Annotated in this window: 51 protein-coding genes (2 of these 51 only partly in view); 23 read left to right on the forward strand and 28 right to left on the reverse strand. The window is 71.5% G+C overall.

All coding sequences use genetic code 11. The features are described 5' to 3' along the window. Together KV106_RS05215 and KV106_RS05220 are read right to left on the reverse strand one after the other, a co-directional pair. Window positions 1–859, reverse strand: the 5' portion of a protein-coding gene (locus tag KV106_RS05215; protein ID WP_261206780.1) for an aminotransferase class V-fold PLP-dependent enzyme. Its footprint begins 389 nt before the window's first position; 859 of the gene's 1,248 nt are visible here — the first part of the coding sequence; the start codon lies at window positions 857–859; the stop codon falls past the left edge of the window. Next, entirely contained in the window at window positions 840–1,787 is a 948-nt protein-coding gene (locus KV106_RS05220; RefSeq protein WP_261206782.1) for a dihydrodipicolinate synthase family protein, read from the reverse strand. The genes KV106_RS05215 and KV106_RS05220 overlap by 20 nt, the downstream gene beginning before the upstream one ends. 176 nt (window positions 1,788–1,963) lie before the next feature. On the opposite strand from KV106_RS05220, the gene KV106_RS05225 reads away from it, so the two are divergent. Beyond that, window positions 1,964–2,932 carry a LysR substrate-binding domain-containing protein gene (locus tag KV106_RS05225; RefSeq protein WP_261206784.1) on the forward strand — a complete coding sequence of 323 codons (969 nt, stop codon included), beginning with the start codon at window positions 1,964–1,966 and terminating at the stop codon, window positions 2,930–2,932. Here KV106_RS05225 and KV106_RS05230 read toward each other — a convergent pair. Next, window positions 2,929–3,828: a LysR family transcriptional regulator gene (locus KV106_RS05230; protein WP_057595057.1), complete on the reverse strand. Its 900-nt coding sequence runs from the start codon at window positions 3,826–3,828 to the stop codon at window positions 2,929–2,931. The two genes, KV106_RS05225 and KV106_RS05230, sit on opposite strands and share 4 nt — an antisense overlap. 253 nt (window positions 3,829–4,081) lie before the next feature. Here KV106_RS05230 and KV106_RS05235 point away from each other — a divergent pair, with 253 nt between their 5' ends. The 5 genes from KV106_RS05235 to mmsB are packed head-to-tail and all read left to right on the forward strand — an operon-like array spanning window position 4,082 to window position 9,216. Beyond that, window positions 4,082–5,605, forward strand: a complete 1,524-nt coding sequence (locus KV106_RS05235; RefSeq protein ID WP_261206788.1) for a CoA-acylating methylmalonate-semialdehyde dehydrogenase — start codon at window positions 4,082–4,084, stop codon at window positions 5,603–5,605. 32 nt (window positions 5,606–5,637) lie between these two features. Then, on the forward strand, window positions 5,638–6,000 hold the full coding sequence (locus KV106_RS05240) for a lysozyme inhibitor LprI family protein (RefSeq protein ID WP_261206790.1): 363 nt from the start codon (window positions 5,638–5,640) through the stop codon (window positions 5,998–6,000). Continuing rightward, window positions 5,997–7,151 (forward strand): acyl-CoA dehydrogenase family protein, encoded by a 1,155-nt coding sequence (locus KV106_RS05245; RefSeq protein WP_261206792.1) that lies wholly within the window; start codon window positions 5,997–5,999, stop codon window positions 7,149–7,151. Before KV106_RS05240 ends, KV106_RS05245 begins: the two co-directional genes overlap by 4 nt. A 28-nt stretch (window positions 7,152–7,179) precedes the next feature. Next, window positions 7,180–8,295, forward strand: a complete 1,116-nt coding sequence (locus KV106_RS05250; protein ID WP_261206794.1) for an enoyl-CoA hydratase/isomerase family protein — start codon at window positions 7,180–7,182, stop codon at window positions 8,293–8,295. A 27-nt stretch (window positions 8,296–8,322) separates the two neighbouring features. Then, the gene (gene mmsB, locus KV106_RS05255) at window positions 8,323–9,216 is read left to right on the forward strand and encodes a 3-hydroxyisobutyrate dehydrogenase (protein ID WP_261206796.1); all 894 of its coding nucleotides are present in this window, start codon (window positions 8,323–8,325) and stop codon (window positions 9,214–9,216) included. Between the two features lie 30 nt (window positions 9,217–9,246). Here mmsB and KV106_RS05260 read toward each other — a convergent pair whose 3' ends face one another. After that, the gene (locus KV106_RS05260) at window positions 9,247–9,417 is read right to left on the reverse strand and encodes a hypothetical protein (RefSeq protein ID WP_172705438.1); all 171 of its coding nucleotides are present in this window, start codon (window positions 9,415–9,417) and stop codon (window positions 9,247–9,249) included. Between the two features lie 151 nt (window positions 9,418–9,568). Here KV106_RS05260 and KV106_RS05265 point away from each other — a divergent pair, with 151 nt between their 5' ends. Further along, complete coding sequence (locus tag KV106_RS05265; RefSeq protein ID WP_261206799.1) at window positions 9,569–10,891, forward strand: lytic murein transglycosylase; 1,323 nt, start codon at window positions 9,569–9,571, stop codon at window positions 10,889–10,891. A 23-nt stretch (window positions 10,892–10,914) separates the two neighbouring features. Here KV106_RS05265 and KV106_RS05270 read toward each other — a convergent pair whose 3' ends face one another. Beyond that, a complete protein-coding gene (locus tag KV106_RS05270; protein ID WP_261206801.1) occupies window positions 10,915–11,997 on the reverse strand; it encodes a S1C family serine protease in 1,083 nt (360 codons plus the stop codon). 173 nt (window positions 11,998–12,170) lie between these two features. Between KV106_RS05270 and KV106_RS05275 the strand changes: the two genes are divergently transcribed. The 3 genes from KV106_RS05275 to KV106_RS05285 all read left to right on the forward strand — a co-directional run bounded on the left by KV106_RS05275 (window position 12,171) and on the right by KV106_RS05285 (window position 15,470). Further along, window positions 12,171–13,031: a hypothetical protein gene (locus KV106_RS05275; protein WP_261206803.1), complete on the forward strand. Its 861-nt coding sequence runs from the start codon at window positions 12,171–12,173 to the stop codon at window positions 13,029–13,031. A 199-nt stretch (window positions 13,032–13,230) separates the two neighbouring features. Further along, window positions 13,231–13,572 carry an alpha/beta hydrolase gene (locus KV106_RS05280; RefSeq protein ID WP_261206804.1) on the forward strand — a complete coding sequence of 114 codons (342 nt, stop codon included), beginning with the start codon at window positions 13,231–13,233 and terminating at the stop codon, window positions 13,570–13,572. Window positions 13,573–13,724: 152 nt separating this feature from the next. After that, the gene (locus KV106_RS05285) at window positions 13,725–15,470 is read left to right on the forward strand and encodes a dipeptidase (protein ID WP_261206805.1); all 1,746 of its coding nucleotides are present in this window, start codon (window positions 13,725–13,727) and stop codon (window positions 15,468–15,470) included. Here KV106_RS05285 and KV106_RS05290 read toward each other — a convergent pair. From KV106_RS05290 to KV106_RS05325, 8 genes are all read right to left on the reverse strand, one after another. Next, window positions 15,424–15,903 carry a MerR family DNA-binding protein gene (locus tag KV106_RS05290; RefSeq protein WP_261206807.1) on the reverse strand — a complete coding sequence of 160 codons (480 nt, stop codon included), beginning with the start codon at window positions 15,901–15,903 and terminating at the stop codon, window positions 15,424–15,426. The genes KV106_RS05285 and KV106_RS05290 overlap by 47 nt on opposite strands. A 90-nt stretch (window positions 15,904–15,993) precedes the next feature. After that, a complete protein-coding gene (locus tag KV106_RS05295; protein WP_057595067.1) occupies window positions 15,994–16,308 on the reverse strand; it encodes a chaperone modulator CbpM in 315 nt (104 codons plus the stop codon). 1 nt (window position 16,309) lies between these two features. Continuing rightward, window positions 16,310–17,272 carry a DnaJ C-terminal domain-containing protein gene (locus KV106_RS05300; RefSeq protein ID WP_261206811.1) on the reverse strand — a complete coding sequence of 321 codons (963 nt, stop codon included), beginning with the start codon at window positions 17,270–17,272 and terminating at the stop codon, window positions 16,310–16,312. A gap of 47 nt (window positions 17,273–17,319) precedes the next feature. Next, window positions 17,320–17,973 (reverse strand): histidine phosphatase family protein, encoded by a 654-nt coding sequence (locus tag KV106_RS05305; RefSeq protein ID WP_261206813.1) that lies wholly within the window; start codon window positions 17,971–17,973, stop codon window positions 17,320–17,322. Between the two features lie 56 nt (window positions 17,974–18,029). Then, a complete protein-coding gene (locus KV106_RS05310; RefSeq protein ID WP_261206815.1) occupies window positions 18,030–20,417 on the reverse strand; it encodes a penicillin acylase family protein in 2,388 nt (795 codons plus the stop codon). Between the two features lie 113 nt (window positions 20,418–20,530). Next, window positions 20,531–21,112, reverse strand: coding sequence for a glutathione S-transferase family protein (locus tag KV106_RS05315; RefSeq protein ID WP_261206818.1), 582 nt, complete (start codon window positions 21,110–21,112; stop codon window positions 20,531–20,533). A gap of 28 nt (window positions 21,113–21,140) precedes the next feature. Continuing rightward, window positions 21,141–21,773, reverse strand: a complete 633-nt coding sequence (locus KV106_RS05320) for a CDP-alcohol phosphatidyltransferase family protein (protein WP_057595072.1) — start codon at window positions 21,771–21,773, stop codon at window positions 21,141–21,143. Window positions 21,774–21,866: 93 nt separating this feature from the next. Further along, entirely contained in the window at window positions 21,867–22,853 is a 987-nt protein-coding gene (locus KV106_RS05325) for a helix-turn-helix transcriptional regulator (RefSeq protein WP_261206821.1), read from the reverse strand. 88 nt (window positions 22,854–22,941) lie between these two features. Here KV106_RS05325 and fauA point away from each other — a divergent pair, with 88 nt between their 5' ends. Continuing rightward, the gene (fauA, locus tag KV106_RS05330; RefSeq protein WP_314733630.1) at window positions 22,942–25,134 is read left to right on the forward strand and encodes a TonB-dependent alcaligin siderophore receptor FauA; all 2,193 of its coding nucleotides are present in this window, start codon (window positions 22,942–22,944) and stop codon (window positions 25,132–25,134) included. Between the two features lie 13 nt (window positions 25,135–25,147). Here the strand turns inward: fauA and KV106_RS05335 are convergent, their stop codons facing one another. From KV106_RS05335 to KV106_RS05365, 7 genes are all read right to left on the reverse strand, one after another. Continuing rightward, on the reverse strand, window positions 25,148–25,885 hold the full coding sequence (locus KV106_RS05335; RefSeq protein ID WP_261206823.1) for a glutamine amidotransferase: 738 nt from the start codon (window positions 25,883–25,885) through the stop codon (window positions 25,148–25,150). Window positions 25,886–25,905: 20 nt separating this feature from the next. After that, on the reverse strand, window positions 25,906–26,682 hold the full coding sequence (locus KV106_RS05340; RefSeq protein ID WP_057595078.1) for a DeoR/GlpR family DNA-binding transcription regulator: 777 nt from the start codon (window positions 26,680–26,682) through the stop codon (window positions 25,906–25,908). Between the two features lie 72 nt (window positions 26,683–26,754). Next, complete coding sequence (locus KV106_RS05345) at window positions 26,755–28,869, reverse strand: phosphocholine-specific phospholipase C (RefSeq protein ID WP_261206826.1); 2,115 nt, start codon at window positions 28,867–28,869, stop codon at window positions 26,755–26,757. An 11-nt stretch (window positions 28,870–28,880) separates the two neighbouring features. Further along, the gene (locus KV106_RS05350; RefSeq protein WP_261206828.1) at window positions 28,881–29,117 is read right to left on the reverse strand and encodes a hypothetical protein; all 237 of its coding nucleotides are present in this window, start codon (window positions 29,115–29,117) and stop codon (window positions 28,881–28,883) included. 12 nt (window positions 29,118–29,129) lie between these two features. After that, window positions 29,130–31,196, reverse strand: a complete 2,067-nt coding sequence (locus tag KV106_RS05355; protein WP_261206829.1) for a LamG domain-containing protein — start codon at window positions 31,194–31,196, stop codon at window positions 29,130–29,132. Between the two features lie 258 nt (window positions 31,197–31,454). Continuing rightward, the gene (locus KV106_RS05360; protein ID WP_261206831.1) at window positions 31,455–31,991 is read right to left on the reverse strand and encodes an SRPBCC family protein; all 537 of its coding nucleotides are present in this window, start codon (window positions 31,989–31,991) and stop codon (window positions 31,455–31,457) included. A gap of 35 nt (window positions 31,992–32,026) precedes the next feature. After that, window positions 32,027–32,377 (reverse strand): ArsR/SmtB family transcription factor, encoded by a 351-nt coding sequence (locus tag KV106_RS05365; RefSeq protein WP_261206833.1) that lies wholly within the window; start codon window positions 32,375–32,377, stop codon window positions 32,027–32,029. 178 nt (window positions 32,378–32,555) lie between these two features. Between KV106_RS05365 and bla the strand changes: the two genes are divergently transcribed. The 3 genes from bla (at window position 32,556) to KV106_RS05380 (ending at window position 36,161) form a co-directional block, all read left to right on the forward strand. Further along, window positions 32,556–33,443, forward strand: coding sequence for a class A beta-lactamase (bla, locus tag KV106_RS05370; protein WP_057597913.1), 888 nt, complete (start codon window positions 32,556–32,558; stop codon window positions 33,441–33,443). 145 nt (window positions 33,444–33,588) lie between these two features. Next, window positions 33,589–34,818, forward strand: coding sequence for an MFS transporter (locus tag KV106_RS05375; protein WP_261206836.1), 1,230 nt, complete (start codon window positions 33,589–33,591; stop codon window positions 34,816–34,818). Window positions 34,819–34,859: 41 nt separating this feature from the next. After that, window positions 34,860–36,161 (forward strand): UDP-N-acetylglucosamine 1-carboxyvinyltransferase, encoded by a 1,302-nt coding sequence (locus tag KV106_RS05380; protein WP_057597839.1) that lies wholly within the window; start codon window positions 34,860–34,862, stop codon window positions 36,159–36,161. Window positions 36,162–36,170: 9 nt separating this feature from the next. Here KV106_RS05380 and trhA read toward each other — a convergent pair whose 3' ends face one another. Continuing rightward, a complete protein-coding gene (gene trhA, locus KV106_RS05385) occupies window positions 36,171–36,791 on the reverse strand; it encodes a PAQR family membrane homeostasis protein TrhA (protein ID WP_057597838.1) in 621 nt (206 codons plus the stop codon). Between the two features lie 18 nt (window positions 36,792–36,809). Further along, on the reverse strand, window positions 36,810–38,240 hold the full coding sequence (locus KV106_RS05390; RefSeq protein WP_261206842.1) for a glycerophosphodiester phosphodiesterase family protein: 1,431 nt from the start codon (window positions 38,238–38,240) through the stop codon (window positions 36,810–36,812). Window positions 38,241–38,386: 146 nt separating this feature from the next. Between KV106_RS05390 and KV106_RS05395 the strand changes: the two genes are divergently transcribed. Then, window positions 38,387–40,411 carry a tetratricopeptide repeat protein gene (locus KV106_RS05395; RefSeq protein WP_261206845.1) on the forward strand — a complete coding sequence of 675 codons (2,025 nt, stop codon included), beginning with the start codon at window positions 38,387–38,389 and terminating at the stop codon, window positions 40,409–40,411. A gap of 61 nt (window positions 40,412–40,472) precedes the next feature. Here the strand turns inward: KV106_RS05395 and KV106_RS05400 are convergent, their stop codons facing one another. Beyond that, on the reverse strand, window positions 40,473–41,387 hold the full coding sequence (locus KV106_RS05400; RefSeq protein ID WP_261206846.1) for a LysR family transcriptional regulator: 915 nt from the start codon (window positions 41,385–41,387) through the stop codon (window positions 40,473–40,475). Window positions 41,388–41,533: 146 nt separating this feature from the next. On the opposite strand from KV106_RS05400, the gene KV106_RS05405 reads away from it, so the two are divergent. The 4 genes from KV106_RS05405 to KV106_RS05420 are packed head-to-tail and all read left to right on the forward strand — an operon-like array spanning window position 41,534 to window position 45,874. Further along, complete coding sequence (locus KV106_RS05405; protein WP_057597412.1) at window positions 41,534–41,989, forward strand: DoxX family protein; 456 nt, start codon at window positions 41,534–41,536, stop codon at window positions 41,987–41,989. A 23-nt stretch (window positions 41,990–42,012) separates the two neighbouring features. After that, window positions 42,013–42,660, forward strand: coding sequence for a (2Fe-2S)-binding protein (locus KV106_RS05410; protein WP_261206852.1), 648 nt, complete (start codon window positions 42,013–42,015; stop codon window positions 42,658–42,660). After that, on the forward strand, window positions 42,653–43,648 hold the full coding sequence (locus KV106_RS05415; protein ID WP_261206854.1) for an FAD binding domain-containing protein: 996 nt from the start codon (window positions 42,653–42,655) through the stop codon (window positions 43,646–43,648). Before KV106_RS05410 ends, KV106_RS05415 begins: the two co-directional genes overlap by 8 nt. A 3-nt stretch (window positions 43,649–43,651) precedes the next feature. Further along, entirely contained in the window at window positions 43,652–45,874 is a 2,223-nt protein-coding gene (locus KV106_RS05420; protein ID WP_261206856.1) for a xanthine dehydrogenase family protein molybdopterin-binding subunit, read from the forward strand. 13 nt (window positions 45,875–45,887) lie between these two features. Here KV106_RS05420 and KV106_RS05425 read toward each other — a convergent pair whose 3' ends face one another. Then, complete coding sequence (locus KV106_RS05425; protein WP_261206859.1) at window positions 45,888–47,315, reverse strand: GTPase/DUF3482 domain-containing protein; 1,428 nt, start codon at window positions 47,313–47,315, stop codon at window positions 45,888–45,890. Continuing rightward, a complete protein-coding gene (locus KV106_RS05430) occupies window positions 47,312–48,712 on the reverse strand; it encodes a DUF2868 domain-containing protein (RefSeq protein ID WP_261206861.1) in 1,401 nt (466 codons plus the stop codon). Before KV106_RS05430 ends, KV106_RS05425 begins: the two co-directional genes overlap by 4 nt. A gap of 467 nt (window positions 48,713–49,179) precedes the next feature. Here KV106_RS05430 and tssE point away from each other — a divergent pair, with 467 nt between their 5' ends. Together tssE and tssF are read left to right on the forward strand one after the other, a co-directional pair. Next, complete coding sequence (tssE, locus tag KV106_RS05435; RefSeq protein WP_082322005.1) at window positions 49,180–49,740, forward strand: type VI secretion system baseplate subunit TssE; 561 nt, start codon at window positions 49,180–49,182, stop codon at window positions 49,738–49,740. 18 nt (window positions 49,741–49,758) lie between these two features. Continuing rightward, a complete protein-coding gene (gene tssF / locus KV106_RS05440; RefSeq protein ID WP_261206865.1) occupies window positions 49,759–51,648 on the forward strand; it encodes a type VI secretion system baseplate subunit TssF in 1,890 nt (629 codons plus the stop codon). A gap of 8 nt (window positions 51,649–51,656) precedes the next feature. Here tssF and KV106_RS05445 read toward each other — a convergent pair whose 3' ends face one another. Beyond that, window positions 51,657–52,277: a TetR/AcrR family transcriptional regulator gene (locus KV106_RS05445; protein WP_057596700.1), complete on the reverse strand. Its 621-nt coding sequence runs from the start codon at window positions 52,275–52,277 to the stop codon at window positions 51,657–51,659. An 81-nt stretch (window positions 52,278–52,358) separates the two neighbouring features. Here KV106_RS05445 and KV106_RS05450 point away from each other — a divergent pair, with 81 nt between their 5' ends. Then, entirely contained in the window at window positions 52,359–52,787 is a 429-nt protein-coding gene (locus KV106_RS05450) for a VOC family protein (RefSeq protein WP_261206868.1), read from the forward strand. A 142-nt stretch (window positions 52,788–52,929) separates the two neighbouring features. On the opposite strand, the gene KV106_RS05455 is transcribed toward KV106_RS05450, so the two are convergent. Further along, window positions 52,930–54,789, reverse strand: coding sequence for an ABC transporter ATP-binding protein (locus tag KV106_RS05455; RefSeq protein ID WP_172705665.1), 1,860 nt, complete (start codon window positions 54,787–54,789; stop codon window positions 52,930–52,932). A gap of 72 nt (window positions 54,790–54,861) precedes the next feature. Beyond that, window positions 54,862–55,806 (reverse strand): LysR family transcriptional regulator, encoded by a 945-nt coding sequence (locus tag KV106_RS05460; protein WP_261206873.1) that lies wholly within the window; start codon window positions 55,804–55,806, stop codon window positions 54,862–54,864. Window positions 55,807–55,912: 106 nt separating this feature from the next. On the opposite strand from KV106_RS05460, the gene KV106_RS05465 reads away from it, so the two are divergent. Then, window positions 55,913–55,947, forward strand: the beginning of a protein-coding gene (locus tag KV106_RS05465; RefSeq protein ID WP_057596696.1) for a DODA-type extradiol aromatic ring-opening family dioxygenase. It continues 796 nt past the right edge of the window; 35 of the gene's 831 nt are visible here — the first part of the coding sequence; its start codon is at window positions 55,913–55,915; its stop codon lies beyond the right edge, outside the window.

Genomic DNA, 55,947 nt, shown 5'->3' on the forward strand with positions numbered 1-55,947 from the left:
GCAGGCCCGGATGGAACTCGTGGCGCTCGAAGCGCCGCGCATCGGACCAGGGCTGCAGGCGCTCGGCCTCCAGCCACTGCGCGCCGGCCACGTCGATAGCTTCGGGCGTGCCCAGCGCCTCGAGCGCGCGCTGCGACAGGCACAGCACGCCCGCGCCGCGCGGGCCGCGCAGCCATTTGCGCGCGGGGAACACCAGCACGTCGCAGCCGAGGGCCTGCATGTCGACCGGCCCCTGGCCCACCGCATGGCTGGCATCGAGGAACAGCAGGCCGCCATGCGCGTGCACGCAGCGCGCCACGCCGTCCATGGGCGTGGCCGCGCCCCAGGCGGTCGGTACGGCGGCGAGCGAGACCACGGGGCGGCGGCCGGCGGGTGCGTGGCGCAGCGCATGGTCCAGGCGCTGCGTCAGCGGCGTCGCACCGGGCCGCGTGCCGATCACCGAGAAGCCGAGCCGCCGCTGTTGCGCCGCGTTCAGCAGGTGGAGCGCGTTGGCGCCGTATTCGTCGTGGGTCGTGATTACGTGAGGGGCATGGGCGGCGCTCATCGCGGCGGCCCAGGCCTGGCTCGCGGAGCCCAGCAGCGCGACCTGGTGCGGTTGCGCATTGACGAGCCGCGCCACGCTGGCGCGCACCGCATGCAGCGCGTCCGCATGCCGCTCGGCGGCGCGGTGCGTGCCCAGCGCGCGCTCGGCCTCGAGCCAGGCCTGCCATTGCGCGTAGACGGGCTCGGGCGGCAGGCTCGCCGAGCCGTGCGCGAAGTGCGCGCCGGCGCCCCAGGCGGGCGTGTCGCGGCGCAGGCGCGTGAGCTCGGCTTCGGTGAAGGGCGCGGCCGCGACCGGTTCAGTGGCGATCGCCGGCATCGACGTCGAGTGCGGCGAGATCGAAAGCCTGGTCGCGCAGCGCCTGCCGCAGGGCCTCCTGCCGCTGCGCATCGAGCGCTTCGAGCGGCGGCCGCACGCGCGCCCATTGCGCATCGCCCGTGGCCATCGCGATGGCCGACTTCATGGCGGGAATCAGCGGATGGGCCGCGAACTTCGCGCGCACCGCGTTGAGCGCCGCCTGCCGCGCATCGGCATCCGCGTCCTGCCACGTCTCGAACAGGCGCACGATGGCGCGGGGATTGACGTTCGCGGTGGCCGAGATGCAGCCCGCGCCGCCGTGGCGCAGGGTGTCGAGCAGGAGGGTCTCGGTGCCCGCGAAGACGTCGAAGCCCGCGGGGCCGAACTGCGCGATGGTGCGCGCGGTGTAGTCCCAGTCGCCGCCGGTGTCCTTCATGCCGGCGACCGTGCCGGGGTAGCGTTTGAGCAGGCGCTCGACTAGCGCGTGGGAGAAGCCCACCTGCGCCACCGGCGGGATGTGATAGAGGTACAGCCGCAGGCCGCTGTCGCCGACCCGCTCGATCACCTCGCTGAAGAAGGCGAACAGGCCGTCGTCGGTGACGCTCTTGTAATAGAAGGGCGGCAGCGCCAGCACGCCGGCGCAGCCGTGGTCGGCCGCGCAGCGCGTGAGCCGCACCGCGTCGGCCAGCGAGCAGCTGCCGGTGCCCGGCAGCATGCGCGCGGCGGGCACGCCCGCGGCCACGGCCTGCCGCAGCAGCTCGATGCGCTCGTCGACCGAGAGCGAGTTGCCCTCGGAGTTGGTGCCGAACATCGCGAGCCCGCAGTCCTGCGCCACCAGCCAGCGGCACAGCCGCAGGAAGCGCGCGGCGTCGGGCTTCAGCGCGGCGTCGAAGGGGGTGAGGACCGGGGCGAGCACGCCGCGAAGGCGTTGGGGGGTCGAGGGCGGCATCTGGATTCCAGCAAGGGCTCGGGGTGCCGGAATTCTTGGGGCGCGAGGCCTTCAGCGGGTTGCCGATCGGGCGCCGGGTTTTGCGAAAGCCGCAAAGGATCCGGATGCCGGAGTGTCCAGGCTGCCGCCGAGCGAAAGTAGACTGGGGTGGCCGCCAACTTTTGAGAAAACCGCAAATGATCGACCTGGTCAGCCTGAAGGATTTCCTGGTCCTGTGCCACACGCGCAGCTTCAGCCGCGCCGCCGAGCGCTGCCATGTGTCGGTGTCGGGGCTGAGCCGGCGCATCCAGGGCCTCGAGCAGTGGATCGGTGCGCCGCTGTTCGACCGGCGCACCGCGGCGCTCGAGCTCACGCAGCCCGGCGAACGGCTGCAGGCGATCTCCTCCGAGGTGGTCTATGCGCTGGAGGGGTTGCGCAAGTCGATCAAGGCCGATGGCGAGGACCGCCAGCTGCGCATCCGCTTCGCGGCGCCCCACATCATGTCGGCCGTGTTCTTCCCCGACTGGGTGCCGCGGCTGCACAACGACTTCCGGACCGCCAAGTTCAGCGTCAGCTCCGACAACCTGCCCGAATGCTTCGAGATGCTGGCCGAGGGCTCGGCCGACTACGCGGTCGCGTTGTTCGACGAAGCCGGCGCGGTGGCCGCGCGCGCGGGCTCGGCCTGCGAGGCGGGCGACTGCCTGTCGCTGGAGCTGGGGCGCGAACGGCTGGTGCCGGTGAGCGCGCCGAATGCCGCGGGCGGGCCGCTGTTCGACCTGCGCGATCCCGGCGGTGCGCCCGTTTCCTTCCTCGGCTATGCCGAGGAATGCCACCTCGGCTGGTCGCTGGCGCCGCTGCTCGAGCGCCATGCCGAACTGCGGCTGCAGCGCCACCACGAGGCCAGCCTGACCGACGGACTGCGCTTCATGGCGCTGTCGCGGCTGGGCGTGGCCTGGCTGCCGCAGGCGCTGGTGCGCGAGGACCTCGATGCCGGGCGCCTCGTGCGGGCCGGCGGCACTTCGCTCGAGGTGCCGCTGCGCTTCATGCTGATGCGCCGGCGCGCGCCGCTGGCCGAGCAGGCCGAGCGGCTGTGGCGCCATCTGGGCGAGCTGGTGCGCGCCGACGCGCCCGCGCAGGGCGAGCCGGTCCTCGAGGGCGTGGCTTAGGCGCCCGCATCGGGCAGCAGCAGGTCGCGCTGCGCCTGCGCGGTCTGCTGCAAAAACTCCCAGGTCGCTTTCATGCGCGCGAGGTGCTTGGTCTCGGCCGGCATCGACATCCAGAAGGTGCGCGTGAAGTTCGCCTGGCCCGCGAGCACCGGCTGCAGGCTGCCGTCGCCCTCGGCCAGGAAGGCCGGCAGCACCGCGATGCCCGCGCCCGCGGCCACCGCGCGGTGCTGCGCCAGCACGCTGGTGCTGCGCAGCGCGAAGCTGTCGGGGCGGTGCAGTTCGTCGAGGTACTGCAGCTCCTTGCTGAACAGCAGGTCGTCGACATAGCTGATGAAGGTGTGGCCGCGCAGGTCCTCGCGCGTGGCGATCGGCCTGTGCGCCGCGAGGTAGGGCTTCGAGGCGTAGAGGCGCAGCGTGTAGTCGCTGAGCTTGGTGACCAGCACCGGTCCGCGCGCCGGCCGCTCGAGCGAGATCACGATGTCGGCCTCGCGCCGCGACAGGTGCACCAGCCGCGGCATCGCCAGCAGGTCGATGGTCAGCCGCGGATGCTGGCGCGCGAACAGCGCGAGCTGCGGCGCCAGCACCGCGGTGCCGAAGCCCTCGGTGGCGCCGATGCGCACCAGCCCCGACAGCCCTTCCTGCGAGGCCGGCGCCGTGCTCTCGACCGCGAGGAAGGCGCTCTCCATCGCCTCCACCTGCGGCTGCAGCCGCCGCCCGGCCTCGGTGAGCCGGTGCCCGCCGGCCTCGCGTGCGAACAGCGGCGCGCCGACCTCCTTCTCGAGCGCCTGGATGCGGCGCGCCACCGTCGTGTGGTCGACCTCGAGCCGGCGCGCGGCGCTCATCAGCGTGCCGGAGCGCGCGAGTTCGAGGAAATAGCGGAGGTTGTCCCAGTCCATCAGTTCTTTCTGAATGCGGGAACCGGACGCAGAGGACGCGAAGGTTCCGCGAAGGACGCGAAAGAAATCAAAAAAGTGAATTCGTTTTTTTTGCGCTCTTCGCGGAACCTTCGCGTCCTCTGCGTCCTTGTTCCTGTGTTCTGCGTTTTTGCAAAACCCCAGCGCAATTTTGTCTATTGTCATAGCAAAACTGCAAAGCTACGATGCCCGCTGTTCCGCCGCCTTCGGCACCGCATTCACAGGAGACAAGCACATGGACGCCAGCACCCAGCCCTCGACCCAGATCGCCACCGTCAAGCTCTTGATCGGCGGCAAGTTCGTCGAGTCGAAGACCACCGAATGGCGCGACATCGTCAACCCGGCCACGCAGCAGGTGCTGGCCCGCGTGCCCTTCGCCACCCAGGATGAACTCGACGCCGCCGTGGCGTCGGCCAAGGACGCCTTCAAGACCTGGCGCAAGACCCCGATCGGCGCGCGCGCGCGCATCTTCCTCAAGTACCAGCAACTGATCCGCGAGAACATGGCCGAGCTGGCCGCGATCCTCACGGCCGAGCAGGGCAAGACCCTGCCCGATGCCGAGGGCGACGTGTTCCGCGGCCTCGAGGTGGTCGAGCACGCCTCGAACATCGGCAACCTGCAACTCGGCGAGCTGGCCAACAACGTGGCCAACGGCGTCGACACCTACACGCTGCTGCAGCCGCTGGGCGTGTGCGCGGGCATCACGCCGTTCAACTTCCCGGCCATGATCCCGCTGTGGATGTTCCCGATGGCCATCGTCACCGGCAACACCTTCGTGCTCAAGCCCTCCGAGCAGGACCCGATGGTCACGATGCGCCTGTGCGAGCTCGCGCTCGAGGCCGGCATCCCGGCCGGCGTGCTCAACGTGGTCCACGGCGGCGAGGCCGTGGTCAACGGCATCTGCGACCACAAGGACATCAAGGCGATCAGCTTCGTCGGCTCGACCAAGGTCGGCACCCACGTCTACAACCGCGCCACCCTGGCCGGCAAGCGCGTGCAATGCATGATGGGCGCGAAGAACCACGCCATCGTGATGCCCGACGCCAACAAGGAACAGACGCTCAACGCGCTGGCCGGCGCGAGCTTCGGCGCCGCGGGCCAACGCTGCATGGCGGTGTCGGTGGCGGTGCTGGTGGGCGACGCGCGTAAGTGGGTGCCCGAGCTGATCGAGAAGGCCAGGACCCTGAAGATCGGTGCCGGCACCGAGAAGGGCGTGGACGTGGGCCCGCTGGTCTCGTGCGCGGCGCACGACCGCGTCAGCAGCCTGATCGAACGCGGCCTGGCCGATGGCGCCGAGCTCGTGCTCGACGGCCGCAAGCCCAGCGTGCCCGGCTACGAGAAGGGCAACTTCGTCGGCCCGACGATCTTCACCGGCGTGAAGCCCGGCATGACCATCTATGACCAGGAGATCTTCGGACCGGTGCTGTGCGTGGCCGATGCCGAGACCATCGACGAGGCCATCGAGCTGATCAACAGCAACCCGAACGGCAACGGCACCGCGATCTTCACGCAGTCGGGCGCCGCGGCGCGCCGCTTCCAGGAAGACATCGACGTGGGCCAGGTCGGCATCAACGTGCCGATCCCGGTGCCGGTCCCGATGTTCTCGTTCACCGGTTCGCGCGCCTCCAAGCTCGGCGACCTGGGCCCGTACGGCAAGCAGGTCATCATGTTCTACACGCAGACCAAGACCGTGACGGCACGCTGGTTCGACGACAGCACCGTCTCGCACGGCGTCAACACCACCATCAGCCTCAAGTGAGGAAGCGCCTTCGCGTCGCGGCCTGGGGCGCGGTGGCGACGCTCGCGCTGCTCGCCGGCGGCGCGCGGGCGGCCGCCGACGCCGGCGCGGACGACTGCGATCCCAACGGGAACCAGCAGCAGATGAACGCCTGCGCGGCGCGCGATTTCCGCGCCGCCGATGCGGCGCTCAACATCCGCTATGGCGAGGTGATGAAGACGCTGTCGCCGTCGATGCGCACCGCGCTGCGCAACGAGCAACGCGCCTGGCTCAAGGGCCGCGACCCGGCCTGCAAGCGCGCGTCGAAGGCCAACGAGGGCGGCTCCATGTGGCCGCTGGTATTCAATTCATGCCTGGAGAAATCGACCCGGAAACGGACCGCCGAACTGGATCGCTGGAAGGGTCGCGAACAATGAACTTCGAACTGTCCGAAGAGCAGAACGCCTTTGCGCAGACCGCGCGCGATTTCGCGCAGGCCGAATTCGCGCCCCATGCGGCGCAGTGGGACGCCGAGGCCTTCTTTCCGAAGGAGGCCATCGCCAAGGCCGGCGAGCTGGGCTTCTGCGGCCTCTACGCGCCCGAGCGCATCGGCGGCCTCGGCCTGCCGCGGCTCGATGCGGCGCTGGTGTTCGAGGAGATGGCCGCGGTCGACCCCTCGACCACGGCCTTCATCACCATCCACAACATGGCGACCTGGATGCTCGGCACCTGGGCCACCGATGCGGTGGCGCAGCAGTGGGGCGAGGAGCTCACGAGCGGGCGCAAGCTGGCCTCTTACTGCCTCACCGAGCCGGGCGCCGGCTCGGACGCGGGCTCGCTCAAGACGCGCGCCGAGCTGCAGGGCGCCGAATACGTGATCAACGGCGGCAAGGCCTTCATCTCGGGCGCCGGTTCCACCGACGTGCTGGTGCTGATGGCGCGCACCGGCGGCGCGGGCGCCAGCGGCATCTCGGCCTTCGCGGTGCCGGCCGACGCGCCCGGCGTGAGCTACGGCAAGAAGGAACACAAGATGGGCTGGAACAGCCAGCCCACGCGCACCATCAATTTCGACAACGTGCGCATCCCCGCCGCAAACCTGCTGGGCAAGGAAGGCGAGGGCTTTCGCATCGCGATGAAGGGGCTCGATGGCGGGCGCATCAACATCGCGACCTGCTCGGTGGGCGCGGCGCAGGGCGCGCTCGACGCGGCGCGCCGCTACCTGCACGAGCGCCAGCAGTTCGGCAAGCCGATCGCGAGCTTCCAGGCGCTGCAGTTCAAGCTGGCCGACATGGCGACCGAGCTGGTGGCCGCGCGCCAGATGGTGCGGCTGGCAGCGAGCAAGCTCGACGCCGGCCACGCCGACGCCAGCACCTATTGCGCGATGGCCAAGCGCTTCGCGACCGATGCCGGCTTCAATGTCTGCAACGACGCGCTGCAGCTGCACGGCGGCTACGGCTACCTCAGCGAGTTCCCGCTCGAGCGGCTGGTGCGCGACACCCGCGTGCACCAGATCCTCGAGGGCACCAACGAGATCATGCGCGTGATCGTTGCGCGAAAATTGCTGGAAGGGGACAGCGATATCCGCTGACGCCCCACATCCGGAACCCCTCAAGACAATGACCGACTCCGTAGTTCTCTTCGACGAAATCAAGACCGCCGGCGGCCAGCGCTTCGGCGTCGCCACGCTCAACGCACCCGCTTCGCTCAACGCGCTGTCGGTGGACATGGTGCGCCTGCTCACGCCCAGGTTGCGCGAATGGGCGAAGGACGACGGCATCGTTGGCGTGCTGCTGCAGGCCGCGGGCGAGAAGGCCTTCTGCGCGGGCGGCGACCTGCGCCAGCTCTACCAGACGCTGCTCGAATGCGGCCCCGAACGCAACACCTACGCCGAGGACTTCTTCCGCGAGGAGTACGAGCTCGACCACCTGATCCACACCTTCCCGAAGCCCTTCCTCTGCTGGGGCCACGGCATCGTGATGGGCGGCGGCGTGGGCCTGATGTCGGGCTGCTCGCACCGCGTGGTGACGGCGCAGAGCCGCATCGCCATGCCCGAGATCAGCATCGGCCTGTACCCCGACGTGGGCGGCAGCTGGTTCCTGCGCCGCACGCCGGGCCGCACCGGCCTGTTCCTCGCGCTGACGGCCGCGAACCTCAATGCCGCCGACGCGATCTTCTGCGGCCTGGCCGACGTGCTGGTGCCGCAGGAGCACAAGGGCCAGGTGCTCGAGGCCATCGCCGCCGCGAGCTGGGCCGGCGAAGGCAAGGCCGACCGCGCCACGCTGTCGCGCATCCTGGCCAAGGCCGGCGAGGGCGCCGAACTGCCGGCCTCGAAGGTGCGCGAGCACTACGACACCATCAATGCGCTGATGGCCGGCGACGACCTGCTCGACATCGCGCAGCGCCTGCGCGGGCTGCAGAGCGACGACGCCTGGCTGCAGGGCGCCGCCAAGACCTTCACCAAGGGCGCGCCGAGCTCGGCCGCGTTGAGCTTCGAGCTCTGGCAGCGCGTGCACCGCATGTCGCTGGCCGAGGTGTTCCGCCTCGAGTACTGGGCCTCGCTGGGCTTCTGCGCGCACAAGGACTTCGCCGAGGGCATCCGCGCGGTGCTGATCGACAAGGACCGCAATCCCAAGTGGTCGCCCGCGAGCATCGAGGAGATCACCCAGGCTTTCATCGACGACCACCTGCGCCCGCGCGGCGAGATGCCGGCGGAGCTGGCCACGCTGAAATAAAGACACTCAATCCTTCGGAGACAACACATGAAGATCGCATTCATCGGCCTCGGCAACATGGGCGGCCCGATGGCCCTCAACCTGCTCAAGGCCGGCCACACGCTCAGCGCCTTCGACCTCTCGGCCGACGCCTGCAAGAAGTTCGCGGGCGAGGGCCTGCCGATCGCGAAGTCGGCGGCCGACAGCGTGGCCGATGCCGAGGTCGTGATCAGCATGCTGCCGGCCAGCGCGCACGTCGAGGGCCTGTTCCTCGGCGGCGCGGGCAAGCCCGGGCTGCTCGAGAGCATCCAGGCCGGCGCGCTCGTGATCGACAGCAGCACCATCGCCGCCGCCACCTCGCGCAAGGTGGCCGAGGCGGCCGCCGCCAAGGGCATCGCGATGATCGATGCGCCGGTGTCGGGCGGCACGGGCGGTGCGATCGCGGGCACGCTGACCTTCATGGTCGGCGGCGAGACGAAGGACCTCGAGCGCGCGCGGCCGGTGCTCGAGAAGATGGGCGCCAACATCTTCCACGCCGGCGCCGCGGGCGCGGGCCAGACCGCCAAGATCTGCAACAACATGCTGCTCGGGATCCTGATGATCGGCACCTCGGAGGCGCTCGCGCTCGGCGTGGCCAACGGGCTCGATCCCAAGGTGCTGTCGGAGATCATGCGCCGCAGCTCGGGCGGCAACTGGGCGCTCGAGAAGTACAACCCGATGCCCGGCGTGATGGAAACCGCGCCGGCCTCGAAGAACTACGCGGGCGGCTTCGGCACCGACCTGATGCTCAAGGACCTGGGCCTGGCGCAGGAGAACGCGACCGCCGTGCGCGCCTCGACGCCGCTGGGCGGCATCGCGCGCAACCTCTATGCTGCACACAGCCTCGCGGGGCATGGCGCGCTCGATTTCTCGAGCGTGCTGAAGCTGTTCCAGAAGCCCTGAGCGGGCACGGCTCGATGACGGACAGCGGCCTCAGTGCCGCTGTTTGCGCTTGTGGGCGGTCTTCTCGGCTTTCTCGAAGGCTTCGTCGCTGGGCGCGCCCTCGCTGCCCGGCTTGCGCATGTGCTCGCCGCTGCCGTGCTTGATGCGCTCCTGCTTGGCGTGGATGTTGGCGTAGAGGCCCTTGGTCTTTCGGGTCGGCATCGCTGGCTCCTTGCTTCGGAATCACCAGCGTGGCCACCGCGCATCGGCCGCCCGGCGCGCGCAGGCCGCGTCGCGGCGTAGGACATCTCGCGCGGCACGTCGTTGCCGCAGCCGGGCGCGGGGCCTTTGCGCGCATCGTCAGAATGGGGGCATGCCTCATGCCATTTCACGTCCACCGCATCGCCTGTCGTACCGCGCATCGGCGAGCCTGCTGCTCGCCGCCTTCATCGCGGGCTGCGCCGCGCCGCCGCCCGCGCGCACGCAGACCCAGCCCGCGCCTATCGCGCCGCGCACCGCCGCGCCTGCGCCCGTTGCGCCGGTTGCACCCGTCGCCGACGATGCCCGCATCCAGCAGGACTTCGAGCGCTGGGTCGCGCAGTTCCGCACCCAGGCGCGCGCCGCCGGCATCGACGAGGCCACCTTGCACAGCGCCTTCGACGGCGCGAGCTACCTGCCGCAGGTGGTGGAGCGCGACCGCAGCCAGGCCGAGTTCGTGCGCGCGGTCTGGGACTACCTCGACACGGCCGTCTCGCCCCAGCGCGTGACGCGCGGCCAGGAGCGGCTGCAGGCGCTGCGGCCCCAGCTCGATGCGGTGGCCGCGCGCTACGGCGTGCCGGGCGAGATCGTGGTCGCGATCTGGGGCATGGAGAGCAACTACGGCGCCAACTACGGCGACATCTCGACCATCGACGCGCTCGCCACGCTGGGCTTCGAGGGCCGGCGCGCCGGCTGGGCACGCGAGCAGCTGATGGCGGCGCTCAGGATCCTGCAGCGCGGCGACATCCCGCGCGACCGCATGATCGGCTCCTGGGCCGGTGCGATGGGCCAGACGCAGTTCCTGCCGACCGTGTTCCTCGCGCATGCGGTCGATGCCGACGGCGACGGCCGGCGCGACATCTGGGACAGCATGGCCGACGTCACGGCCTCGACCGCGAACTTCCTCCAGCATTCGGGCTGGCAGGCCGGCCAGCCCTGGGGCGTGGAGGTGCGGCTGCCGCCGGGCTTCGACCTCGCGCGCGCCGATGGGCAACTGCGCCAGTCCGCGAGCCAATGGGCGGCCGAAGGCGTGCGTGCGATGGACGACGCCACGCCGCTGCCCGCGCTGGCCGATGCCTCGATCCTGCTGCCGGCCGGCGCGCGCGGGCCGGCCTTTCTGGTCGGACCGAACTTCCGCACCATCCTGCGCTACAACAACGCGACCAGCTATGCGCTGGGCGTGGGCCTGCTGGCGCAGCGCCTCGCGGGCGGGCCCGGCGTGCGCGCCGACTGGCCGCGCGACCTGCAGCCGCTGTCGCGCGCCGAGACGATCACGCTGCAGCAGGCGCTCAATGCGCGCGGCTTCGGCGCGGGCACGGCCGACGGGCTGCTCGGTCCGGCCACGCGCGATGCGATCCGGCGCTGGCAGCGCAGCGTGGGCGAGCCGGCCGACGGCTATCCGACCGTGCAGCTGCTGCAGCGCCTCGCCACGCCCTAGCGCTCATTCGCGCTCATTCGCGCTCATTCGTCGGAGGTCGCCAGCGTGGCCTTCTGGCGCCGCGTCGCGCCCGCGCGCCACAGCGTGAGCTCGACCGCGTCGCCGGGCTGCAGGCGCTCGAGCACGGTCAGCACGTCGTCGGCGCTGCTGACGGCCGCGCCGTCGATCGCGGTGATCACGTCGCCCGGCACGATGCCGCGCTCGCCGCGCGCGAAGGCGCGCAGGCCCGCGCGCGCGGCCGGGCTGTCGGGCTGCACGCGCAGGATCGCCACGCCGCGCGGCAGGTCGAGCGCGCTGTTGAGTTCCTTGGGCGCGTAGGTCAGGCCCAGCGCGGGCCGCACGAAGCGGCCGTCGCGGATCAGCCGCGGCACGATGCGGTTGACCTCGTCCACGGGGATCGAGAAGCCGATGCCCGCGCTCGCGCCCGAGGGGCTGAAGATGGCGGTGTTGACCCCGATCAGCCGGCCCGCCGAATCGAGCAGCGGGCCGCCCGAGTTGCCGGGGTTGATCGCGGCATCGGTCTGGATCGCGCCGCGGATGGTGCGCCGGTTGACCGAATCGATCTCGCGGTTGAGCGCGCTCACGATGCCGGTGGTCAGCGTCTGGTCGAGCCCGAAGGGATTGCCGATGGCGTAGACCTTCTGGCCCACCTGCAGGTCGGCGCTGGTGCCCAGCGGCAGCGGCCGCAGCTTGGCCGCGGGCGCATCGATGCGCAGCACCGCGAGGTCGCGGTCGGGGAACACGCCCACCAGCTGCGCGCGGTGGCTGCTCTGGTCGGCCAGCGTCACGCGCGCGGCGGCCGCGTTCTGGATCACGTGGTAGTTGGTGACGACGTGGCCCTGCGTGTCCCAGACGAAGCCGGTGCCCGTGCCCTGCGGCACCTGCTGCACGTTGAGCGAGAACAGGCCGCGTTCCAGCCCGATCGAGGTGATGTTGACCACCGCGGGCGAGGCGGCCTTGAACACGGCGATGTTGTTCTGCTCGTCGGCCCCGAGCGCGCCGCGCGCGGCGATCGGGCGCGGCGCGGCCTCGGCGCGTGGCTGGGCATGGCCGGGGAGGGCGAGCAGTGTGGTCAGCAGGAGCGGGAGGAGGAAGAGGGTTCGCATGGCGCGGTGGGCATTGAACGGGAGCGGGGCGGACTTTAGCGGGCCGCGGTGACCGGCGATGGATTGCGATCCTCGCGGCGGCGTTCGGTTCTGCGCGCGGCGCGATTTTTCCGGCGCGCCCGGCTGGCGCTCGTCCGACGCGGCCCGACCGGGTGGGCGCCAATAATCGCGCCATGCTGTCGTTCCTTCGCTCCCGTTGCCTGGCCGCCCTGGCCCTCGGCCTTTCGCTCTCGCTGCTGCTGGCCGCCGCGCCCGCCGCGGCCCAGGACCGCGCGCAGGCGCTGCTGCAGTTCGAGGGCGTGCCGGCGCGCTACCAGGCCGCCTACGCGCCCGGCGCCGTGGCGCGCGGCGCCAGGCAGCAGCTCGATCCGGCCGACGAGGCCATCGCGGGCGGCGCGCTCAAGGCGCTCGATGCCGCCTCGGCCCATGCCTTCGACGCGCATGCCGCGCTGGCCGCGGTGCAGGCGGCCGTGGCGGCGGCCGGGCAGGGTGGCGCGGCGCCGTCGCCCGCGGTGCTGGGCGCGGTCGCGCACCTCGCGAAGGTCCGCGCCGACTATGGCGCGATGGACGACGCGGCGCGCGCCGACTTCATCAAGCGCCAGCAGGCCAACCCGCCCGGGCCGGCGCGCACCGGGCTGCTCGATCGCATGGCGGTGGCCGAGCTGCGCGAGGTCGACTTCTCGAGCGAGCTGCTGATGAGCGCCGTGGTCAAGCAACTGGCGCGCGGCAACGCGGCCCAGTTCACCTCGCTGCCCGAGGCCACGCTCGAGGGCGCCATCGACTCGCTGTGGTCGCGCGGCGTGACCTCGACGCGCCAGCGCAACCTGCTGACCGTCGCGCGCGAGCTCGAGCGGCAGCTCACGCTGGTCTGGCTGTCGGCGCTCGGCGACGAGGAGATCGCCGCGCTGGCCGCCTGGCGCGGCGATGCGCAGGCCGATGGCGAGCGCGAGGCGCTGGTCGGCAGCTACCGCGCCGAGGTCAAGGCCGGCGATACGCGCGCGATCCGCGCGGTGCTGCGCGCCTGGCCGCGCTAGGCGGAAGGTATTCGGCCCGTGGGCGGAAAGCCCGTCGATTCGGCATCGAATGTAGCTATTTGGGCGTCGTCGTAGGAAAGTTCCCTGCCATTGTTTCAATTTCGTGAACACCGTGATTCATTGGAGCAAGGGTTTTCCCTGGTTTGATGAGGCAAACTCCGTCTCACCCAAAAGAAGACCATCCAAAGGAAAGACACTCATGAAGACCTCGAACATCCTCGCTGCCGCCGCCCTGTCGCTGATCGCCGTTGCCGGCGCCCACGCGGAAACCTATGAAGGCGTGCATTCGGTGACCTCCGGCTACAGCCGCGCCGACGTGGCGCCCCAGGCCGCCGCCGCTGCCCGCGAAGGCAACATCTACGCCGACGGCGCGACCGCCAACCTGGCACCCGTCGTGGCCGGCAACACCGACCGCGCCGTGGTCCATGGCGAAGCCGTGGCAGCCGCCCACGCTCCCGGCCAGAACCTGCGCCGCGAATCGTTCCCGGGCAGCGTGATCCCCGCGCAAGCCCGCACGCTGACGCGTCAAGCCGGCCTGTGATGCCGGGCGGCGCAAGCCGCTTCTGTTGAAGAGAATTGGTTAGGGAAACCGGGCCACGCGACGAGCGTGGCCCGGTTTTTCTTTGGCGACGCGGTTCGTGCCGCAGGCTGGGCTATCGTCGGCGGATGTATCCGCCACGAGGGAGCTCATTCATGCCATCGCGACTTTCGCTGCCCGCCCTGTCCCTCGGCTGCGCCGTGCTCGCCCTCGGCGGCCCGGCCCTCGCCGACACGCTCAAGAAGCCCGCCCTCGACCAGCTCGCCGCGCGCTGGCAGGCCGGCCAGACCGCGAAGGACTTCAATGCCTTCCTGGCCCAGGCCGTCGCCGCGAACCCGGCCCACAAGGAACTGGCCACCGCCGTGTCCGCGTATGGCCGGCGCCAGCCGCTCGCGGGCGATGCGCTGGTCGACATCGCGCGCCTGCTCGGCCTATACAACCGGCTGCGGAACCAGCAGGCGGCGATCGCGACCATCGGCGCCATGGTCGCGATTCCGACCGTGCGCAACGTGCAGGTGCCGCCGCACGAGAGTCCCGCGATCCTCGATTTCGGCCGGCTGGTCGAGAAGATGGCGAAGGACTTCGGCCTGAACTGGCGCAACGTCGACAACCGCATCTTCGAGGTCAGCCTCGAGGGCCGCGGCAGCGAGGAGTTCGGCATCCTCACGCATGCCGACGTGGTGCCCGCCGTGCTGTCCGAATGGGTGCTCGACGACGGCACCCGACTCGATCCCTTCACCATGACCCGCGTGGGCGACTTCCTCTACGGCCGCGGCACCATCGACGACAAGGGCTCGATCGCCGCCGTGCTCTACGCGATGAAGGCGGTCAAGGACAGCGGTCTGCCGATCGAGCGCGGCATCCGGTTGATGATCGAGACCACCGAGGAGACCGGCGGCGACGCGATGCTCTACTACCGCAACAAGACTGTGCTGCCGGCCTACAACATCGTGCTCGACAGCAAGTACCCGGCCGTGGTGGCCGAGAAGGGCTCGGGCGCGCTCAAGGTGTTCTTCCCCGCGCAGCCCGCCGACCCCGCGGCCACCGCCATCGTCGCGATGGCCGGCGCCGCCTCGGCCAACGCGATCGCGCAGACCGCCACCGCCACGCTCAAGGGCGGCGACCTCGGCGCCGCGGCCGCGACCCTCGAGGCCGCGAAGGCCGGCTTCCTGCGCAAGTACGAGGCCCAGGGCGGCAAGTTCGCCATCGACATCGCGCGCGGCGCCGACAGCATCGAACTCAAGGTGACCGGCGTCTCGGCCCACGGCTCGCGGCCCGAGGAGGGCGTGAACCCGGTGCCGCGCCTCGCGCTGTTCCTCAAGGAATCGGGCCTGGCGCTCGCGCCCAACGGCTTTCGCCAGGCGGTCGACTACCTCGATGCGCTCTACGGCACCGGCTACCTCGGCGAGAAGCTGGGCCTGGGCTATGCCGACGACTTCATGGGCCCGCTGACCTTCTCGCCGAACCTCGTGCGCGCGGGGGCCGACGGCCGCGTCGAGGTCACGGTCAACGTGCGCATGCCGCGCGGCCGCACGCCCGACGAACTCAAGGCCCAGGTGGCCGCGAAGGTGCAGGCCTGGGCCGATGCGGCCAAGGTCAAGCCCGAGATCCAGTACGACCAGGGCAACTGGATGGCGCGCGATCCCAAGGGCGCGTGGCTCTCGACGCTGCTGAACATCTACGGCGACACCACCGGGCTGGAGGCCAAGCCCGTGCCCACGGCCGGCAGCACCACCGCCAAGCTGATGCCCAACGCGATCAACTTCGGCCCCGCGATGCCCGGCAAGAAGTACACCGCGCACAACGCCAAGGAATACAAGGAAGTGCCCGACCTCGACGCGGACATGCAGATGTTCACGGAGATGCTGGTGCGGATCGGGAACCTGCCGCAGATGCAGTAGCGGCAAAGCCCCGCATCTCGACCAGCTCGTCGAGGATCGGACACGCAGGCCGGTGGTCGCCCCGGCACAGGTCCGCGAGCCGTTCGAGCACGCGCTTCGTCGCCTGCAGTTCCTCGATGCGCGAATCGAGCGCTTCGGCGCGGCACAGCGCGAGGCGCTTGACCTCGGCGCTCGTGCGTTCCTCGTCGCGCCACAGCGCCACCAGCCGTTCGATCTCGTCCATGGCGAAGCCCAGCGCCAGCGCACGGCGCGCGAAGCGCAGCACGGCGACGTGGGCGTGCGTGTAGCGGGGCTCGGTCGCGGCGATCAGGCCGCGCGCCTCGCACTGGCGCAGCAGCCGTTGCGAAACGCCGGCGCGCGCGAGCGCGGCCTCGAGGTCGAACCGCGGCGCGGTGTCGGCGTGGACGGGCGATGGAAGGGTGCGAGGGGTCATGCGGCCTCCTGTGGAAGAGGCCCGAAGTCTTCGGTCTCGCACGGTGTCAAGGTCAAGCCGCGGCGTGGCTTTTCCTTGCGGCGCGTGGGCCTATCGCAGGCCGTGCGCCTGCAGCACCGTCTTGAGCCTGCGCACTTCGTGCTGCAGATCGAGGATCAGCGCCGCGGCATCGAGGCCGACGCCGAAGTCGCGCTCGAGCCGCCGTGCCTCCAGCGCATGCTGCAGGTCGGCGCTCGAGAAGCGCCAGCGCTCGGGCTGCGCCTCCTCGGTCTCGATGCGCACGATGCCGACCTCGACCAGTTGCACGACCCAGGCGGTGTCGGCGCCGCAGGCATGCGCGAGTTCGCTCGCGGCCAGCGGATGCAGTTGGCCGACGGCGGTGGTGGTGATGGAAACGGTCGCCATCTCAGACTCCCAGGTGCTGGCGTGGGTTGAACGAGGCCGAGGCCTGCGCGAGCGCCTCGTAGGCGTTGCGCGCGGCCTCGCTGTCGGCGGGCGGCAGCGCGATGTCGAGCAGCAGGTAGAGGTCGCCGGGCGTCTTGCCCGCGAGGCCGCGGCCCTTGAGGCGCAGCTTGAGGCCGCTCTTGGCCTGCTTCGGCACCGTGACCTCGACCGCGCCGCCGCCGGGCAGCGGCACCTCGACCTGCGCGCCGAGCGCGGCCTCGGTGGGCGTGACCGGCAGGGTCATGTAGAGGTCGCGCGCCTCGACGCGGTAGAGCTTGTGCGGCGCGATGCGCACCTCGAGGTAGAGATCGCCGGCCGGCTCGCCGCCATGGCCCGGCAGGCCCTGGCCCGCGAGGCGGATGAACTGGCCCGGGTGCACGCCGGGCGGGATCTTCACGCTCAGGGTGCGCGTTTCCCAGCGCGGCTGGCCCTGCGCGTCGAGCACCTGCGAGCGCAGGCTGATCTCGCGCTCGGCACCGCCGATGGCGTCCTCGAGCGCGATCTCGATCGCGGCGTGGTGGTCCTCGCCGCGCGCGCGGAAGTTCTGCCGCGCGGCGCCGCGGCGCTCGGCCTCGCCGAACATCGAGGAGAAGAACTCGCTGAAGTCGGCATGGTCGGCCGGGCCCTGGCGCGGTCCGCGGTGGAACTCGAAGCCGGTGTCCCAGCCCGGCGGCGGCTGGAAGTCGCCGTCGGGGCGGCCGCCGCGCGCCACGCGGTCGGCCAGGGCGTCGTAGGCGGCGCGCTTCTCCTTGTCGCCGAGCACGTCCTTGGCTTCGTTGATGTCGCGCATGCGCTGCTCGGCGTCAGGCTCCTTGCTGACGTCGGGGTGGTACTTGCGCGCGAGCTTGCGGTAGGCCTTGCGCACCTCGTCGTCCGACGCGGTGCGCTCGATGCCCAGGGCGCTGTAGTAGTCCTTGAATTCCATGGTCTTGGTGTGGGAGGTGAGGACGGCGCGCGCGGGTGGCAGGGGTCCTAGGCCAGCGCGGCGTCGCCGTCGGCATGCCGCAAGAGCGGCGTCACGGCCCATGTGGGGCCGCTGCGGTCGAAACGCAATGGCTGCGCGTTGCCCAGCAGCCCCAGGTCGACCGGCACGCCCAGCAGCGCGGCCAGCGCATAGAGCGTGCCGCCGTGCGCCACCACCAGCACCGGCGCGGGCTGGGCCAGGGCCTCGGCCAGCGCGGCGCGCTTGCGCGCGACGAACTGGGCCAGGGTCTCGCCGCCCTCGGGCTCGCAGGCCCAGTCGATGTTGGCCGAGGAGGTGCCGATCAGCGCGCCGAAGTTGCGCTCGCGCAGCACGGCCTGCGCGGTGGGCACCAGCTTGAGCGCGCTGCCCACGGCGTGCGCGGTGTCGAAGGCGCGCCGCGCATCGGAGCAGACGATGGTGCGGATCGGCTCGCCCGCCAGCAGTTCGGCCGCGCGCGCGGCCTGCTGCAGGCCGAGCTCGCTCAGCTGCTCGTCGGTGGCCTGGAAGATGCGCTGCGCGTTGCGGCCGGTCTGGCCGTGGCGCAGGAAGTAGAAGTGGTCGCAGGCCGGCGCCAGCGGCTGCGCGGCGGCGAGGGCGATCAGCTGGTCGAGGCCCGAGGGCCGGTGGCTGGAGGCGAAAGGAGCGGCAGTGGTTTGGGACATGGCGTCGATTCTGCGCAATCGATGTGTCGCAGCGGCGGGCTCGGGTTTGCTCGATCTCAGTAGGCGAACTGCAGCGGCCGTCCCTCACGCTGCGCCTCGATATCGGCGCGGTGGAAGGGCAGCGCGTGCCACTGCTTGGCCGCGAACAGCGGCAACTGGTCGTAGGCGCGCGGCGAGGCGAGGTCGCTGCTCTGGCCGTAGGTCAGCAGGCCCTGCGCCACCGGCCCGCGCTCGTCGAAGCCCACCACCTGGATGTAGCTGCTGCCGTAGTTGACCTGGTAGCCCTTCGGGTCGATCAGCGACTGGCCCTGCGACTCGAGCTTGTTGAGCACGCCCTCGAACTCGTCGCCGCCATGCAGCGCGATGCGCTGGCCGCGCACCTCGCGCGACTGCGGCACGCCCAGCGGCACGTCGGCCGCGAAGCCCGCGGTGCGCAGGATGCCGACCGCGTCGCCCAGGGCCTTGAAGACCGCGGCACGGGTGGCGGGCGCGGCCATGTCGAGGCCGGCCGGCGTTGTCACCGGCTGCGCGGGATCGAAGGGCAGGCGCCAGACCTTCGGGATGTCCTTGGCCTTGCGCCAGAACTCGCGGAACAGCGCCGCGCCCTTCGCGTCCGCGTTGCTGGTGCGGTCCCAGGCCGCGAGCACGCGGCAGCCCAGCGCCTGGTCGGCATCGAGCGCGCCGCCGGCGGCCGCGCAGGCGGCCTGCAGGTCGTCCATCACCAGCAGGCCCGCGAGGTTGCGGTCGCGGAAGATCACGCTGCGCAGCTCGGCCGCGCCCATGCGGTTGCCGGGCAGGCCGTCGGCGCCCGCGAGCCGGCCCTCGATCTCGAGGATGCCGCTGCGCGTGCGCAGCCGCTGCGGCACGCCCACCGGCCCGACCAGCGGCGACACGCCGGCCATCGGCGCGATGCGCGGATTGCTGAGCCAGTAGCTGTCGTTGCTGTTCTGCACCCAGTCGGGCGTGACCACGACCGGCATGCGCACGGGCGCGATGATGCCGGGCGACGCGACGGTGGCATCGCGCTGCCAGGCGCAGGCGGCACGCGAGCCGTCGAGCACCGCGAGGCCGGCCGCGTTGAGCAGCGCCGCGGCGCCCGGCGAGGGCGCGCAGGCGCGCAGCTGCTCGGCCGAGACGTCGGGCACCACCGAGAGGTCGGCGTACATCGCGTTGCCGTCGCGGTCGGCCGCGATGGTATTGATCCACGGCATGCCCTGGTTGCCCATCGCGGCGCGCAGCTCGGCCACGTTGCGCGCCTGCGCCATGCGCATCCAGGACTCGGCCGAGCGCACGTTGAGCGTGTTGGCGTCGCGGATCGCATAGGCGCGCTGCGCGGTCCAGCCCAGGCCGGCCTTGGGCAGCGCGATCAGCGGGCCCCATTCGCTCTCGTAGAAGGTGTGCTGCAGCGCGGGCGCGCCCTCGCTCGCCGGCAGGGTCACGGTGCGCGCCGTCATGCGGCGGCGCTGGCCGTCGACGATGTAGACGGTCGGGTCGGCCGGATCGAGCTGCAGCTCGTAGAGCGTGAAGCGCTTGCCGGTCGACACGGTGTGGGTCCAGGCCACGTCCTTGTTGAAGCCGATCGCCACCACCGGGCTCAGGCCGCCGGTGGCGCCCATCACGTCGACGCGGCCGGGGATCGTCAGGTGCAGCTGCCAGAAGCGGTTGGTGCCGGTCCACGGGAAGTGCGGGTTGCCCAGCAGCAGGCCGCGGCCGTCGGGCGTGGCGTTGCGCCCGAAGGCCCAGCCGTTGGAGCCGAGCTCGCCGCCCTCGGGGTTGGCGTTGAAGCTGTGGCGGCCGATCTCGGCCACGGCTTGGTCGAGCGGCACCGGCGCCGCGCCGGTGCGCGCGCCCGGCGCGGGCGGCTTCGCCTCGAGCACCGCGCCCGCGAGCGCGCCCAGGCCGCCCTGGATCATCGACTGCTCGGTGGCGCGCGCCAGGTCGGCCGCGGTCATCGGCCGCACCCAGGGTTTGCCGCGGCAGGCCGCGGGCAGTCCGTTGGGGCCGGCGTCCTGCAGGTAGCGGTTGTAGCCGGCCACGTAGCCGCGCATCATGGTCTGCACCTCGGCGCCGGTGGTGGCGCCGGCGCGCGCGAGCGCGGCGTCGTCCATGTGGTAGCGCACGAAAAGGTCGATCTGCGCGTTGGGCATCAGGCCCAGGCCGAAGGCGCCGCGCTCCTGCGCGCCGAAGAAGCGCGAGCGCTCGCCGCGCATCGTCACCAGGTGCTCGGCGGTCTGGCAGACGTTGTCCTGCGCATGCGCGTAGGCGGCGCCGAAGGCCAGGCCTTCGTAGTCGGGCGCGGTGACGTGGGCGATGCCGTAGGTGGTGCGCTCGATCGTGACCGCGCGCCCCGAGGGCGGCGGAGCGCTGGCGCAGCCCGCGAGCAGCAGCGCGGCGGCGAGCAGGGAAAGGGGAAGGGTGGCTGCCTGTCTCTTGGTGTTGTGCATGGTGGTGCGGCGCGAAGCCTTCGTTGGAAAACAGCGGGGGACCGAGCGTAGGCCCGCCTCTGCCGCGCCACCTGTCGCCGGCGCGGCAGCCGGCGCCGGAACGTCTCGTTCGTTCAGCCGAAGCGCATGGCCTTCGGGCGTGCCTGCAGCCGCTCGACGTAGGCGTCGATCCGGGGCCGGTTCGAGCGGCCGCCGAAGGCGCGCAGGTAGATGAACATCGAGCCGATCATCACGTCGGCCGCGGTGAACTGCGCGCCGAACAGGTAGGGGCCGTCGCCGAGCTCGCGCTCGACCGCGTCCTTGGCCTCCTCGAAGTCGGTCCAGCCGCGCGCGCTGTTGTTGCTGCGCAGCCTGAGCAGGCTGTCGCCCATCGCGGGCTCGAGCTGCGCGGTCGAATAGACCATCAGCGACAGGAAGCGGCCGCGCTCGGGCGTGCCCACGGGCGGTGCCAGCTTCTTCGCGGGGTACTTCTCTGCGATGTAGAGGCAGATGGCCGCGTTCTCGAACAGCCGCGTGGGGCCGTCGACCAGCGCCGGCAGCTTGCCGGCCGGGTTGATCCGGCGGAACTCGGGCGTCTTGTGCGCCTTCTCGCGGATCAGCGTGGGCACGATCTCGTAGTCCACGCCGGCCTCGTCGAGCATCCACTTGGCGACCTGCGCGCGGCTGTGCGGGTCGAAATACAGCTTCATCGTCATGAGGGTGTCTTCCTTGGGTGGTGCTGGCTCAGAACTTCGGGATGCGCAGCGTCTTGCTGATCATCAGCGTGCCCGAGAGCGCGAACAGCAGCGCCATCGGATGCAGCTGCCACGGGCCCACGCTCCAGGCGCCGCCCCACAGCGCGTCGCCGATGCGGCCCTGCGAGGCGGCCCACGCGAGCACGCCGACCAGCACCACGCTGGTCGGGATGGGCGTGCCCTCGAAGTACTTGACCTTGTCGCCGCCGGCCGAGAGCGATTCGGCCGTGACGTTGAAGCGCGCGAGCCGGCTCACGCCGCAGCAGACGAAATAGACCAGCGCCACGCAGTCCCAGCCGCCGTCGAGCCCGGCCGCGAAGCCCAGCGCGGCCGGCGCCACGCCGAAGGAGATCACGTCGGCCAGCGAGTCGAGCTCGCGTCCGAGCGCCGAATGAGTCTGGCGCCAGCGCGCGATGCGGCCGTCGAACACGTCGAACACGAAGGCCGCGGGCGCGAGCGCGGCGGCCCAGTAGAAGTGGGTGAGCGACTGGCTCGCCATATAGGCCATCGCGAGGAACACGCCGCCCACGCCGCAGGCCGCGTTGCCGAGCGTGAAGACGTCGGCGAGGTGGAAGCCGCGGATCATCGAGAAGTGCTTGCGCACGGGGACGGGGCGGTTCATGGGACCTTCTGGAACTGCGGAAATGCGCCGAACCTTAACCGAAGCGCCGGGGCCCCGATGTAGTCGCGCTCCGACGCCGGGGCGCGGACGTCGTCAGCGGCGTTCGCGCCCGCTCGGCGCCACGCCGAAGCGTTTTCGGAAGGCGGTCGCGAAGTTGGTCGCGTGGCGGTAGCCGACGAGCCGCGCCGCCTCCTGCACGCTCAGGCCCTGCGCCAGTCGCTCGCGCGCGAGCACCATGCGGCGCTCGTGCAGCCACTCGAAGACCGAGCATTGGTAGGTGGCACGGAACTTGGTGCGCAGCGTGCTCTGGCTCATGCAGGCGAGGCGGGCCAGCGCCTCGAGCGTGTGGTGTTCTTCGGGCGCGTCGTGCAGGCGTTCGCGCACGCGCTCGAGCAACTGGCGGTCGCGCGCCGAGGGCTGCGGTGGGGTTGCAGGCGCCGCATCGGCCAGTGCGTGCGCGAGCAGTTGCAGGGCCACGCCCTGGCACAGCAGCGCCTGCAGCGGGCCCTGCCACCGGCCGCCGAGCACCTGCTCGATGGCCTGCACGAGGTGCGGCGGCACCGCCCAGTGGCGCGGGTGCCCGGCCGGCGAGCGCAGCGCGGCGGCGATCAGTTCGTCGAGTTGCGCGTCGCCCGTGCCGAGCGGTGCGGCCGACACGTTGATGCTGCGCAGCCGCTGGCGGGCCGGGTGGATGCCGGTCATCGACAGCCCGTCGCCATAGGCGGCGCTGAGGCCGCCGTGCGTGCGCATCGGCACGCTGTCGCCGCGGCCGAGCGCGGCCCGTGCCTGGCCCTGCAGCACCACGATGGCCGAGAACCGCGGGCTCGCCTGCGAGGTGGCCTCGTAGTGGTGGTGCACCACGATGTCGGAGGCGGCCAGCGTCAGGCCCGCGCCCAGCGCATGCGTCTCGACGCGGCCCTCGGCAATGCACAGCGCCTCGGGGTCGCGCGGCGCGCCCGAGAGATAGGGCAGGCGATAGCGGAAGCCCGCGTCGCGGCCGAGCCGGTCGAACTCGGCGGCGCTGAACGCGCGCGTCGACGCGGCGGGGGCGGGGAAAGCCGTGCTTTCGGCGTACTGCATAGCTTTGCCGCGCTCCGGCATAGGTCGGTCCATCGTCAGATAGTAACAATTCTCATTTGTCGTTAAACCCTTTGTCCTCACTGCCGCCATGCCGACTGCCTTCCGTTCCCTCGCGCCATTCCGGCGCCATTCCCTGAGCCTGCTGTTCGGCGCGGCGCTGCCTTCGATGTCCGCGCTGGCGCAGGCACCCGATGCCGGATCGAGCGCCGCGCTGCCCGCGATCGAGGTCACCGGCACAGCGGTCACGCCCACCACCGAGGGCACGAATTCGTACACCACGAAGGCCGCGCGCACCGCGACCGGCCTGCAGCTCTCGCCGCGCGAGACGCCGCAATCGGTCAGCGTGGTCACGCGCCAGATCGTCGAGGACCAGGGCCTGCAGACCACGGGCGACATGCTGAACAGCGCCACGGGCATCTCGATCACGCGCAGCGACGCCAACCGGCTCTCGGTGTCGGCGCGCGGCTTCGCGATCGACACCTACCAGTTCGACGGCCTCGTGAGCCCGGTGCTGTCGCCCTGGGCCTTCGGCGAGAGCAACCTCGACACCGCGATCTACGACCGGCTCGAGGTGGTGCGCGGCGCCACCGGCCTGATGACCGGCGCGGGCAATCCGTCGGCCGCCATCAACTTCGTGCGCAAGCGGCCGCTGCGCGAGTTCGCGGCCTCGGCCGGCGTGTCGGTGGGCAGCTGGAATTTCCGGCGCGCCGAGGCCGACATCTCGGTCCCGCTCACGCAGGACGGGCGCATCCGCTCGCGCCTGGTGGCGGCCCATTCGGACGGCGACAGCTACACCACTTTCCTCGGCAACCGCTCGAACACCTTCTACGGCGTGCTCAGTGCCGACCTGACGTCGGCCACCGAGCTCACGCTGGGCTTGAGCAGGCAGGACACCGTGACGCGCGGCTTCGGCGCCGGCTTCCCGCTGTTCTACACCGATGGCCGGCGCACCGACTTCGACCGCTCCGTGGCCAGCAACACGACATGGACCCGGGCCGAGACCGACACCACCACCGCCTTCCTCGACCTCACGCACCGCTTCGCCAACCGCTGGACCGCGCGCCTTGCCTACAGCCATGCCAGCACCGACATGATGATGAAGCACCTCTACCGCGGCGGTGCGGTCAACGCCTTCACCGGCGCGATGAGCGTGGCGCCGTCGTATATCTATTACGACGGCGAACTGAAGCGCCGCGCGGCCCATGCCACGCTCGGCGGCCCGTTCCGGCTGCTGGGCCGCGACCACGAGTTCTCGCTCGGCTGGATGCGCTTCGACGACCGGCTCGACCTGCCACAGTACCGCGCGCTGAACCAGCCGCCGATCGGCAGCTTCTTCGACTGGCGCGTCGACCGCATCGCCGAGCCGTTGTGGTCGAGCGTTCCTTCGCAGGCCGACACCATGCGCGCGCGCCAGGACGGCGCCTATGCCGTGGGGCGCTTCTCGCTGGCCGACCCGCTGCACCTGATCGTGGGCGCGCGCGTGAGCAACTGGAAGACCGACCAGAACTACTTCGGCGCCATCCGCAAGTACGAGCACCGCGACCGCATCACGCCCTACGCGGGCCTGCTCTACGACATCGACGAAACCTACACGGCCTACGCCAGCTACACCAGCATCTTCAAGCCGCAGAACAACCGCGACGCGGCCGGCGAGATCCTCGACCCGGTGACCGGCAAGAGCTTCGAGCTAGGCCTCAAGGCCGCGTATGCGGACGGCCGGCTCAACGGCGCCTTCGCGCTGTTCCAGACGCGCCAGGACAACCTGGCCGAGGCCATCGCCGGCCAGACCGCGGGCGGCGTGCCCAACACCCAGGCCTACCGCGCGGTGGCCGGCGCGAAGGTGGAGGGCGTGGACCTCGAGCTCAGCGGCGAGATCGCGCGCGGCTGGAACCTCTCCGCGGGCTACACCCACTTCCGCGCCCGCGCCGCGAACGGCACGCCGATCAACACCGGGCATCCGCGCAGCCAGCTCAAGATCTTCAGCAGCTACCGGCTGCCGGGCGCCTGGAGCGCGCTGACCGTGGGCGCGGGCGTGAACTGGCAGGGCCGCGCCTACGAGACCGTCATGGCGCCGCCGGCCAACCGCTCGACCGTGGTCGCGCAGTCGGGCTATGCGCTGGTGAGCCTGATGGCGCGCTACGAGATCCGCAAGAACGTCTCGGCGACCCTCAACATCAACAACCTGACCGACCGCAAGTACTACTCGCAGGTGGCGTTCTTCAACCAGGGCTGGTACGGGTCGCCGCGCAACGCGACGCTGTCGCTGCGCGTGCAGTACTGAGGCGCGGCCAGGCTCAGAGGCCCTGTCGCGCCTCGGCGATGCGCGCGAAGCGACCGAGCAGTTGCGCGGAATCGCCGGTCGCCTGCACGCGCTCGCGCAGCGCCTCGGGGTCGAGCCCGGCCGTCTTCAACGGGCCGGCCAGGCGATCGATGTAGTCGCGCATCGCGTGGTCGTCGAACTCGGGATGGAACTGCACGCCCCAGGCGCTGTCGCCGACGCGGAAGGCATGCACCGGGTCGTGCGCGCTGCCGGCCAGCCGCACCGCGCCCTCGGGCAGGCGCAGCGCGCTCTGCCAGTGCACCGCGTGGGCCGCGAAGCGCGCCGGCAGGCCGCCCAGCAGCGGGTCGGTGGCGGCGGCCTCCTCGAGTACCACGCTGACCGTGCCGATCTCCGGGCCGCGCGGATGGTCGCCGGCCTCGCCGCCGAGCGCATGCGCGAGCAGCTGGTGGCCATAGCAGATGCCGAGCACCGGCGTGCCCTGCGCCACGGCGCGCGCGAGCCAGCCGGCGGTGCGTTCGCTCCAGTCCTCGCGGTGCGACACCATCGCATGCGAGCCGGTGAGCACCGCGCCCGCGATGGCGGCGGGATCGGGCAGCGTGTCGCCGCGGCGCGGATCGATCACGGCGATGGGCAGCGTGTCGCTGGCCAGGCCGTCGGCGATCCAGTGCTCGAAGTCGCCGTGCGTCTCGCGCAGGGCGTCGAAGGTGTCGCCGAGCTTGACGATGACCAGGGGACGGGAGTGGATTTCCATCCCGCGATGATGCCAAAGCCTCAGGCCAGCACCACGCGCTCGCAGGCCCGGCGCAGGGCCGGCAGCGCCGGCATGTCGCGCGAGGCGGCATCGGTGACGACCACGTCGATGTCGGCGCTGCGCGCATAGGTGACGCGGCTGGCCTGGCCGATCTTGGCGTGGTCGGCCAGGATCACGAGCTGCTGCGCCTGCTCGGCCATGGCGCGCGCGATCGCGGCCTCGTGGTGCTCGAAGCTCATCGCGCCGTGCTTGGGATGCATCGCCACCGGCGACAGCAGCGCCACGTCGGCGCGGTAGCGGCGGATCTCCTCGACCGTGCCGGCGCCGCAGGTGGCCTGGGTCTTGACGTCGATCTCGCCGCCGAGCAGCACGGTGCGCCCGCCGGTGTCACGGCCTTCGGCCGCGCCCGCGAGCTTGAGCGCGATGCTCAGCGAGTTGGTGATGACCGTCATGCCGCTGAGCGTGGCCAGGGCCTCGGCCAGGATCGCGGTGGTGCTGCCGGTGTCGAGGAACACGGTCTGGCCCGGCTCGAGCAGCGCGATCGCGGCCCTGGCGATGGCGCGCTTCTCGCGCTGCCGCGCCACCAGCCGCACCGCCAGCGGCGGCTCGGGCTCCGCGCCCGTGGCCACGGCGCCGCCATGCACCCGCCGCAGCTCGCCCAGGCCCTCGAGCTCGAGCAGGTCGCGGCGCACGGTTTCGCGCGAGACCGCGAGGTCCTGCATGATCCGCTCGACGCTCAGGCGCGAGAAGGTGGCCAGCAGGCTGCGGATGCGCAGGAATCGTTCTTCTTGGAGCATGGGGATGCCGAAGGGGAGGAAGGAATGGCGCCGGCGGCGGACCGGCGCCATTGTGGGGGAGGCGCGTGACGCTCAGGCCGCCTGGCCCATCGCCGGATCGCTGATGCCGTGGCTGCCGTTCTCCACGCGGCCCGCGAAGCGGCGCAGGTAGCTGGTGCCGTCGTCCACGTTGGCCGTCACGCTGAAGTCGTACCAGTGCTTCGCCGGTGCCAGGTCCCACTTCTGCACCACCACCTGGCCCGGCGCGAGCGCGAAGGACCACGGGCCGTCGGTGCGGTAGGCATTCGGCGCCACCGCGACGGTGCAGCTGATGTTGCCGAGGTTGTGCATTTCCAGGTGCACGTCGCCGTTGGCGGCGTCGTAGCAGACGCGCACCTCGGGCAGTGCCGTGCCGCCCGCGAGCGCGGCCGGCAGCTTGCCGCCGAAGCGCCGGAAGTAGCCGTTGGGGCCGAACACCGAGAGGTCGTAGCGCCCGCCGGCCGCCACCGCCCAGGCGTCGTTGAGCAGCTTGCCGGGCTCCACCGTGTAGCGGCGCGGCACCTTGTCGAGCGCGAGATGGTCGTAGACATGGAACACCGCGCCCGCGCCGCCGGTGTTGCCGAACACCAGCCAGAACTTCTGCTGCGCCACGTCGGGCCGGCCGCTGGTGTGCAGCTCGTAGGGCAGGGCGCGCGAGTAGCGCACGCCGGTGGCCTGCTGGGGCAGGGTGCCGGTGCCGGGCGCGGGCGCGACCGGCGTGGGCAGCAGCAGCTGCTTCGCGATGGCATCGTCGGCCGCCTTGCCGTCGATGTGCGGCAGCGCGGGCAACGCGGCATTGGGCGTGGCGAAGTCGAAGCAGGTGCTGAGATCGCCCGCGACCGCGCGCCGCCAGGGGCTGATGTTGGGTTCCATCACGCCGAAGCGCGTCTCGAGGAAGCGCACCACCGAGGTGTGGTCGGCCACCTGCGAGTTGACCCAGCCGCCGCGGCTCCAGGGCGACACCACGTACATCGGCACGCGCCAGCCCATGCCGAAGGGCGAGCCGCGGTAGGGCGCCTTGAGGTCGTTGCGCTCGCCCAGCGTCGACACCGTGCTCATGCCGGCCTCGCTGCCGTCGGTATCGAGCGAGGGAATCGCGGGCGGCGGCATGTGGTCGAAGTAGCCGTCGTTCTCGTCGAACATGATGAACAGCACGGTCTGGCTCCAGACCGCGGGATCGGCCGTGAGGGCGTTCAGCACGCGCTCGGTGTATTCGGCGCCCCACAGCGGCGACGAGGGGCCGGGATGCTCCGAGTACTTGGCCGGTGCCACGATCCAGCTCACCTGCGGCAGCCGGCCGGCCTTCACGTCCTCGGCCAGGTCGTCGAGGGAGCGCGTGGACAGGCCGCGCGCCTTGAGCGAGCGCTGCGCCTCGGTCGGCTCGGCCGCGTAGTAGGCCTTGCGGAAGCTGGTGAAGCCCTCGAGCGGGTTGTCGGTGTAGTTGTCGGCCATGTCCTGGTAGATCTGCCAGCTCACGCCGGCCTGTTCCAGGCGCTCGGGGTAGGTGGTCCAGTCGTAGCCGGGCGCGTTCGCGAGATCGTCGTTCGAGTTGTCGATCGCGGGACCGCCGCCCTGTCCCAGCGGGTCGTTGGTGCCGCTCCAGAGGAACAGGCGGTTCGAGTTGGTGCCGGTGAGTTCGCTGCAGTGGTAGGCGTCGCACAGCGTGAAGGCATCGGCCAGCGCGAACTGGTAGGCGATGTCGCTCTGCGTGTAGTAGCCGAGCGCGCGCGCCGTCTTGGCCGCCACCCACTGGTTCATGCGCCCGCCGTTCCAGGCCTGCTGGCCGTCGGACCAGCTGTGGGCCATGCCGGTGGTGCGCTGCGCGCTGGTGGCGGTGGTGTCGTAGCGGAAGGGCACGCAGGCGCCGCTGCCCGAGGTCGGCGGCTGCTGCCACACCGGCTTGCCGTTGGACAGCGGCACCGGGAAGCGGTCGCCGAAGCCGCGCACGCCGCGCAGGGTGCCGAAGTAGTGGTCGAAGGAGCGGTTCTCCTGCATGAAGATCACGACGTGCTTGACGTCGCTGATGGTGCCGGTCTCCTGCGTGGCGGGAATCGCCAGCGCGCGGCGGATGCCGGGCGGCAGCAGGCCGAGCGCGGCGGCCGCGCCCGCGGTGGTGGCGGCGCCGCGCAGGAAGCCGCGGCGGGAGGGGGATGCTTGCTTGTCGCTCATGGTGTTCGGGCTCAGGGCGCGCAGCGCACCGACTCGGGACGGCGCGGCGGCAGTTGGGAATCGGGCGTGCCGCCCGGCGGGGTCAGCGCCTCGGCCGGCGGGCCGGCGGTGGCCGGGTCGTTGGGCACGAGGCCCGTGGCCGGGGGCAGCGCGCCGCCGCCTCCGCTGCCGCCGCCGCAGGCCGCGAGCACGGTGGCGGCGAGCAGCGCCAGGGCGCACGCCGCGCGTTGCATCGTTGGGTTGCGCATGCGTGTCTCTCCTCAGGGCACCAGCGTGGTCAGCGAGCCGCGCGAGCGCGCGATCGACTCGATCTCGGCCGCGCTCAGCACGCGGTTCCAGGTCGCGAACTCGGCGAAGTCGAAGCGCCCGGCGATGGTGTTGCTCGCATTGCCGTTGCGGTAGTTCGGGCCGTAGCCGCCGTCGCCGTCCTCGTTGAGCGAGAAGCCCTTGTTGAGGCCGTTGAGCGCGGCCGTGAAGGCGCTGGTCAGCGTCACGGAAATGCTCTGCAGGCCCAGCGCAGGATCGAATACGTAGTAGGTCGCCTTCAGCGCCGGCACGTCCACCGTCATCACGACATAAGCCCAGGTGTTGGCGCTGAAGCCCAGGTCCTTGTCGCCGACGCGGTCGCCGCCGCGGCCGATGTTGAAGCGCAGGGCGCTGCCGTACTGGCCGATCGCGATGCCCGGGTTGGCGCCGCTGGCCCAGTTCTTGTTCGAGATCACCGGCATGCCCGAGCGGGTCGCGTCGGAGCGGAACCAGAAGCCGAAGCTGAAGGGCGCGGTGGTGCTGGTCACGCCGGCGGTCGGGATCGAATAGCCACCGTCGCAGGCCGCGCAGACCGTGGCGCCGGTGTAGTCGGTCGACAGCAGCGCGCGCGTGCCGCTGCCCAGCGGTCCGTCGCCGGCCGCCGCGTAGACCGCGGTGGCGCCCTTGACCCAGGGCGCGAAGACCTGGCCGCCCGCGAGGCGGTCGCCGAGCGCGCCATTCAGCGGGAACAGGTGCGTGAGGCCGTTGGCCACGCTGGGCAGCAGCACGATCGGCTTCACGTAGTCGAGCGAGGCGCGCAGCGAGACCGGCGTCTTGTCGGCCACCACGGTGTAGTCGTAGGCGTAGGTGCCGCTGGCGTCGAAGGGCATGGTGGTGTCCTCGAAGCCGAGGGCCGTGCCGGGCAGCGTGGCCACGGCCGTGCCGTCGCGCAGCACCGTGATCGATGCCACGGGGGCCGGCAGTGTCCAGCTCAGGCGGATGCCGTTGCGCTTGTCGTTGGCCACCGCGGCGAGCTGGCGCACGCCGGGCGCGCCCAGCAGCGGCGCGCCGTCGATCGCGTACGTGTCGGCCGCGGGCAGCGCCGACAGGTGGGTCAGCAGGGTGGGCGCGATGTCGGCCGTGGAGGCGTAGCCGTACCAGTCCGCGATGTTCGCGGGCAGCCCGGCGGGCGCTACCGCGTCGAGGTTGGCGCGGCGGTCGAGCACCAGCGCGGTCGCGAGGTTCGACGGCACCGGAATGCCGTCGGCCACGCCGGTGGCGCCCAGGCCGTGGGTGGTGGCGACGACCACCAGCCAGTCTTCCTGCGGCTGGGCCGCGCGGCGCCGCGCCAGCGCGGCGCGCAGCGTGGCGATCTGCTTGTCGACCTGCGCGAGCGCATTCTGGTAGTCGGTGCCGTAGCCCGCCACGTCGGCGACCTGCGCCGGGCCCTGGTAGTCGGCCACCACGAGGTCGTAGCCGCCGCTCTCGAGCGCGCCCGCGGCCTCGGTCGAGACGCAGTCGTCGCTGCCGTCGCAGTCCTTCGCGAGCTCGAGGTAGCCCGCGGCCTTGTCGGCGCGCAGCAGTTGCGGCAGGCCGCTCCAGCTCGCGACCACCGCGCTGCGGGTGTCGGCGCGATGTTGCTTGAGCAGTTTGAAGACGGTGTCGGCGCCGAAGGCCTGGCCTTCGTAGTTGGAGCGGATCTCGTGCCGGTCGGCCCAGCCGCCGGTCAGCAGCGTGGCCCACGACGGTCCGTCGGTGGCCTGCTGCTGCGTGCGCCGGCCGAGCACGCCGCCGGTGTAGGAAGGCAGCAAGGTGCCCAGGCCTTGCAGCGCGGGCATGCGCGCGTCGCCGAGCGCCTGCTGCAGGGCCGCGTATTGCACGCCGTCGACGCCGATGACCAGCGCCTTGGGGCGGGGTGCCGGCGCGGGGGAGGGCGCCGGAGCGGGCGCCGGCGCGGGCGCGGGCGGCGCAACGGGAAGGAAGGGGGTCGAACCACCGCCACCGCCGCCGCAGGCGGCCAGCAGAAGCACGGGGGTCAGGCACAGGGCGGCGCGCGCGAGGCGGCCTCTCGGCGTTGTCATCGGGGAACTCCGGCAGGTCAAGAACGCCGGGGCGGGCACTGGCACCCGCCCCGGCACGAAGGCATTCGTGGTCGCGCGTGGCCTGCCGTCGATCGATGCATTCATGTGCACTTGGGCAGATGAATGTGATTTACAACAAATTCCACAAATACAACCAATGCCTCGGATGCTGCGCGATGCGCATGACAGCGCCGCGACAGTGCCGGCCGAAAAAGAAAAGGGGCCCGAAGGCCCCCGTGGTGGTCGAGCGCGTGCGCCTCAGCCGATCTGCGCCTCGTAGTGCCGTTCGATCGCCGCCAGCGAGGTCCAGAAGCCCGCGGGCGCGCGGCCCTCGAGCAACGCCTCGAGCACCTCGAGGTGCGCATGCCAGCCGCTGGCCACGCTGACGGTCTCCTTGCGGTCGGGCAGCCGGCGGTGCGTGAGCACGAGCCGGGTCGCATCGCCCTGCGGCGCGAGTTCGAACGTGACCTCGGAGGCGTCGTCCGCCTCGCTGCCCCAGCTGATGACCAGCAGCCTCGGCGCCTCGATGCGCAGCAGCCGCGACTTCTGCAGGTGCGGCTCGCGGTAGGCCGCGTAGCGCTCGGGCGCGGCCTCGCCCGAGAGCGTGGTGTGCTCGAAGCGCAGCTCGAACACCGCGCCGGGCTGCGGCGCCATGGTGCCACCCGCGAGCCAGCGCGCGCGCTTCTCGGGATCGACCAGGTAGGACCAGACGCGCTCCACGGGCGCGGCCAGCAGGCGCTCGATGCGCAGGGTGCCGGGCTCGACGAGCCGGCCGAATCGTTCGTTGGTGGTCATGGGTGTTGCTCCTTGTGTCGGGTGGGGGAAAGAAATCAGCCGGCGTCTTCGCGCAGCGCCTGCTCGAGCGCATCGAGGCGACCGCCCCAGAAGCCCTCGTAGTAGCGCAGCCAGGCGTCGGCCGTGGCCAGCGCGGCGGGCTCGAGCCGGCACACGTGGGCGCGGCCGTGCACCGTGCGCGACACCAGCCCCGCGCGCTCCAGCGTCTTCACGTGCTTGGAGGCGCCCGCGAAGCTCATGCGGAACGGCGCGCCGAGCTCGCCCACGCTGCAGTCGCCCTGGGCCAGCAGCTGCAGCATGGTGCGCCGCGTGCTGTCGGCCAGCGCGTGGAAGATGGCGTCGAGGCGCTGGTCCTGGCGCTCGGCAGGCAGTTCAAATTCAACCATGAGGTTGAATATAGATCGGTTCCGGATTTTGTTCAACCCTTCGGTTGAATTTTCATGCCGGCCGTGCCGTTACACCCGATACAGCCGGGACGCCCGCCGCCCCGCTCGCGCTGGCGGCGCGGGGTGCCCGTTCCTACGATGCGGTCTCGTCCAACCACTCTCTCGCAATCCCACACCCATGAACACACCGATCCGACGCCGTACGCTCCTCGCCGCCGCCAGCGCGGTTCCGCTCGCGAGCGCCTGCGCCGCCTGGTCCGCCGCCGGCCCGGACGCCGAGGCCCGGCTCGCGGCGCTCGAGCGCGACTGCGGCGGCCGCCTGGGCGTGCACGCGCTCGACACCGCCAGCGGCGCGCGCATCGCGCACCGCGGCAACGAGCTGTTTCCGATGTGCAGCACCTTCAAGCTGATGCTCGCGGCCGCGATCCTGCAGCGCGGCACCGCGCAGGAACCGGCGCTGCTCGAGCGCCGCCTGAGCTACACCCGCGCCCACCTGTTGCCGAACTCGCCGATCACCGAGAAGCACCTGGCCGACGGCATGACCGTGGCCGAGCTGTGCGCCGCCACGCTGCAGTACAGCGACAACGCCGCGGCCAACCTGCTGCTGCACCAGCTCGGCGGGCCGGCCGGCGTCACGGCCTATGCGCGCTCCATCGGCGACACGGTGTTCCGCCTCGACCGCTGGGAGACCGAGCTCAACAGCGCCATCCCCGGCGATCCGCGCGACACCACCAGCCCGGCCGCGATGGCCGCCAGCGTGCAGCGGCTGGTGCTCGGCGATGCGCTGGCCGCGCCGCAGCGCGCGCGGCTCGAGGCCTGGTTGCGCGGCAACACCACCAGCAAGGAGCGCTTCCTGGCCGGCGTGCCGGCCGGCTGGGCCGTGGGCGACAAGACCGGCGCGGGCGACTACGGCACCAACAACGACGTCGGCGTGCTGTGGCCGGCTTCGGGCGCGCCGCTGGTGCTCGCGGTGTACCTGACCTTCCCGGGCGACAAGGGCGCGAAGACGCGCAACGACGTGGTGGCCTCGGCGGTGCGCATCGTGGCGAACGCGATGCGGGGCTGAGCGTTCGCGCTGCCCCGGGCCGCAATGCCGTACCCGCCCCATCGGGCACTGCGCGGCGCGCCTGCGCCCGCGCGCCATCGGCGGGACAATGCCGGCGCCTTGCGCGCCCCGCGCGGCCAGGGCATCCAGCCAGAGCCCCCGCCGCATGTCGTCCCCGCCCGCCGTCTCCACCTCCTCGTCCTCCTCCCAGGCCCCGTTCTCGCTGTGGCGCATCGCGGTGCCGGCCTTCGGCCCCTCGCTGCTGTTCGGCATCGGGGAGGGCGCGATCCTGCCGATCGTGCCGCTCACGGCGCGCGAGCTCGGCGCCTCGGTGCCGATGGCGGCGCTGGTGATGGCGCTGATCGGCATCGGCTCGCTGCTCAACAACATCCCGGCCTCGATGATCACCATGCGCTGGGGCGAGCGCTGGGCCATCGTCGCGGCCGGCGCCTGGAGCGCGCTCGGCATGGCGCTGTGCGTGTGGACCTCGCACCTGGGCCTGTTCGCGCTCGGCTGCTTCATGGTCGGCATGTCGCAGGCGGTCTACAACCTCGCGCGCCAGAGCTACATGAGCGAGGCGGTGCCGGTCGAGTACCGCGCGCGGGCGCTGTCCACGCTGGGCGGCGTGATGCGCATCGGCATGTTCATCGGACCCTTCCTGGCGGCCGGCGCGGTGCATTTCTTCGGCCTGATGGCGGCCTACGTGCTCGGCATCGTGGCGGTGGCCGGCGCGGCCATCCTGGGCGCGCGCATCCCGGACCTCGAACTTCCGCCCGTGCCGCCGGGCCAGGCCGCGCCCGCGAAGCCCACCATCGTCTCGACCCTGCGCGATCACCGCCGCGTGTTCCTCACGCTGGGCATCGCCGTGACCCTGGTCAGCGCGGTGCGCGCCTCGCGCCAGGCCGTGATCCCGCTGTGGGCCGACCACCTCGCGCTCGCTCCCTCGGTGGCCTCGCTGATCTACGGCATGGCCGGCGGCATCGACATGCTGGTGTTCTACCCGGCCGGCAAGGTGATGGACCAGAAGGGCCGGCGCTGGGTCGCGGTGCCCTCGATGCTGATCATGGGGCTCGCGATGCTGCTGATGCCGCTGACCACGGGCGCCGCCACGCTGCTGGTCGCGGCGCTGGCGATCGGCTTCGGCAACGGCATCGGCTCGGGAATGATCATGACCCTGGGCGCCGACCATTCGCCGCGCCATGGCCGCGCGCACTTCCTCGGCGTGTGGCGGCTGATGTCCGACATCGGCGCCTCCTGCGGGCCGGCGCTGCTGTCCTTCCTCGCGGGCAGCCTCTCGCTGGCCGCGGGCATCGCGGTCACGGGCGGGCTCGCCTTCGCCGCGGCCGGCGTGCTGGCCCACTGGATTCCGCGCCGCACGCCGGGCCACGAGGCCTAGCGCCGCCTATCATTCACCCCATACAGGGGTCCCACACACACATGTCCAATCTCATCGTCCACGGCGGCACGCCGCTGCGCGGCCGCATCACGCCGTCGGCCAACAAGAACGCGGTGCTGCCGATCCTCTGCGCCACGTTGCTCACGCGCGAGCCGCTGCGCCTGCATGGCGTGCCCGACATCACCGACGTGCGCAAGATCCTCGACATCTTCCGCACGCTGGGCAGCGAGGTGCAGCTCGACCACGCCACCGGCACGCTCGCGCTGCACCACCGCGACACCGTGTTCGACGCCGCCGCCCACCGGCTGCCCGAGGAGATGCGCTCCTCGATCATGCTGGTACCGCCGCTGCTGGCGCGCTTCGGCGTGGCGCGGCTCGAGGACAACGTCAAGGGCTGCACCCTGGGCGTGCGCGAGATCGATCCGCACGTGGAGGTGTTCCGCAGCTTCGGCGGCCAGGTCGAGCGCGCCGAGGGCTCGCTGCTGGTGCGCACCGCCGGGCGCCTGGTGCCCACCGACCACTGGCTCGACTACGCCTCGGTCACCACCACCGAGAACTTCGTGCTGTGCGCGGTCGGCGCCGAGGGCACCTCGACCCTGACCAACGCGGCTTCCGAGCCGCACGTGCAGGAGTTCTGCCGCTTCATGGCCATGATCGGCGCGCGCATCGACGGCATCGGCACCTCGCGCCTCACGGTGCATGGCGGCCATGCGCTGGGCGGCGGCGAGTTCCGCTTCGACGAGGACTTCCACGAGATCACCACCTTCCTCGCGCTCGGCGCCATCACCGGCGGCGACGTGGTGGTGCGCAACAGCGCGCCGGCCAACTTCCCGCTGATCGACCGCACCTTCGCCAAGTTCGGCGTGCAGATCGTGCACGAGGACGGCTGGTCGCGCGCCGTGCGCTCGGGGCCGCTCAAGGTGCAGACGCCGTTCACCGCCAACGTGCTGACCAAGGTCGAGGCCGCGCCCTGGCCGTACTTTCCGGTCGACCTGCTGCCGATCTTCATCGCGCTGGGCGTGCGCGCGCAGGGCAACGCGATGTTCTGGAACAAGGTCTACGACGGCGCGCTGGGCTGGACCGGCGAGCTCTCGAAATTCGGCGCCCATGTGTTCTCGTCCGACCCGCACCGGCTCATCACTTTCGGCGGTGCGCCGCTGGTGCCCGCGGTGGTCGAGAGCCCCTACATCATCCGCGTGGCGATCGCGCTCTTCATGGTGGCCTCGAGCATCGAGGGCCGCTCCGAGATCCGCAACGCCACGCCGATCCGTCGCGCGCATCCGCGCTTCGTCGAGAACCTGCGCAGCCTGGGCGTGCAGGTGGAGTGGACCAGCGAAGAGTAAGAGGCCGGGTTACAGCACGAACCAGCCCACCGCCACGTAGTGGCTGACCGTGCCCGCGAGCACGAACAGGTGCCACACGGCATGCGCGTGCCGGAAGCCGCGGCGGTTGCGGTAGAAGACCGTGCCCGCGGTGTAGAGCACGGCGCCGATCAGCAGCCATGCGAGGCCGCCGCCCTCGAGCTGCATCGCCAGCGGCACGGCCGCGGCGATCGCGAGCCAGCCCATGCCGATGTACAGCGGCAGCGAGGGCTTCACGGGCGCGCCGCGCGCGGCCATCAGCTCGCGCCGGATGCCGACCGCGGCCGCGCCCCACATCGCCAGCAGCGGCAGCCAGGCCCAGGCGCCTTCGAGCATCACCAGCGCGAACGGGGTGTAGGTGCCGGCGATCAGCAGGTAGATCGCGCAGTGGTCGGCGCACTCCCACAGGCGTTTGAGCCGGCCGCGCGTGCTGTGGAACAGGGTGGAGGCCGCGTAGAGCGCGACCGCCGAGAGCGAGAACACGAGCGAGCCGGCGATCTTCGCCGGGTCGCCCGTGGGCAGGGTCTTGGCCAGCAGCAGCACGGCCGCCGGCAGGGCGAGCAGCAGGCCGAGCAGGTGGCTGTACCCGTTGAGTCGTTCGCCCGGGTACATGCCGTGCCGCCTGCCGGCTCAGCGGCCGGTTTCCTTCAGGTAGTCCTGGCGCGCGGCGAAGGCCGTGTTCGCGAAGTCCGAGAACACGCCGTCGATGCCGGCGCGGAAGTACGCGAGGTACTCGGCCTTGGGGTCCTTCTTGAACACGCCCGCGAGGTACTTCTGTTCGTTGCGGAAGGTGTAGCTGTGCACGAACAGGCCGGCCTTGTGGGCGTCGGCGATCAGCGCGGTGGGCTTGATCGTGTTCACGTCGGCCAGCGTGCCGCCGGCCTTGAACGGCACGATGGTGTGGGCCATCACCTGCGGCTTCCACGGGCCGATGCCGTCGGCATAGGTCTTCACCTCGGCCAGGCCGGCCGGGGTGAGCATCGCGCCGAACCAGCGCGGGTCGCCCGCGAGCGTCCAGCTGTAGGGGCGGCCGTCGACGAAGGTGTAGACGTCGTTGGTGACGTAGATCATCTCGCCGGTCTTGAAGTCGATGGCGTTGCCGTCCACCAGCTGCACCGCGCGTGCCTTGAGGCCGGCCGAGCGCAGGTACTTGAGGCTCACCGGGTCGAAGCTCTGCACGAAGATCGGCGCGTCCTTGCGGTTCAGGTCGTTGGCGTTCATCGCCTTGAGCAGCGCGTCTTCCAGCGGATGGCTGCCGGCCGGGCCGCAGCCGTTGGCGATCGCCTGGGCGTTGTTCCAGATCGGGTTCTTGGTTTCCGGATACACGGTGATCGTGCGGCCGGTGGCCTTGGCCTTGGCGCGCATGATGTCGATCACTTCCTGGAAGCTCAGGATCGGCAGCTTGCCGTTGAGATCGGTCGGGCGCTCGTCCTTCGCGTCGTAGGTGGTGCCGTGGATCCACTGCTTGAGCTCGGCCAGCGTGAAGTCGGTGATGGACCAGTCGTTGGTGTGGTCCTCGCCGTCGACGATCAGCGACTTGAGCACCGACTTCGGATCCTTGGGATCGGTGAGGTCGCTCAGGTACTGCTTGGGGCCGTTGGCCTCGATCGGCGGGTACTTCACGTCGACCAGCACGCCGGGCACGGTGCGCTTGCGCGCGTTCACGGTGGCGTTGGTCTTGGCGACGTCGGCGATGTCGGTGTTGTCGCTGAGCCAGGGGTTGTGGCGCGCGACCAGCACGCAGTCCTTGGTCAGGTGCAGGTCGGTCTCGAGCGAATCGGCGCCGGCATCGGCGGCCGCTTCGTAGGCCTTCTGGGTTTCCTCCGGGAACAGGCCGGGCAGGCCGCGGTGGCCGATCACCAGCGGCACCGAGCCGTCGAGCGTGCCCAGCGGCGTGGGCGCCGGGGCGGGCGCGGGTGCCGGCGCGGGGGCGGGCGGGAACACCGGGACGATGGCACCGCCACCACCACCGCCGCAGGCGGCGATGACGAGGCTGCCACCGAGCGCGGCGAAGGCGGCACGCAGGGGACGGGGGGCGGGTGCGGGAAGCTTTGAGGTCATGGTTGTTTTTTGCGTGTTGGATATGGCCAGAAGGCCGCCGGATGCTAGGTTTGACCCATGACGGAACCATGACTGGTGCCACGGCCCGCGGCAGCGACATCGTGGCGCCATGAAGCCTCCGATCCGCTCGCCGAGCACCGGCCTGCGTGCCGCTTTCAACGCGGATGCGCGGCCATGCGGCGGCGTCCATCGAAGGAGTGTTTTGCGTCCGGTACATTCGCGCTCGATGGCCGAGGCCAGGCAATGTCCTGCGCGATGTGCGCGATGTGCAATCGAGGGAGAACAAGGCGATGTCATGGTGGAAACGCTGGATCGGCGGTCGCGTCGCGCCGCGGAACGCGGTGGACGCGGTGCCGAAGGAAAGCGGCGCGGTGGAACTTCGCGCCGGCACCTTCGAGTTCGAACGATGGATCGCGCGCAACTCACTCGAGATGGACGGCGAACTCGCGCATGGCGCGCAGCACCTGGGCAATCTGCTGCTGATGGCGCCGACCGATGCGGACTCGCTGGCCTTGGCCGGGCGCTATGCGCACAAGGCGGGCAGCGGTGCCGCCGAGACGCTGCTGCCTCCTGAACAGCAAAGGTACGCGGGCCCCGAGGCCTTGCGGGCATGGCTCTGGCGGCGCGATGGCCGGCTGGAGGAGGCCACCGAACTCGTGGTGGAGATCGTGCAGTCGGAACCCGAGGGCGCGGGCAGGCTGAGTGCCTGGCTGCTCGAGTGGCTCGAGCCCGCGGGGGCGATCGAGTCGCTCTCCGTCGGGCTGCAGATGCGCCTGGCCAAGGCGATGCTGACGCAGTCTTCCGAAGCCCGACTCAGCAGCGCCCGCCGACTCTGGTCGATGCAGCGCTGGGCACGGGTGCTGGCGCGCATCGCGCCGGCGGACGAGTTCCAGGCGCAGTGGCGCATGCTGCGGATCGGCTTCCTGCGGCGCGCCGGCCTGTTCGACGATGCGCTGCGGCTGGCCGGGCCATTGGCCGAAGCGTCCGACTGGCATGTGGCGACGGCGATCGGCCTGGTGCTGCGCCAGCAGCGGCGCATGCCCGAGGCCGAGCAGGCCTTTCGCCGCGCGATCGCGTTCGACCCGCAAGAGCTCAGCACCTTTCTCGAGATGGCCGATGGCTGGCTCGAGAACCAGGACTGGGCACAGGCGCTGCAGGGGTACGACCATGTGCTTGCGCAGGAGGCCGATCATGACTGGGCGCAGGCCTCGCAGTGGTATTGCCAATGGAAGCTGACGGGCGACGCGCAGTGGATCGACCGCGTCCTCGCAGCCGCCCAGGCAGGCAATGCGCGGGCGCAGCGGCTCTGGCATACCGCGTTCGACAGGCTGCCCGAGCCGGAGGATGCGAGCGCCAACACGCTGCGCAAGCTGCTCGCGTCGCTTCGGGCCGCCCCGCCGGCCGGCAACAGCACCGAGCCGTCCCGGCCGAATCGTTTGTCGATGAGCCTGTCCTTGATCGAGGCGCCTTCCAATGCCCTGGCTTTCACGCTCGCGCTGGCGGCACTGGATCAGCCCGTGACCCTGACGGTGCGGGTCGACGGCATCCCGCATCCCGATCCGCGGGAGCCGGCCGGTCCGGTGGCACATTCGCTGTGGCGCTACGACGGCACCGATGCGAGCCCGGCATTGCCGGCGCCCGCGCCGGAGGTGCTCGAACGCATTGCCGGGCTGGCCCGGATGCCCTACGAACCGGATGCCAACTGGGCCGCCGCCAGCCACGCGGCGCTGGCTCTCGGTCCCGCTTCGGGGCAAGACCGTTCGCTCGAGGTGCTGGCCTGCATGGTGCATCCACCCGCGCTGCCGGCGGGCACCGAGGCGCTGGCCTGGCTACCGCGCGTGCAGATGGTCGCGGCGCAGGTCCTGGCGCAGGTTGACGAGGGCTGGCAGGGTTCGCGGCGGCGCGAGCTGCTGCTCTGCGCGATGCTCGGTCCCGCCGATTGGTCGACCTGTGCGGCGATCCGCGCGCTCGCGTGGATCGGCCGCCATGAACCGGCCCACATGCTCGACATCCATCAGTGCTTCGAGCGCCTGGAGGCGCATCGGCCCGACAGCGGCTATTGCTGCTGGATCGCCACGCTCTACGAGCAATGGCTGGTGCTTCCGCTGCTGTTCGATCGCGAGCGCGAGACCTTGCGCGTCAAGCTGGCGCAGCTGTCGGACGACGAATGAGCGGCCGGCCCGGATGCCGCAGCCATGCCTGTCGGCGCGGCGCGGTTCCACGGCATGGCCGCTACGTCAGCGCCCCGAAGCGCTCCGCATAGAGCGCCGTCACCCAGTCCACGAACACCCGCACGCGCGGCGACAGCAGCCGGTGCTGCGGGTAGAGCACCGAATAGACCATCGGCGGGCAGGGCGTGTCGGCGAGGATCTCCACCAGCGTGCCGGCGCGCAGCTGGCGCTCGATGTGATAGCGCGGCACCTGGATGATCCCGCAGCCCTGCTCGGCGCAGGTCTTGTAGCTGTCGGCGTTGTTCACGCTGATCCAGTCGGGCAGCACGACCTGCTCGACGCGCCCGTTCACCTCGAACAGGTAGGGGAAGTGGTCGGGCCGCGAGGACGAGAAGAAGTTCACCGCCAGGTGCCGCTGGCCCAGCAGGTCGGCCGGTGTCAGCGGCGTGCCGCGTTCGGCCAGGTAGGCCGGGCTCGCGCAGGTCACTTGCGGCAGCAGCGCGAGCCGGCGCGTGACCAGCGAGGAGTCCTTGGGCTCGCCCGCGCGCACCACGCAATCCACGCCCTCGCGCACCAGCTCCACGAGCCGGTCGCCGCTGCCCACGGCGAGCACGATGTTCGGATAGCGCGCATGGAAGTCGCCGATGCGCGGCAGCACGATGTCGTTGGCGGCCGCGCCATGGATGTCGATGCGCAGCCGCCCGCGCGGATTGACCGCGAGCTGCGCGAGCGAGGACTCGGCGTCCTCGAGTTCGAGCAGCAGGTGGCGGCAGCGCTCGTAGTAGGCCTGGCCGTCGACCGTGGTGCGCACCTGGCGCGTGGTGCGCTCGAGCAGGCGCACCTGCAGCCGGGCCTCGAGCTCCTTGATCGCATGGGTGGCGGTGGCGCGCGGCAGTTCGAGCGCGGCCGCGGCCTGCGTGAAGCTGCCGAGCTCCACGATGCGGGTGAACAGGCGCATGGCATCGAAGCGGTCCATGGAATGAGCTCGGCAGATTGTTGGCTTGTGTTGAATTGTATTGACGAAATTCGCATATTTATTCGCCAATGCAGAACAGAGAGACTGCCAGCGCGCCGGCCATCCCGCCGCGCCTCGTCACCTTTTCCTTCCGAGGAGCGACCCCCATGCAGTTGATCTTTCCGCGCCTGCGCGGCACCTATGACCGCTTCGAGCCGCTGAGCTACGCGCTGCTGCGCCTGGCGTTCGGCCTGATGCTCGTGACCCACGGCCTGCCCAAGCTGCTGGGCCGCAGCCACGGCAGCATGGCCGACCCGATGAAGGGCTCGGTCAACCTGATCGCCAACGTGCTGCACCTGCCGGGCGCCGAGCTGCTCGGCTGGTTCGTCGCCCTCCTCGAGGGCGTGGGCGGGCTGATGCTGGCGGCCGGCCTGTTCACGCGCGTGGTTGCCGCGATGGTCGCGGTGCAGATGCTGGTCATCTGCTACGTGATGGGCCCGACCTTCCCGTGGATCGACCGCGGCTTCGAATACCCGCTGATGCTGTTCTTCATCGCGCTGTGCCTGCTGGCGCGCGGCGGCGGCCGGCTGTCGCTCGATGCGCGCATCGGGCGCGAGGTCTGAGCAGAAGAAGAAAGGACGCCACGATGAACCCCACCCCATCCCCCGGCACCGGCGCGCCCGCGCTGAGCCGCCGCACCTTCATGATGAGCACCGCGGCCGGCGCCGCCGGTGCCGCGGGCACCGGTTTGGCGAGCGCGCAGGAGGCCACGGCCGCGCCCGCGCCGCCGCGCATCGACACCCGCGTCGTCATCAACGGCCAGCCGCATGCGCTGCAGCTCGAGCCGCGCGCCTCGCTGCTCGACGTGCTGCGCGAGCAGCTCGGCCTCACCGGCGCCAAGAAGGGCTGCGACCACGGCCAGTGCGGTGCCTGCACCGTGCACCTCGACGGCCGGCGCGTCGCCTCCTGCCTCACCTTGGGCGTGAAGACCGACGGCTGCGCCGTCACCACCATCGAGGGCATCGCCGCGCCCGACGGCACGCTGCATCCGATGCAGCAGGCCTTCGTCGACCACGACGCGCTGCAGTGCGGCTACTGCACGCCGGGCCAGGTGATGGCCGCCATCGCCTGCGTGCGCGAGGGCCACGCCACCAGCGAGGCGCAGATCCGCGAGTACATGAGCGGCAACCTCTGTCGCTGCGGTGCCTACGCCGGCATCCTCGAGGCGATCCGCGATGCCGCTCCGCGCATGCGCGCCGAGACCGAAGCCATGGAGGGCCGCCGCCATGCATGACTTCGCCTACCACCGGCCGCGCAGCAGCGCCGAGGCCGTGCAGCTGCTCTCGCGCAGCCAGCCCGGCGCGCGCTACTTCGCGGGCGGCACCACCCTGTTCGACCTGATGAAGCTCGGCGTGGAAGCGCCGGCCACGGTCGTCGACATCGGCCGCATCGAGGGCCTGCGCGAGATCGACGCCAGCGACCGGGCCGAGCTGCGCATCGGCGCGCTCGCCGCGATGAGCGACGTGGCCGAGCATCCCGTGGTGCAGCGCGAGTTCACCGCGCTGTCGGAATCGCTGTGGAAGGCGGCTTCGCAGCAGCTGCGCAACATGGCGAGCGTGGGCGGCAACCTGCTGCAGCGCACGCGCTGCGCCTATTTCCGCGGCGGCCCCGAGTTCGCCTGCAACAAGCGCGTGCCCGGCAGCGGCTGCGCGGCGCTGGCCGGCGTGAACCGCGGCCATGCGGTGCTCGGCGGCAGCGAGGCCTGCGTGGCGGTCTACCCGGGCGACTGGGCGGTGGCGCTCGCGGCCTTCGATGCGCAGGTCGACACGCTGAGCCCGCGCGGCGAACGCACGGTGGCCGTGCGCGAGCTGCACCGCGCGCCCGGCGCCACGCCGCACCTCGAGACCGTGCTCGCGGCCGACGAGCTGATCGTGCGCATCCGCGTGCCGCGCACGCCGGCGGGGCGGGCCTCCACGTACCACAAGATCCGCGACCGCGAGTCCTATGCCTTCGCGCTGGCTTCGGCGGCGGTGGGCCTGCACCTGCGCGCCAACCGCGTGGTCGACGCGCGCATCGCGCTCGGCGGCGTGGCCACGCACCCGTGGCGCGCGCTCGAGGCCGAGCGCAGCCTGATCGGGCGGCCCTTCACGCAGGCCGCGGCGCGGCGCGCGGCCGAGATCGCGTTCGCGCAGGCGAAGCCGCTCGAACACAACGGCTTCAAGGTGGCGCTCGGCATCGAGACGGTGACCGACGCGCTGATGCTGGCCCGGGACAGGAGCTGAACGATGGCAACCACGATCCAGAACCCCCAACGCGGCGCGCGGCCCGGCGCCGAGCGCGTCGATGCGCACGACAAGGTGCGCGGCGCCACCCGCTATGCGGCCGACGATGCGCGCGCCGGCCTGCTGCATGCCGCGCTGGTGCCGTCGCGCATCGCGCGCGGCAGCGTGGCGCGCATCGACACCGGCGTCGCCGAGCGCGTGCGCGGCGTGCGCAAGGTCTACACGCACCAGAACATCGGCGCCTTCGAATCGGGCGGCTTCCTGATGGGCGGCGGCTTCGGCTTCCAGAGCTTCTATCCGCTGCGCTCGGCGCAGATCGCCTACCGCGGCCAGACCGTCGCGATGGTGGTCGCCGACACGCTCGAAGCCGCGCGCGAGGCAGCGGCCCTGGTGGAAGTGCGCTACGAGGCCCAGCCCTTCGTCGCGGGCATCGACGCGTCCGACGCGCAGCCGCAGGCCCAGTCCGCGCTGCTGCCGCAGCCCATGTTCGCCGACCGCCGCGTGGGCGATGCCGAGGCCGCGCTGGCCGCGGCGGCCTTCACGGTGGAGGCGCGCTACGAGCTGCCGATCAAGCACCAGAACCCGATGGAGATCATCGCGACCGTGGCCGAATGGAACGAGGGCGTGCTGACCGTGCGCGAGCCCACGCAGAACGCCGAGGGCGTGCGCCACGGCCTCGCGAAGCAGCTCGGCATCGAGCCGGCGCGCGTGCGCGTGCTCTCGCCCACGCTGGGTGGCGGCTTCGGCCAGAAGAACTCGCTGCAGTCGCACACTGCGGCGGTGGCGATCGCCGCGCGCGAGCTCGGCCGTCCCGTCAAGCTGGTGCTGACGCGCGCGCAGCTGTTCCACAACGCCAGCTTCCGGCCCGCGAGCCGGCATCACGTGCGCCTGGGCGCGGACCGCGAGGGCCGGCTGGTCGCGGCGGTGCACGACATCGACCAGCAGACCTCGCGCCACGACCTCTTTCCCTCGAGCGGCAGCGAGATCACCTCGCGGCTGTACGGCGTGAAGCACTTCCTCGGCCGCGACCGGCTGGTGCGCACCGACGTGCAGACGCCCGGCTACATGCGCGCGCCCTTCGAGCATCCGGCCGCCTTCGCGTTCGAGAGCGCGGTCGACGAGATGGCCTGCCTGCTGGGCCGCGACCCGGTGGCCTTCCGGCTCGCCAACGACACCGCGGTCGATCCGCTGAGCGGCAAGCCCTTCTCCTCGCGCCACCTGGCCGAATGCCTGGTGCAGGGCAGCGAGGCCTTCGGCTGGGCGCGGCGCGACATGGCGCCGGGCTCGATGCGCGCCGCCGACGGCAGCCGCATCGGCTGGGGCGTGGCCGTGGGCGCCTACAAGGCCGCGATGGCGCCGGCCTTCGCCACCGTGAGCCTGGCCGGCGACGGCCGCGTGCGCGTGGCGGTGGGCGGCCACGAGATGGGGCAGGGCATGCGCACCGCGATCGCGCTCACCGTGTCGCGCGTGCTCGGCGCGCCGGTGGCCGCGGTGGAGATTGCCCTCGGCGACACCGGCGCCGCGCCGCAGCACCTGACCGCCGGCTCCTGGGGCACCGCGACCGCGCTGCCGCCGGTGCAGGAGGCGGCGCAGCGGCTGATGGAGGACCTGCGCACCCGTGCGCCCGGCGCGGGCGCGAACGCCACCGCGCTCGAACTGCTGCGTGCCTCGGGCCGCGCGCAGGCCGAGGCCGAGAGCCGGCGTCGCGCGCCCGGCCAGCCCGAGCAGGTCTATGGCCGGCTCACGGGCGGGCTGCCGGCCGCGGCCGGGCCGGTCTATCCCGATTACGTGGGCTTCAGCTTCATCGCGCATTTCGTCGAGGTGCGCATCGAGCCGACCACGCGCCGCATCCGCGTGCCGCGGGTGGTGAGCGTGGCCGACTGCGGCGCGGTCGCGAGTCCGCGCACCGCGCGCAGCCAGGTCGAGGGCGGCGTGGTCTGGGGCATCGGCGCCGCGCTGCGCGAGGCCAGCGAGGTCGATCCGCGCCATGGCGGCTTCCTCAACGCCGACCTGGCCGAGTACGTGCTGCCGGTGGCGGCCGACATCGGCCGCATCGAGGTCGGCTTCGTCGGCAAGCCCGACACGCGCTTCAACGCGCTCGGCGTGAAGGGGCTCGGCGAGGTCGCGATGGTGGGCGTGGCGCCCGCGATCGTGAACGCGGTGTTCCATGCCACGGGCAAGCGGTTGCGGCGGCTGCCGCTGCGGCTGGAGGATCTGCTGGACTGAGCGCGGCTCGGGCTCAGGCCTCGAAGCCGCCCTGCAGCAGCCCCGCGAGCGTCGCCACCAGCGCTTCGCGCTGCGGCGCGGGACGCCACAGCGCGCGCACCGACTGCAAGGCACCGGCCGCGCCCTGGCCGCTCTCCCATTCGGGATGGCTGCGCGCCGGCTGCGCGGCACGCAGCGCGGCGGCGATGGCTTCACCGGGCGCGTCGGCGCCGCCGTCCACCGCCTCGATGCGCTGCGTGGCCGCATGGCCGCGGCGCTCGAGCGCGCGCGCGAGCTGCAGCTGCCAGGCCGCGAGCGTGAACAGCACGCCGTCTTCCACGGTGAGCTCGTGCACGTCGCGCAGCTTGTTCGCGAGCTTGCGGCCCAGCGGGCCCCAGCCCTGCGACACCGCGCTGCCGATGGCGCCGCCCAGCGCCACGCCGGCGCCGAGCGAGAGGCCGGCCACCGCGAGATCGGCCACCGCGCCGACCGCGGCGCCGATGGCCGCGCCCTTGCCCAGACGCAGGCCGGCGTCCTTCATCGCCTCGGGATTGAAGAAGTCGAGCGCCCAGCGGCCCTCGATCATCGGCAGCGGCGCCTCGGCCGCGTCGCCCTGGCGGAAGCCGTAGAGCGCGAGCAGGTCGTCGGCGCAGCGCTGCGCCTTGTCGAACACGGTCCTGCGCAGCGCGGCGACCAGCGCGTCGCGGCGCGCGGGATCGGCGAACTCGGCGGCCGGCACGCTGCGCCGCAGCGCGGTGGCGTCGACCAGCAACTCGGCCACGCGCGCGGCGGCCGCGCGGCGCCGCGCCGCGGCCTCGGCCTCGAGCGCGTCGGCCACGCCGCGCAGTAGTTCGCGCCGGTCGCGCAGCAGCGTCGCGAGGTCGCCATAGAGATCGCGCTCGGCGCCCACGAAGGGCGCCGCCGCGTCGAAGCGCACCTGCACGTGCAGGCCGTAGGCCGAGAGCAGTTCCTTCCAGGCGGCCTCGCGGCTGGCCGCGTCGCGCACGAAGTTGAGCACCGGCAGCACCGGCCGCGCGCAGGCGTTGAGCAGCTCGATCTCGTCGCGGAACTTGGGCAGCACCGGTTCGCGCACGTCGATCACGAGGAAGGCGGCGTCGATGTCGAGCATGGCGCGCAGCACCTTGGCCTCCTGCTCGAAGGCGCCGTGCGCCTCGGGGCCCTGCAGGAAGCGGCGGATGCGCTCGGGCGGCGTGGCCTGGCCCGCGGGATCGATGCGCGCGAGGTGCTCGCGCAAGGCCACCGCGTCCTCGAGGCCCGGCGTGTCGTAGAAGCGCACGGCGGGGCGGCCGTCGATCTCGAGGTCGACCGACTCGACATGGCGCGTGGTGCCGGGGCGGTCGGACACCGCGCCGAAATCGATGCGCCGCGTGAGCGTGCGCAGCAGCGAGGTCTTGCCGGCATTGGTGTGGCCGACGACGGCGATGCGGATCGGGTCGCTCATGATGCGACGCTGTCGATGGCGCCCAGCAGCTCGGCGAGCGAGGTGTCCGCGGCCACGCGCTCGAGGCCGGCGTCGCGCAGCCAGGCGAGCCAGCGCGCGATCGCCGGGCCTTCGTTGCCGCCCTCGGCGATCAGCCACAGGCGGCATTCGCCGCTGTGCGCGAGCAGGTCGCGCACGAAGCGCTCGGTGCCGCGATCGGGGCTCGCGGCCGCGCGGCAGGCCAGCACCACGCTGCGCGGCCGCGCGAGCGCGAGGCGGTCGAGCAGCGCGCGGCGCTCGGGGGCGCTGCCGTCGATGCGCTCGAGCCGCAGGTCCGCGGGCAGGCCTTCGGGCGGCCAGGCGATGTCGGGCGGCAGCTCGAAGCCGACCAGCACGCGCAGGTCGCGCAGGTCCGAGGGCGCGAGGCCCACGGGCGCCTCGCGCGCGCGGCGGCCCGGATCGGCATCGACGATGGCGCTGGGCGCGAGCGCCGCGAAGCGGGCCGCGAGCTGGCGGTAGTAGGGCGCGTCGAGCGCGGGCCGCAGTGCCTGGCGGCGCAGGCGCCACACGGCGGCGCTCCAGCCCAGCAGCACGAGGCGCGGCAGCAGCCCGTAGGTCAGGATGCAGCCCGTGAGCCACAGCGCCCAGGTGCGCTGGCCCGAGGCCGGCGGCACGGCGGCCAGCACGGTGGCGGCATCGGGCACCGGGAAGCCCAGCTTCGACGGCGCCCAGCCCAGCGCATCGACCGCGCGCACGAAGAAGGCCGGATCGAGGATGGTGGTCTCCCAGCTCAGCGTGTAGCTGCGGAAGGCCAGCGCGAACAGCATCGCCGCCAGCACCACCGCGAAGGACAGCGACCAGATGCCGTGGCTCACGATGCCGAAGGCCCAGGGCAGCAGCTTCGCGCGACCCAGCAGGCCCGTGGTGGCGCGCACCAGCAGCGGCGCCTGGCCATGCCGGCCGCCGGCCACGCGCGCGGTCAGCGAGAGCCAGATCCAGCCCAGCGACGCCGCGCTGAAGGAGGCCAGCGGCAGCCACAGCCCGAGCAGCCACAGCAGCAGCGTCAGCAGGTGCACGCCGAGCAGGCTCACGAGCGCGACGATCACGTTGATGTGGCGTTCGCTGCCGCCCACCACGTTGCCAGCGAGCGCGAGGCCGGCGACGACGATGAGGGCCACGAGCCCGAGCAGCACCCAGGGCGACCACTGGCGCGCGCGCCGCAGTTCGGCCTGCAGGCCCAGTCGTTCGCCGAGCAGGCGTGCACGTTCGGCGATGCGTGCCGGCGTGTGCGGCGCCTGCGCGGCGATGCGCATGGCCTGCGCGTCGTCGAGCGGGCCGTTCTGCTCGGCCCATCGGATCGCCTCGGTGATCACCGCATCGGAAAAGTCTGGGGTCTCGCGCAGTGCGGTGGTGGTCAACAGCGTCCCTTCGCGAACGGAGGCGGGGCCGGCTCGGTGCCGGCGAATGCGCCCTCGGCCGAGGGCGGCTCAGCGCGCGGATTATGCCCGGCGTCCCAAAGCGAAACGGGGCCGCGTGGCGGCCCCGTTCTTTCTGGCGTGTGGATGGTTCGAGGGGGACTGACGTCTTTCAGCGCAGGCCGAAGAACGAAAGCACGGCCACGATGACGACGACCAGACCGACGATGTAGATGATGGAATTCACCGCGAGCACTCCACGTTGTTGACGATGGGGTCAGCATCGCGGCGCAAGGGGTGCGGGAGGTGTCGGCGAGGGGCGGCGGGTTCTGTAGGACTTGCGGGGCCGGTCATGACATATCTCCCGCTTCGCGGGCCTGTCTGGCCCCGCGCGCGGCGGCGTGACCATTGTTTGCACTGCCGCATCGCGGGCGCCGCCACACTCGGCGGCCTTGGCGGAGGTAGCGACCATGTCCGACGATTCCATCGATCCCGTGCATCCCGGCGCGCGCGTGGCGCGAGCGGCTTTCGCGCCCGCGCGGCGCCCGCATGCGTGGCTGCTGCCCACGCTGTTCGACCGCCTGCGCGACGAGGCGCCGAGCCAGCGGCGCGACGCCATGTCCGACGTCGCGGCGAGCCCCGCGCGCCTGCGCGAGATCGTGCGGCGCGACCTCTCCATCCTGCTCGACACCACCAGCGCCGAGGACCGCATCGACCGCGCGCGCCATGCGCTGGCCGCGGCTTCCACGCTGAACTTCGGCCTGCCGGCGTTCGCGGGCGGCCCCGCGTCGCAGCGGCGCTGGAGCGAACTCGAGCGCATGCTGCGGCGCGCGATCCGCGACTACGAGCCGCGCCTGATCGCCCAGTCGCTGCGCATCGTGCCGCTGGCCGGCGCGGGCCTCGCGGGCAACGAACTGCGCTTCGAGATCCATGCGCTGATCGACCTGCGGCCCTGTCCGCTCGAGTTCATGGTGCACAGCACGCTGGACCTCGAGTCGCGCCGCGTGAGCGTCGCGCCCTCCGCGCGCTGAGACACCTGGAGCACTCCCATGGACCCCCGAATGCTCGAGGCCTACAACCAGGAACTGGGCTACATGCGCGAGGCCGCGGCCGAGTTCGCCGCCGCCCATCCCAAGATCGCGCACCGGCTCGGCATGCAGGGCATCGAGGTGGCCGATCCCTACGTCGAGCGGCTGATCGAGGCCTTCAGCTTCCTGTCGGCGCGCATGCGGATCAAGCTCGATGCCGAGTTCCCGCGCTTCACGCAGCGGCTGCTCGAGGTGATGCATCCCCACTACCTGAGCCCCACGCCCTCGATGGCGGTGGCGCAGCTGCACCCGAGCGCGAACGAGGGCGACCTGCGGCGCGGCTTCGTGGTGCCGCGCGGCACGGCCTTCCATGCGAAGGTGGCGCCGGGCGAGCAGACACCCTGCGAGTTCCGCTCGAGCCAGGCCGTGACGCTGTGGCCGATCGAGATCGCGCAGGCCAGCCTCGCGGGCGCGCCGCCCGACCTGCCGGCGCTCGAGCGCCATCTGCCGCCGCAGGTGCAGGTCGGCGGCGCGCTGCGGCTGCGCCTGCGCACGATCGGGCCGCTCGGTTCCTCCGCGCTGGCCGGGCTCGACCGGCTGCCGGTCTGCCTGGTCGGCGATGCGCGCCTGGCTTCGCACCTGTTCGAGCTGCTGCACACCGCGGCCGTCGCCACCGTCACGGGCACGCCCGGACGGCTCGGCGAGCGTCCGCACGTGGTCGTGCACGAGGCGCTGGTGCACGAGGGCCTCGAGCCCGGCGAGGGACTGCTGCCGCCGGCATGGAACAGCCTCCATGGCCACAACCTGCTGCACGAATACTTCGCCTGCCCCGAGCGCTTTCTCTTCTTCACGCTGACGCAACTCGCGCCGGGCCTGTCGCGCATCGAGGGGCGCGAGGCCGAGATCGTGGTGCTGCTCGCGCGATCGCCCGCGAGCCCCGGGCTGGCGCCAAGCCTGGTCGACGCGGCGCAGTTCGCGCTGTTCGCCACGCCGGTGGTCAACCTGTTCCAGCGCCGCACCGACCGCATCGAACTCGATGCCGCGCGCACCGAGTTCCACCTCGTGCCAGACCGCTCGCGCCCGCTGGACTTCGAGGTCTACGCGGTCGAGCACCTGAGCGGCCAGCAGCCAGGGACCACGGCCCCGACGCAGTTCCGGCCGCTCTACCAGACGCTCAACGAGGACCAGGGCAACCACGGGCGCTACTTCTCTTTGCGGCGCGAGCCGCGGCTGGTGTCGGACACCGCGCGTCGCCACGGCACGCGCACGCCGTACATCGGCAGCGAGGCGTTCGTGTCGCTGGTCGACCAGCACGAGGCGCCGTACCCCGAGGGCCTGCGCAGCCTGTGGGCGCAGGCTTGGCTCACCAACCGCGACCTGCCGTGCCTGGTGCCGCGCAACGGCCGCAGCGACCTCGCGGCGGCAGAGTCGATGCCGGTGTCGGCGGTGGGGCTGGTGCGCCCGCCGAGCATGCCGCGGCCGCCGTTCGCGCAGCGCGAGATCGCCTGGCGGCTGATCCGGCAACTGGGCTTCAACCACCTGCCGCTGGCCGGCCTGCCGCGGCGCGAGGGCGCGCAGGCGCTGCGCGACATGCTGCGGTTGTTCGTCGCGGGCGACGACGAGGCGATGCGGCTGCAGGTCGACGCCCTCGTGGGCTCGCGCATCGCGCCGGTCACGCGCCGGTTGCCGGGCCATGGGCCGCTGGTCTACGGCCGCGGCGTGGCCTGCACGCTGAGCGTGGACGAACAGGGCTTCTCGGGCGCCAGCCCCTACCTGTTCGGGCTCGTGCTCGAACGCTATCTCGCGCGCCACGTGAGCATCAACGTCTTCACGCAGACCACGCTCGAATCGCTGCAGCGCGGCACGGTCGCGCGCTGGCCGGTGCGCATGGGCGGGCGCGGGATCGTCTAGCGCTCGCTCTAGTTCTTGCGCCTGGGCGCGGGTTTGGCTGGCGCCTCCGCGCCGAGAGCTTGTTGCAGCAGCCAGCGCATCGCGTCGCGCACCTCGGTGGCATCGGCGCCCGCGTCGATCTCGAGCGCGGCGCGGTCGAAGGCGGCCGACAGCAGTTGCGAGAGCGCATCGAGCGAGACCTCGCCGCGGCCCATGCCGGCCTCGGCCAGCCCCTGGCGCAGCGAATGGGCGGCGTTCGCATCGTCCATCGCCATGATCTCCGCCATGCCGAGCACGGCCGGTCCGTCGATCAGCAGCAGCCGGGTGCGGCCCGGCACCGTCATCGCGCGCAGGTAGGCGTCGCTGCCGGCCAGCAGCGCCTCGCGCGGCGCCAGCGCCTCGGGCGTGGCGGCCGCGATCTCGGCGGCCACCGCGCGCGACTCCTGCTCGAGCACATGGCGGAACAGGTCGCGCTTGTCGGCGTAGTGGTGATAGAGCGCGCCGCGCGTGATGCCGGCCGCGGCCACGATGTCGGGCGTGGAGGTCTGGCCATAGCCCTGGTCGACGAAGAGGGCGCGCGCCGCCTCGGTCAGCGCCTGCCGCGTGGTCTCGGTGCGCTCCTTGTTGGTCCGGATGATCTTGGAGGTCATTTACATGCAGACTGTATGTATGTATATTCAATCAAACATACAGACTGTATGTCAGTTCCAGCCATCTCAAGGAGCCCCCTCATGAAAGTCACGAGCTACTACCCGGTCATCATGACCAACGACGTCGCCGGCACGGCGGACTTCTACCAGCGCCACTTCGGCTTCGCGCCGCTGTTCACGAGCGACTGGTACGTGCACCTGCAACTGGAGGGGGAGCCCTCGGTCAACCTCGCGGTGCTCGACGGCCGGCACGAGACCATTCCCGCCGCGGGCCGAGGCGAGGTGGCGGGCGGGCTGCTGTTGAACTTCGAGGTGGACGATCCCGACGCGGTGCACGACCGCCTGGCCGCGGCCGGCCTGCCGGTGCTGCTGCCGCTGCGCGACGAGGCCTTCGGCCAGCGCCACTTCATCACCAGCGACCCGAACGGGGTGCTGATCGACATCATCAAGCCGATTCCGCCGAGCGGGGAGTTCGTGGCGCAGTACGAGGCGGGGGCGTTGCCTGTCTGAATGCGGGAGCGGACAGCCGAACGCAGAGGTCGCGAAGGTCACGCAGAAGTCGCAGAAGAGAAGACCAAAAATTGGAATTCCTTCTGCGACTTCTGCGTAGTTTTTGTCTTCCTTCTGCGTTCGGCTGCCCGATCCCGCCTTTTCAGGCCAGCGCCGCTTCTTCCTCGTCGAGCGCGTCGCCCAGGAAGCCGCCGCTCTGGTGCGCCCACAGCCGCGCATAGAGCCCGCCCTTGGCCATCAGCGTGCGGTGGTCGCCTTCCTCCACCACGCGGCCCTCGTCGAGCACGATCAGCCGGTCCATCGCCGCGATGGTCGACAGCCGGTGCGCGATTGCGATCACGGTCTTGCCTTCCATCAGCGTGTAGAGGCTCTGCTGGATCGCGGCCTCGACCTCGGAGTCGAGCGCGCTGGTGGCCTCGTCGAGCAGCAGGATCGGCGCGTCCTTGAGCATCACGCGCGCGATCGCGATGCGCTGGCGCTGGCCGCCCGAGAGCTTCACGCCGCGCTCGCCCACATGGGCCTCGTAGCCGCGGCGCCCGCTGGCGTCGCCCAGCGTGCCGATGAAGTCATGCGCCTCGGCGCGGCGCGCGGCGGCCTCGATCTGGGCCGGCGTCGCGTCGGGGCGGCCGTAGGCGATGTTGTCGGCCACCGAGCGGTGCATCAGCGAGGTGTCCTGCGTCACCATGCCGATGTGGCTGCGCAGCGAATCCTGCGTGGCCAGCGCGATGTCCTGGCCGTCGATCAGGATGCGGCCGCTCTCCAGGTCGTGGAAGCGCAGCAGCAGGTTCACCAGCGTTGACTTGCCGGCGCCCGAGCGGCCCACCAGGCCGATCTTCTCGCCGGGCGCCACGGTCAGCGTGAGGTCCTCGATCACGCGCCGGCCGCCGGCCGCGCCGTAGCGGAAGCTCGCATGCTCGAAGCGCACCTCGCCGCGCGGCACCTCGAGCGGCTTCGCGCCCGGCGCATCGAGCACGGCGCGCGGGCGCGACAGCGTCTTCATGCCGTCCTGCACCGTGCCGATGTTCTCGAACAGGCTGGTCATCTCCCACATGATCCAGTGCGACATGCCCTGCAGCCGCAGCGCCATGGCGGTGGCCGCGGCCACCGCGCCCACGCCGACCGCGCCGGTGGACCACAGCCACAGCGCCGTGCCCGCCATGCCGGCGGTCAGGCCCATGCTCAGCGTGTGATTGACGATCTCGAAGGCGCTCACCAGCCGCATCTGGCCGTAGCCCGTGTGCATGAACTCGCGCATCGCGTCGCGCGCGAAGCCGGCCTCGCGTTGCGTGTGCGAGAACAGCTTCACCGTTGCGATGTTGGTGTAGGCATCGGTCACGCGGCCGGTCATCAGCGCGCGCGCATCGGCCTGCGCCTTGCCGACCGCGCCCAGGCGCGGCACGAAGTAGATCAGCGCGCCGATGTAGAAGGCCAGCCAGATCAGGAACGGCCAGATCAGCTGCGTGTCGAGCACGCCCACCAGCACGATCATGGTCGCGACGTACACGCCCATCGCCACCAGCACATCGGCCAGCACGAACACGGTCTCGCGCACCGCGAGCGCGGTCTGCATCACCTTGGCCGTGATGCGGCCCGCGAACTCGTCCTGGTAGAAGGCCATGCTCTGGCCCAGCATCAGGCGGTGGAAGTTCCAGCGCAGCCGCATCGGCAGGTTGATCGCGAGCGTCTGGTGCTTGACGATGGTCTGCAGCGCGACCACCGCGATGCTGGCGACCAGCAGCCCGGCCATCCAGGCGAGCGTGGTGCCGCGGTCTTCCCACAGGCGCGAGGGCGCCTGGCCGCCGAGCCAGTCGACCACGCGTCCGAGCAGCGCGAACAGCAGCGCCTCGAAGGTCGACATCACGGCGGTGAGCACCGCCATCGCGAGGATCTTGCCGCGCACGCCCTGCGTGCAGGCCCAGAGGAAGGCGAAGAAGCCTTGCGGCGGAAGCGGAGGTTCGGCGGCGGGGTAGGGGTGTAGAAGTTTTTCGAAGAAACGGAACAAGGACTGACTCTCCCGAAGAGCCGAAGACTGTAGCCGTGAGCGCATGACCTTGCCCTGAAAAGGTGCGTTTCTTCAGCTTCTGCGTGGTTTGCGCGACGAAGTGGCGGGAACGGGCGCGGTCTTTGGTTCGAGCGCCGCGAGCCGCTCGCCGAGGAAGTCGATGAAAGTACGCAGCTTGGGCGCCATGTACTGGCGGCTGGTGTAGACCGCGAACAGCGTCACCGGGTGCGGTTCGTGGTCGGGCAACAGGCGCACCAGCCGGCCCTGCGCGAGGTCGTCCTCGAGCAGCCAGCCCGGCATGAACGCCACGCCCATGCCCGCGCGCACCGCATGCAGCGTGAGCGTGGTGTCGTCCGAGCGCATGACCGGTGTGAGCCGCAGCGGGAACATGCGCCCGCCCGGCCCCTGCAGTGCGAGATGGTCGAGCGCCACGTAGCTCGGCACGATCGCGCCGAGCCGCGCTACCTCGGCCGGCACCGTGGGGCTGCCGCCCATGCGCGCGAGGTACTCGGGCGTGCCCGCGAGGAAGAAGGGCACGCGGCACAGCGGCCGCGCGATCAGCGCGGGCGAGGGCTCCTGCGTGGCGCGCAGCGCGAGGTCGTAGCCGTCGGCCGCGAGGTCGACCTTGCGGTTCTCGAGGTGGATGTCGAGCAGCACCTCGGGATAGCGCGCACGGTAATCGGCCAGCACCTGCGCGAAGCGCGCGGTGGCGCACCACACGGGCGCGCTGAGCTTGAGCTGGCCGCGCGGCGCCTCGCGGGTCTGGCCGATCGCGGCCTCGGCGGCATCGAGCAGGTCGAGCGCGCGCCGGCTCTGCTCGTACCAGGCGGTACCGGCCTCGGTCAGGCTCAGGTGGCGGCTCGAGCGGTGCAAGAGGCGCGCGCCCAGCGACTTCTCGAGCTGCGCCACGTGCTTGCTGGCCATCGGCGCCGACAGCCCGAGCCGCTCGGCGGCGGCCACGAAGCTGCCCGATTCGACGACCTCGCGGAACACGCGCAGGCTGGTCATGCGGTCCATCGATGATTTCCTCTGGAGAAACGATTCGATGAATCGTAGCCTGTCGATTTCCTCGCAGGAAATATCTACAGTCGCTGCAACGCCTTCAATTCAAGGAAGCAACGACATGACCCACGACAACCCGAATCGCCTGCCCACCTA

It is taken from the genome of Variovorax endophyticus, from assembly GCF_025376855.1.
In the GTDB taxonomy this organism is placed as follows: Bacteria; Pseudomonadota; Gammaproteobacteria; order Burkholderiales; family Burkholderiaceae_C; genus Variovorax.

Coding starts and splice junctions, on each gene's coding strand:
- KV106_RS05220 (WP_261206782.1), bottom strand. CDS start 1,787: ATGCCGCCCTCGACCCCCCAACGCCTTCGCGGCGTGCTCGCCCCGGTC.
- KV106_RS05225 (WP_261206784.1), top strand. CDS start 1,964: ATGATCGACCTGGTCAGCCTGAAGGATTTCCTGGTCCTGTGCCACACG.
- KV106_RS05230 (WP_057595057.1), bottom strand. CDS start 3,828: ATGGACTGGGACAACCTCCGCTATTTCCTCGAACTCGCGCGCTCCGGC.
- KV106_RS05235 (WP_261206788.1), top strand. CDS start 4,082: ATGGACGCCAGCACCCAGCCCTCGACCCAGATCGCCACCGTCAAGCTC.
- KV106_RS05245 (WP_261206792.1), top strand. CDS start 5,997: ATGAACTTCGAACTGTCCGAAGAGCAGAACGCCTTTGCGCAGACCGCG.
- KV106_RS05250 (WP_261206794.1), top strand. CDS start 7,180: ATGACCGACTCCGTAGTTCTCTTCGACGAAATCAAGACCGCCGGCGGC.
- mmsB (WP_261206796.1), top strand. CDS start 8,323: ATGAAGATCGCATTCATCGGCCTCGGCAACATGGGCGGCCCGATGGCC.
- KV106_RS05260 (WP_172705438.1), bottom strand. CDS start 9,417: ATGCCGACCCGAAAGACCAAGGGCCTCTACGCCAACATCCACGCCAAG.
- KV106_RS05265 (WP_261206799.1), top strand. CDS start 9,569: ATGCCTCATGCCATTTCACGTCCACCGCATCGCCTGTCGTACCGCGCA.
- KV106_RS05270 (WP_261206801.1), bottom strand. CDS start 11,997: ATGCGAACCCTCTTCCTCCTCCCGCTCCTGCTGACCACACTGCTCGCC.
- KV106_RS05275 (WP_261206803.1), top strand. CDS start 12,171: ATGCTGTCGTTCCTTCGCTCCCGTTGCCTGGCCGCCCTGGCCCTCGGC.
- KV106_RS05280 (WP_261206804.1), top strand. CDS start 13,231: ATGAAGACCTCGAACATCCTCGCTGCCGCCGCCCTGTCGCTGATCGCC.
- KV106_RS05285 (WP_261206805.1), top strand. CDS start 13,725: ATGCCATCGCGACTTTCGCTGCCCGCCCTGTCCCTCGGCTGCGCCGTG.
- KV106_RS05290 (WP_261206807.1), bottom strand. CDS start 15,903: ATGACCCCTCGCACCCTTCCATCGCCCGTCCACGCCGACACCGCGCCG.
- KV106_RS05295 (WP_057595067.1), bottom strand. CDS start 16,308: ATGGCGACCGTTTCCATCACCACCACCGCCGTCGGCCAACTGCATCCG.
- KV106_RS05300 (WP_261206811.1), bottom strand. CDS start 17,272: ATGGAATTCAAGGACTACTACAGCGCCCTGGGCATCGAGCGCACCGCG.
- KV106_RS05305 (WP_261206813.1), bottom strand. CDS start 17,973: ATGTCCCAAACCACTGCCGCTCCTTTCGCCTCCAGCCACCGGCCCTCG.
- KV106_RS05310 (WP_261206815.1), bottom strand. CDS start 20,417: ATGCACAACACCAAGAGACAGGCAGCCACCCTTCCCCTTTCCCTGCTC.
- KV106_RS05315 (WP_261206818.1), bottom strand. CDS start 21,112: ATGACGATGAAGCTGTATTTCGACCCGCACAGCCGCGCGCAGGTCGCC.
- KV106_RS05320 (WP_057595072.1), bottom strand. CDS start 21,773: ATGAACCGCCCCGTCCCCGTGCGCAAGCACTTCTCGATGATCCGCGGC.
- KV106_RS05325 (WP_261206821.1), bottom strand. CDS start 22,853: ATGCAGTACGCCGAAAGCACGGCTTTCCCCGCCCCCGCCGCGTCGACG.
- fauA (WP_314733630.1), top strand. CDS start 22,942: ATGCCGACTGCCTTCCGTTCCCTCGCGCCATTCCGGCGCCATTCCCTG.
- KV106_RS05335 (WP_261206823.1), bottom strand. CDS start 25,885: ATGGAAATCCACTCCCGTCCCCTGGTCATCGTCAAGCTCGGCGACACC.
- KV106_RS05340 (WP_057595078.1), bottom strand. CDS start 26,682: ATGCTCCAAGAAGAACGATTCCTGCGCATCCGCAGCCTGCTGGCCACC.
- KV106_RS05345 (WP_261206826.1), bottom strand. CDS start 28,869: ATGAGCGACAAGCAAGCATCCCCCTCCCGCCGCGGCTTCCTGCGCGGC.
- KV106_RS05350 (WP_261206828.1), bottom strand. CDS start 29,117: ATGCGCAACCCAACGATGCAACGCGCGGCGTGCGCCCTGGCGCTGCTC.
- KV106_RS05355 (WP_261206829.1), bottom strand. CDS start 31,196: ATGACAACGCCGAGAGGCCGCCTCGCGCGCGCCGCCCTGTGCCTGACC.
- KV106_RS05360 (WP_261206831.1), bottom strand. CDS start 31,991: ATGACCACCAACGAACGATTCGGCCGGCTCGTCGAGCCCGGCACCCTG.
- KV106_RS05365 (WP_261206833.1), bottom strand. CDS start 32,377: ATGGTTGAATTTGAACTGCCTGCCGAGCGCCAGGACCAGCGCCTCGAC.
- bla (WP_057597913.1), top strand. CDS start 32,556: ATGAACACACCGATCCGACGCCGTACGCTCCTCGCCGCCGCCAGCGCG.
- KV106_RS05375 (WP_261206836.1), top strand. CDS start 33,589: ATGTCGTCCCCGCCCGCCGTCTCCACCTCCTCGTCCTCCTCCCAGGCC.
- KV106_RS05380 (WP_057597839.1), top strand. CDS start 34,860: ATGTCCAATCTCATCGTCCACGGCGGCACGCCGCTGCGCGGCCGCATC.
- trhA (WP_057597838.1), bottom strand. CDS start 36,791: ATGTACCCGGGCGAACGACTCAACGGGTACAGCCACCTGCTCGGCCTG.
- KV106_RS05390 (WP_261206842.1), bottom strand. CDS start 38,240: ATGACCTCAAAGCTTCCCGCACCCGCCCCCCGTCCCCTGCGTGCCGCC.
- KV106_RS05400 (WP_261206846.1), bottom strand. CDS start 41,387: ATGGACCGCTTCGATGCCATGCGCCTGTTCACCCGCATCGTGGAGCTC.
- KV106_RS05405 (WP_057597412.1), top strand. CDS start 41,534: ATGCAGTTGATCTTTCCGCGCCTGCGCGGCACCTATGACCGCTTCGAG.
- KV106_RS05410 (WP_261206852.1), top strand. CDS start 42,013: ATGAACCCCACCCCATCCCCCGGCACCGGCGCGCCCGCGCTGAGCCGC.
- KV106_RS05415 (WP_261206854.1), top strand. CDS start 42,653: ATGCATGACTTCGCCTACCACCGGCCGCGCAGCAGCGCCGAGGCCGTG.
- KV106_RS05420 (WP_261206856.1), top strand. CDS start 43,652: ATGGCAACCACGATCCAGAACCCCCAACGCGGCGCGCGGCCCGGCGCC.
- KV106_RS05425 (WP_261206859.1), bottom strand. CDS start 47,315: ATGAGCGACCCGATCCGCATCGCCGTCGTCGGCCACACCAATGCCGGC.
- tssE (WP_082322005.1), top strand. CDS start 49,180: ATGTCCGACGATTCCATCGATCCCGTGCATCCCGGCGCGCGCGTGGCG.
- tssF (WP_261206865.1), top strand. CDS start 49,759: ATGGACCCCCGAATGCTCGAGGCCTACAACCAGGAACTGGGCTACATG.
- KV106_RS05445 (WP_057596700.1), bottom strand. CDS start 52,277: ATGACCTCCAAGATCATCCGGACCAACAAGGAGCGCACCGAGACCACG.
- KV106_RS05450 (WP_261206868.1), top strand. CDS start 52,359: ATGAAAGTCACGAGCTACTACCCGGTCATCATGACCAACGACGTCGCC.
- KV106_RS05460 (WP_261206873.1), bottom strand. CDS start 55,806: ATGGACCGCATGACCAGCCTGCGCGTGTTCCGCGAGGTCGTCGAATCG.